Here is a 57,671-nt window from a genome sequence, read left to right as displayed (position 1 = left end):
TGCCCTCATTGATATCCATCACCAAGTTGACTCTCCCCTTCGTGTCTGCCTCACGGCGGAACCCTGTGCTGGAAACGCGTAGGTAGCCACGGTTGCGGTAGTAATCTAAAACACGCTCTTCGTCCTCCTCCAAGTTCGTCACGTCGATGCGACCTGACTTCGTGAGAAATGAAAGAATCCCCTTCTCCTTGGTCTCCATCTCAGCCTTCAACACACGAGACTTGAAGGCATTGTTCCCTCTAAACTTAATGTGGCGCACCTCAGTCTGCGCCCCCTCTTCAATCGTAAAGATCAAGTCGGAGTACCCCTTGCGGTTCGTTGGCTGAATCCGATGACTCACAATCACATCCGGATAACCATAACCCTGGTAGTACTTCTCCAAATTCTGACGCGCATCAAAGATGATCGCATCGCTGATAGATACACCAGGCTTCAGCTTCGTCTCCTTCGCTAACTTCTTGTCAGTGAAATTCACATTCCCCGCAAATCCTACACCTGCCAACGCCGGACGCGTGACCACCTCAACAATCAAGTTCATCCCCGCCCCAGATTCCTCACCCGACATCTTCACGTCGTCCACCAATCCACTCTCAACTAATGAGCGAATGTCATCATCCAGTTTCTCAGCACTAAACTTCTGCCCGGATTTCACCGACATCAAGTTGCGAATACGTGCCTCATCCACTGTCTTGGCTCCTTTATAGCGAACCTGTACAGAGTTGATCTTCTTGTCAGTGAAGTCCTGAGCCATGGCCATCGTGCAGCCTAGCATCAGAGCAAACACACTCGTAAGCCCAGTGCGCAAGCGCTTCGGAGCAGTCAATTTTTTCATCAGGTGTTGCATGGTTTGTTAAGTAGAGCGAGCTAATATCCGCGAAGGCGGAATAACAACCGCTCACCACCTCAAGGTCAAGGCGAATCAATGACTTGCCACCCAACATTTCCGACACGCCTCCAGAATTTTACGATTTTTCCAAAAATCATCTTGCCTAAAACCGCCAAGCATGATTCTTTGCGCCCGCGCTCAGCGCAACCATTATGCGTCCCGTTCGTCTAATGGTTAGGACTCCGCCCTTTCACGGCGGCAATAGGGGTTCGAATCCCCTACGGGATGCCATTTATTCAATCTAAAAAGCTCACTGACCTCAGTGGGCTTTTTGGTTTTTAGGCATCACGCGGGATGAGAACGCAGTTCGACTGCCCAGCGTGCATCACGCAACCCAGATCAAAATGCCGAGGAGCATTTTGCAAGCTGCAGATCAGGAGCAGAGCGACAATAATCCCCTACGGGATGCCATTTATTCAATCTAAAAAGCTCACTGACCTCAGTGAGCTTTTTGGTTTTTAAGCATCACGCGGGATGAGAACGCAGTTCGACTGCCCAGCGTGCATCACGCAACCCAGACCAAAATGCCGAGCAGCATTTTGCAAGCTGCAGATCAGAAGCAGAGCGACAATAATCCCCTACGGGATGCCATTTATTCAATCCAAAAAGCTCACTGACCTCAGTGAGCTTTTTGGTTTTTAAGCATCACGCGGGATGAGAACGCAGTTCGACTGCCCAGCGTGCATCACGCAACCCAGACCAAAATGCCGAGGAGCATTTTGCAAGCTGCAGATCAGAAGCAGAGCGACAATAATCCCTACGGGATGAAGCCCCCTCTTACTTTTTCTCAATTCTAAGTCAGCATCCCCCCCTTGCGTCCTCTCCTCTTTACATCCAATGACAACAAAAATCACCTGCATCCTCATTTGTCTTAGCCACTTCCTCATGGCTGGTTTCCGAGTACCTAGCTCCACCCACACCATCGATTCCCTTGAAGAAGCCAAAGCCGAAGCCCTACGCACTCAGCGAGCACTGGTCATTCTAAAATCGGTAGAAAACTCCCAATGACCAAACTGTGATGCTGCCAGTTCGGCAGCTCTCAAAGCATTCAAGTCCGTCGGTGTCCTCGTCTTCATAGACGGTAAAAAAACCAAACAAAAAGACCTCCCGACCGGCATCAAACAACTCAAAGCAAAAGTGGCCAAAAAACTCCCAGTCGTCTTCGTCCTTTCCCCAGACGGCAGCAAAGGCATCGACGCATTCTCATACGAGACTCTTAAAAACGATGCTCGAAAAGCTGCACGCTCCATCGAACTCCCCCTCACGCCAGAGAATTCTGCCGAACAATCACCAACACCTGAATCCTCAGAAGCAAAACCAAAACTCCTCTGCGAAGCCCGCAATTGGACGAATGCCCAAGGCAAAACTCTCAACGCTGCCATCATTCACGCCACCCATTCACACGTCGACTTCCTGATCAAAGGGAAACAAGTACGCTACCCCATGGACAAACTCTCAAAACAAAGCCAACAAATGATCCGCGAACTCGTCAACTAATACCATTCTCCTCAGAATAACAACAGCCCCCAGCGCGATCTAACGCATTGAGGGCTGATTAATAATAAAACAAAGTACCCTTAGGCCTTTCCGATCCCGTATGCTTTGAAACCAATCGTCTCAAGCGCATCGAGGTCTAAAATGTTGCGCCCGTCAAAAATGTGCGCTGGCTTTACCATACTTTGATAAATCGCTGAGTAATCGAGTTCCTTGAAAGCATCCCATTCGGTGAGAACTAAAGCAGCATGCGCACCATCACAGGCTTCCTCAGCTGAACTTGCGATCTGCACTTTGTCACTCGTAAGTGCTTTGATCTCCTCGGCCGGAACCTGCGGGTCGTAGACAACAATGTCAGCTCCCTCTTCTAGCAAGTCGCGGCAAATATAAATCGCTGCAGACTCACGTGTGTCATTGGTGTCCTTCTTAAAGGCGAAACCTAGCACTGCTACGCGCTTCCCTTGAAGTGTATTGTAGAGACTGTGAATTACCTTCTGGGTGAAGCGCTTGCGCTGGTAATCATTGATCTTAATCACCTGACGCCAATACTCAGCCACATCGCGTAAACCAAAGTGCTCACACAAATAAACCAAATTTAAGATGTCCTTCTGGAAACACGATCCACCAAAGCCAACGGAAGATTTGAGGAACTTTGGCCCAATCCGGCTGTCCTTACCGATCGCATTAGCAACTTCGTCTACATCAGCGCCTGAGGCCTCACACACTGCAGAAATCGCGTTGATCGATGACACGCGCTGCGCCAAGAAAGCATTAGCCACTAACTTGGAAAGCTCCGATGACCAAACATTCGTAGTGATGATGTTCTCGCGGGGCACCCAGCGGTTATAAATATCCACCACGGTCTGCACCGCCTTTTGCCCAGTCTCCGTGCTGTCCCCACCAATCAAAACGCGGTCTGGGTTCTCCAAATCAGATACCGCGGTACCCTCCGCCAAAAATTCAGGATTTGAAAGTATCTCAAAGAGATGTCCTTTCTCATAACCCTCAAACACGCTCTTGATCAACTCAGCAGTGCGCACTGGAACCGTTGACTTCTCAATCACAATCTTCGGCCCTTCACACACTTCAGCGATCATGCGCGCACAACCTTCCACGTAGCCGAGCTCAGCTGCCTGCCCAGCCCCAATACCATAGCTCTTCGTTGGTGTGCCTACCGATATGAAAATCACATCCGCCGCCTTGATATGCTTCTTAACTTCCGTTGAGAAAAACAAGTTCTTGTCTCGGCGTTGCTCCACTAGCTCCTGCAACCCTGGCTCATAGACCGGTAGTGCATCAGAGTTCCAAGCCGCAATACGAGCTTCGTTCAAATCCACCACTGCTACTTCAATGTCCGGACATTTCTGCGCAATCATTGCCATCGTTGGACCTCCAACATAGCCAGCACCAATACAACAAATCTTCATAGGCTTTTCTTCGGGGTAGTGATTTTGGTCATGGCGTATCCACTGTAACCGCCATCTCAAAAAGTTGCGTCGGTATAACAGCCAACTCAAACATGTCCACTCTAGATCAAAAATTCTTCCCCCATAGAAGTGACTATTCCGCCCCAACATCCCCACAACGCCCTGGCTCCAAAATATGCCAATAATCTAGTCTCGCCAAGCCCCCCCATTGCCCATAACACTCATCTGCAAAAACAATCACTCCATGCCAGTTCTTTCATTCCAACCGATCTACCAAACACGCGTCTGGGGCGGCCGTAAACTCGAATCCATCTACCAACGCCCCCTCCCGACCTCAGACCCCTACGGGGAATCTTGGGAAATTTCAGATCGCCCAGAAGCGCAATCCATCGTCACCTCTGGCCCTTATCAAGGCGAAAGCCTCCACTCCCTCTGGCAAAACCAACGCGCTAAACTCTTCGGCCCCTACCAGTCCGAACGCTTCCCCCTCCTCATCAAAATTCTCGACGCACAAACCGACCTCTCCATCCAGGTCCACCCGCCACAACACCTCGCCGCCTCACTCAATGGCGAACCCAAAACCGAAATGTGGTATATCGCTCACGCCGAACCCGATGCCAAAATCTACGTCGGACTCAAACAGGGCACTACAAAAGAAGCCTTCGAACAGGCACTCAAACAAAGCTCCCCAGAAGAACTCGTCCACGCCATCTCCCCAAAAACCGGTCAGTCCATCCACATCCCCTCAGGAAGACTCCACGCTATCGGTGCCGGCCTCGTCATCTACGAAATCCAACAAAATTCCGATACCACCTACCGAGTCTTCGACTGGAACCGCCTAGGGCTCGACGGCAAACCGCGTGAACTTCATATCGAGGAATCCCTTCAATGCATCGACTTCCAGGACTTTGAGCCGACCATGGACACCCCACAGGGCAACACACTCGCGGTATGCCCCTACTATAAAGTCGATTCGTTTTCGCTCACCACTGCTGAAACGATCGCCAACCCAGACTCGGACCGCTTTTCCATTCTCACCGTCGTTAGTGGCTCCATCTGCGACCAAGAGGGCACGAGCTATGGCCCCGGGAGCTTCCTCCTCGTCCCAGCCGGAGACTCACCTCTCACAGCCGAAACCGAGAGCCTAGTCCTCCAAACCACACTTCCCGTAGAATAATACCAGCGCTCCATGCTTTGTCTGCCCCCACATCGCGCCTAGTATGGCCTGTCTTGAAGTGCGAACTTCACTAGCTCCTAACAACTCTTCGTGCCATGCTCAAAGCCGTATTAGCCTTCTTCTGCCTGATCAACTTCCCCCTCCTCGCTCGTGAACAATCTTTCACCGACCGCGATGGGCTCACCTCGTGGATCTACACCCCCGATCGCATCCAGCGCAATAAAACCTACTGGGTCGTCGTTGGCGTCCACGGCTACCGTGGCCATGGCAAAGGCGCTGCAGGTCTCGCCTCCTGGGTCAAAGGCTACCAACCAGATTGTATCGTCGTAGGCCCCTCGTTCAACGATGGCTACCAAGCTGCCCCCAAGAAAGATTGCGACAAACTCCTCTCCATCGTCGAAAGACTCGGCAAAAAATACAAATTACACCCGCGTATCTTCGTCTATGGCCACTCCGGTGGCGCCCAGTTCGCCCATCGGTTCCTCTTCAAATACCCCAATAAAATAGCCGGATGCTCCGCTCACTCGGCTGGCACATGGGAACTGAATATCCCCAATACCCTCACCAATATCCCCTGTGCCTTCTCTTGCGGTGAACGTGACACCGGAAAAGCCTTCCCACAAGCCCCCTACTCACGCATCGAGTTCTTCAAACACTTCGAACAAAATATCAAAAAACTCCCACTCAAATCCCTCGAAATCACTACCCTCCCCAACGCTGGACATGCTCCCGATCCCGAAACCCTCGCCATGACCAAGCGCTGCTACACACGTGCTAAACGCACTTTCTCCAGCCCGTCCCCTTAAGCCCCCCCATTTCTCTCCTTGACCCACCCCCCCCATCTCGCGCTAATCTATCATACACCTATGATCAAAACATGCGCATCCGTGCTGCTGGCTCTTTGCAGCACCCTACTACTTCAGGCTAAAGAGCAATCCTTCAAAGACAGTGACGGCCTCACCTCGTGGATCTACACACCAGATAAAATAGACCCCAATAAAACTTACTGGGTCGTCGTCGGTGTCCACGGCTACCGCGGCAAAGGCAAAGGCGCTGCAGGACTCGCCTCCTGGACAAAAGCGCCAGATGCGGACTGCATCGTCCTCGGCCCATCCTTCCACAATGGCTACCAGTCAGCCCCCGACAAGGACTGTAAAAAACTCCTCAAAATGGTCAAACAACTCGAAAAAGACTACAAAATCCACGACCGTATCTTCGTCTACGGCCACTCCGGCGGCTCCCAATTTGCCCATCGATTCCTCTTCAAAAACCCACGAAAAGTCGCGGGCTGCTCCGCCCACTCCGGCGGCACTTGGGAACTCAAAGTCCCCAGCAACATCCGCGATATCCCCTGCGCCTTCTCCTGTGGAGAAAAAGACACCGCCAAGTCCTACCCACAAGCCCCCTACTCACGGATCGATTTCTTCAAGCGCTTCCAAAAAAACGTCGAAAAACGTAAACTCAAGTACCTCGAAATCAAAACCATCCCTGACGCAGGACACCGCAGGCACAAAGAAACCCTCGCCATGACCAAACGTTGCTACGCACGTGCCAAAGAGCAATTCGCTAACTAAGCCCCGCAATGTGACAATCTTGTGAGTTTCTCCCATTCTATTTGTAATCAACCACTTCACAGGCTAAAAGCCCCATAAATTAACCTCGGATAGAAGTATCGGAGTTAGTTTTCCTTAGAGAGGCGCAGCGCGGTTGCTGCGCCTCTATCTCTCTCATACCACTGAGCGATACAGAATGGTCAGAATGAGCTTGTAGAATGACAACGAGGACATTCTGTAAGAAAACCCGATCTACTCTAAAATCGCGTAGCGCAAACTTCACAAAACGAACCTCACTCCATTCGTCTATTCCGAGTCGAGAGATGGGATAAAGTCCATTCACCTACCCACAAAATGGTTGTGATCAGGACACAAAAAAACGCTTCCTTGCAGAAAGCGTTCGTAGAAAAAATGGTGCTCGAGGGGGGAATCGAACCCCCACGGCCGCAATGGCCACTAGATCCTTAGTCTAGCGCGTCTACCAATTCCGCCACCCGAGCAAGGTGATAATTTGGTGCGGCGCCGTTCTAGTGGAAATTCCCAAAGAGGCAAGGAAATCTTTGCATCTTTTTTCCCCTGTGCTTCCTTCCCTCCCACAAGCCACTCTGTGACAATTACCCCCATCCGTCATTTTTTCTCCCCCATCCCCCAAAAGCGACGTCACAGCCATCCCCGAACTTGCCACCACAGGCCTCCTCCTCATCGGCCTCACCACCGCCACCCTGCGCCGCCGCAGAAACTAATCCCCCACCCCAATGCTGGCTAACTCCCATAAGAAACAAAAATTGTTAGGTAATGTTAGCTGCCACTTTTCTGATCGAGTCTGCTATCATGATCTATCTCCCTATTTGGAATAAAACGATCCATTCCACAACATTCTTCCCTTTATAAATCTCGCTAGACATTGTAATCTACAAGAGTGCCAATCTCCGCTTTACTCTAAAGCAACAAGGAAAAGCACCCAACCAAGCAATACGATTATGAGTGAAGAAACCAGCAACCCTCAAGAAGAAGAAAAGCGCCAGTTCGAATCCTTTTCTGATGCTTTTGACCAAGCAAGCCACGATGCGAAAGAGCGTGCCAAACAAGCCGCCCCTAAGCTCAAAGAAACCATCGCCAATGGAGCATTCGATGCCGCCTACGGTCTTGCATACGGAGCAGTCTTCGCTGGCACCTTCGCCCATGAACTCCTCCCACAGGGCCTCAAAGATGGTCTCGAAAAAGGAGCTCAAGCAGGGAAAGAAGCAGCTCGTAAAGCGAGCGAGAAGGCAAAGGAACATTTCTCTTCGCCAGAAACTCCACCTGTAAGCGAGCCCCTTGAACTACCTGAGGCTCCCCCCGCCCAAGCGTAGGGCCCGCTCTCATTTTTTTCATGTATGTGTGTGAACTCCAGCTGCCCTCAAGGTGCTGGATAGGTAGCCCGCCTGATGCAAATCAGGCGGGTATTTTTTTCCACTCAAAACCAGAACCAACCACAAACTCACTCCTGAACATCACAACTGAATGACAACGATGACATTCTGCAAGATAATCCGATTTACTCTAAAATCGCGAAGCGCAAACTTCACAAGACTCAACCACACTCCACTCGTCTATTCCGAGTCGGGAGATGGTATAAACCCTCCGCTTCACCTCTTATAACCCGCCACGAGACTACCTACTCTACAGCTTAAAGATCCGCTTGAGCCTAGCATACGCTCCCTCATATGGAGGAAAGAGCGCTAGAGGGTCAGGTATGAAATAGCGCTTGGTTACTGCATGAGCCGCAGTGAATGCCTCGAAGCCCCACTTTCCCCGATAGCGCCCGTGACCACTCGCCCCCACTCCACCAAAGGGAAGCCGTAAGTTGGTCATGTGCTTCATAATGTCATTAATACATGTCCCACCCGAAGGCGTGTGCCGCTGCACCGCACGAACAAATGACGCATCCCTCGAGAAAATATAACAAGCCAACGCCCCTTCCTGACGCGGCAACTCTCCTAGATCCTCAAAAGTAACTATCGGTAAAATTGGCCCAAAAATCTCCTCCCGCATCAAGGCGGAATCAAGCTTCGCCTCCAGCACGATCCTCGGTGCCATCCAGTTTTCCGCAGGCCTATCAATGCCATAAACTTCCACCTCCTGCCCGTCACAGAGATCTAGTAAACGGTCGTAATGCGCCATATGTACCAACTTAGCCATCTCCTCCCAACCCTCTATCCCACTCCGCATCTTTCCTCTCAATGCCTCAGTGAATGCCGCCGACACATCCTTGTGCACAGCCACATAATCCGGGGCAACACAGGTCTGTCCCGCATTCATGAATTTACCTAACAGAATCCTCTCAGCTGCAATTTCTACATCTGCATCACGCCCCACATAACAAGGGCACTTCCCACCAAGTTCTAACACAGAAGGCACCAACTTTGAGGCGGCCGCCAAAGCAACCTTCCTCCCCACCCCTGTACTCCCCGTAAAGAAAACCATCTCATAATCCTGACCTAACAAATCTTCAGCCAGCTCCCCCCCTCCATGCAAAACACTCACATGGCTAGGATCGAACACAGCTTCGACAATCTCGCCTATCACCCGAGCAGTCGCCGGAGTATGCTCAGACGGCTTAACCACCACAGTGTTACCTGCAGCTACTGCAGATATCAATGGAGCCATCACGAGTTGGAATGGATAATTCCAAGGACCAAATAACAACACCCTGCCAAAGGGCCGACGCTCCACCCAGCTGCGTGCTGGCAAAAAATACCATGGTGTCCCCACTCTTTGCGGTCGACACCAATACCGCAATCGTTTGCTCGTGAAATCTAACTCCTGCAAAGTAAACACGAGCTCCGCCATATACGCCTCGACCTCAGGCTTCCCCAAGTCATCCGCAAATGCCTCCATCAACACCTCTTCACGCTGGCAAATCGCATCGCGAAGCGCCTGCAGCGCTATCAGCCGCTGGCTAACATCCAGTGTATGTCCCGCATCAAAGTATGCCTTCTGCCGCTCGAGCAATTCAGATAGAGCTTCTGCCATACTTTAGCCTACCACGGCTTCCACATTCCTCAATTTCTAGTTCGCCAAAAGAACCCAGCTCAGGGCTTTGTGGACAAATCGCATTTTGCGTCTAAACTGGTGGATGATGCCGACTAGCAACAAATCCGTTATTGTCATAGGAGCTGGCTTGGGCGGGCTCTCCGCCGCCATCTCACTGCGCGCCGCTGGCTATGCAGTCACCATTTATGAGAAGAATGCCCAAGTCGGCGGCAAACTCAACCACCTCGAAAAAGACGGATTCAGCTTCGACCTCGGCCCCTCGATCTTCACCCTACCACAAATTTTTGAAGCCCTCTTCAAACGTGCCAACCGCAAGATGGACGACTACGTCAAACTCGTACCAGTTACCCCACATTGGCGAAACTTCTTCGAAGACAATACCATCCTCGACCTCTACCAAGAGCCCGACCTGATGCGCAACGAGCTCAATAAATTACAGGGCTCAGCCGACCACCATTGGCAACAACTCGAAAAATTCCTCGCCTACGCACGCCAACAATACCAAGCCACTGAAGATGGCTACTTCGATAAAGGTATCGATACCATGTGGGAATTGATCCGCCATTACCACATCCGCTTACTCACCGGGAAAATCGATTACAACCGAACCATGTCTGAGGCCATCTCCCAACATTTCGATGACCCCTACCTCAGGTCCATCTTTGAGTACTTCATCAAATACGTAGGTTCCTCAGCACTCGCCTCACCCGGCTACATGAATCTCATGCCCATCATCCAATTCGACTACGGGCTTTGGTACGTCGACGGCGGCATGTACGCACTCGCCCAAGGGCTCGAGAAACTCGTCAAAGAACTCGGAATCACCCTCCACCTCAACCATGAAGTCGCACAACTCCATACACACGACAACGCCATCACCCAAGTCGCCTTTGCCGATGGCTCATCCGCTCAAGCAGACTGGGTCGTCAGTAATATGGAGGTCATCCCCGCCTACCGCGACCTCCTAAAAGAAGACCCAAGCTTCACCCAAACACTCGAAAAAAAGTTCGAACCCGCATGCTCAGGCCTCGTCATCCATATCGGCACCGACCGAGAATACCCACAACTCGCACACCACAACTTCTTCTATTCTCAAAACCAATCAAAACACTTCCATACCGTCTTCGATAAACATCGATTGCCCGATGACCCAACCATCTACCTCGTCGCCCCCACCCGTACCGACCCCAGCAAAGCCCCACCCGGCCACGACAACCTCAAAATCCTTCCCCATATCCCCCCACTCCAAGACGACCATACCTTCACGGAGTCCGACTACCTCGAACTCGAAGAACGCGTCCTCATAAAATTAGAGCGCATGGGACTCACCGACCTGCGCAAGCACATCGTCACACGCGACGTGCTCACACCTTTCGATATCGAACGCATGTACCGATCTAACAAGGGATCCGTCTACGGAGTCGTCACCGACTGGAATAAGAATAAAGGCTTCAAAGCCCCTAAGAAGAGCAGCAAGTATAACAACCTCTACTTCGTCGGTGGCTCAGTCAACCCCGGCGGCGGCATGCCAATGGTCGTTCTTAGCGGCCAAAAAGCTGCAGATAGAATCATCGCCGAGGACCAATAAGCCATGCCTCCCCTCGCTGCCATCATCCTCCTCCAGCTCAGCTTAGTTTGCTGGAGCATCGCCTGGCGGCTGAGAATTGGCTACCGCTGGCTCCCTCCATCCGGTCAAAACAACGCGAAACTCTCAATCATCATTCCAGCCCGCAACGAGGAAGGCAACATCCAGAAACTTCTCACTAGCCTCACCGCACAATCCCACCCACCTCTCGAAATCATCGTCGTCGACGACCACTCTAACGACGCGACGGCAGAACGCGCCCGCCAAGCTGGAGCCCATGTGCATCCAGCCGCTCCACTCCCCGATGCTTGGAAAGGAAAGCCCTGGGCCTGCCAACAAGGCGCCGCCATCTCGCACGGCGATTGGCTACTTTTTCTAGACGCAGACACCCAGCTTGAACCAAACGGGCTCAACCGCATCCTCCAGCTTTGCACCGCACCTAACAAGGTGCATTCCATCTGCCCCTTCCATCATACCCTGAATCCTTATGAACAACTCTCCGGAGTTTTCAACATACTCATGGCTTCAAGCCTGCTAAGAAAAAATGAGGCAGACCTTTTTGGTCAAGCCCTCCTCATCCACCGCAAGAGCTACGCTCTGATTGGAGGCCACAGCCAAGTTGCCGCCGCCACTCTCGAAAACCTCCAACTCAGCAAACGCTGCCACGACATGGGCTTAGATACCAATTCCTACCTAGGCCGGGGCGTCCTGCAGATGCGCATGTTTCCTCTCGGCTTGGATCAGCTCACTCAAAGTTGGCGCAAAGGCCTCAAGGAAGGTAAAGAAGCCACAAGCTCCCCCCAATTCCTAACCTCTATCGTCTGGATCTCAGCCATGAACCTCTGGTGGATCGCATGCCTCATAAGCCTCTTCGGCACCACCCCCGCTAGCTTAGCCACCCTCACCCTGCTCTACCTCCTCATCACACTCCAGTTCCATATTCTCCTCAGTGACGTCGGCCGCTTCTCATGGTGGACGCGCTTCCTCTGGCCCCTCCTCATCCTCCACTACCAATGGCAGTATTTCCATGGGCTCCACGACATCAAGCAGGGAAAACCATGTGTCTGGAAAGGTCGCCATGTCTAACCTAACCATCATCCTCATCAATGCCATCGGCATCCCTTGCACCCACCTGGCTATCTCCTGTCTCTGCACCCGCCTTCCACTAAAGTACTTTTCAAAGCCAAGGATTTTCCTCAAGACCGCCCGATGGGAATCACACTTCTATAAACACTTCCTACGTGTCCACCGATGGAAACACCTCCTCCCCGACGGTGGAGCTTGGTTCGCAGGCTTCAAAAAAAGCACCCTATCCCATCACTCCTCTCAGTACCTTGAAAGATTTCTTTTTGAAACCCAACGTTCTGAAATCTGCCACTGGCTTCAGATGCCAGCTATCGCTACCTTTGCTCTCTGGACGCCAGCACCCTGGCACCTCGTCATCCTCGTTTACGCCATCGCCTCTAACCTCCCAAGCATCATCATCCAACGCTATAACAGAGCGCGCTTAAACAACTTATTGTTGCGCCTTAGAGGACAAGATCGCTGAGACGGTCAAATCAACAAAGCTCCCCAAGCCTCCGTTGTATTGAATCACACCTTCCTTATCGAGAACGTAACAAACAGGTGATTGGGTCACACGGTATGTTTGAAACAAGCTGCCACTGGGGTCTGAGAAGTTCTTACCCACCGCCTTACCTCCTGCTTCAATCTGTCGCAAATTCGTCAATGGGTCACGGTTCACCCCCACAATCTGAACGGGTTTCCCAGCATAGGTTTGCTCCAACTTTCTGAGATAATCGAGCACTTCAACGGGCTGCTCCCAACTCGTCCAAAAAACGAGCACCACGACCTTCCCCCTATAGTCACTCAACTGCATAGGTAGCATCTTGCTGTCGCTCCCCTTCAAATTCGGCGCAACCGATCCCTTCGAGAGCTTGGTCATCCGGTAAATTTCCTCTTTCGCCAAGTCCGCGAGTGTCACTTCACCCACTTTAGTGTCCGCCGCATTGATAATCGCTTTGCGAATAAGATCTAAACGACGACGGTTGATGGCCTGGCTGTCCCCCATCTTCGCCAAGGTCCCCGACAAGGCCAAACATGCCTGACCTCGAATCGGTTTCGGCAAATTACTATCCACCACCGACTCAATGAATTTTAGCTTCTTCGATGTCAGCTGCAAACGCGAGGCATTCTCAACATCCCAATCACCCGCTGTCGTTAAGCCTAAGCAAAAACCTCCTAACTGCGGCGAGTTCCAATGCGACTTCTTTGTGAATTCAATCAAGTGAGCAACCCCCTGAGCACTCAGACCCGGATGGTTATTGAGTAACCACACCACGTAAGGCATCGTCCAAGCATCATTGAGGTCGTTGCCAATCTCCCCCACCATGCGCTTACCATAAGCCTCCGCATCTGGGCGCTTCTCCCACACTGCCAACTTTTGTGCAGAGGAACGCGCCGCTAACATCTCCTGCTTCCACTCCAACTCTGCCAATCGATGCTCTTTCACAATGCGCTCAGCTCCCGCAGCAGATCCTGCCGTGAGTATCGCATTGCCAGCTAACCAGGCACCAAAAATCAGAGTGAGTCGCTTCATGGCGGCAAAATACCAATCGTTTGCCCGATGACAAGCACGGGAATCAATTTAGCTGCCCCCCCTCAAGAGCTCAGCACCCACATCCTAAAAAAATGAGAGGCTCAGATGCCCCCCATTCAATAAAAGTCGTCGTTTAGACAATGCCAAGAGCCTTGTCAGCACGATCGCGCTCGCTGCGGTAACGCCCAGCGTCATCAGCCAGCACCTCACCATAAGAACTTACCATCTCCTTCAGCCCCTTCTGCCAAGCCGCGCTCGAAACCTCATCAGCAAAGCATCGCTCAAGCACCTCAAGTATGATGGACACAGAAGTGGATGCCCCCGGAGAAGCCCCCAACAATGCTGCAATCGTTCCATCCTGAGAAGCCACAACTTCTGTACCAAACTGTAACTTACCTCCGACTTCTGGGTCTTTCTTAATGATCTGCACACGTTGACCTGCAGTCACCAAAGTCCAATCCTTTTCCTCAGCGTCTGGGAAAAACTCACGCAACACCTCAACTCGGTCTTTATGCGTGTTAACACATTCTTGGTAGAGATACTCGGTCAGTGTCATGTTATCACGACCCACTGCCAACATCGGCCCCAAGTTGTCTGGCTTCACAGAGGCCACTAAATCAAATACGGAACCACGCTTGAGGAACTTCGGTGAGAACCCTGCATAGGGCCCAAACAACAAACTCTTCTTGCCGTCAATCACTCGAGTATCAAGGTGTGGCACTGACATCGGTGGTGCCCCTACAGCTGCTTTACCATAAACTTTCGCTGCGTGCTTTTCGATGATCTCCTCGTCCTGACAGACTAAGAACTGCCCACTCACTGGGAAACCTCCAAACCCCTTACCCTCGCGAATACCTGACTTCTGGAGCAACTTCAGTGAACCTCCGCCTGCACCAATGAAAACAAACTTGGCGTAAATCTTCTCTGAACTCAGTTCCCCATCTTCGCGCACACGCACCTTCCAACCACCTTCGCTGGTGCGGTCAATGTCTCGCACGCTCGTCTCAGTCGCTATGCTCACTCCATCCAGAGAAACCAAGTGGTTAATCAAAATCTGTGTCAGGGAGCCAAAATCAATGTCCGTTCCTCCATCCACACGCGTCGCCGCTATTTTCTCATTCTCACCACGCCCCTCAGATAACAATGGAGCCCACTTGCCAATCTCAGCTACGTCCTCAGAGTATTCCATCTCACCAAAGAAATGGTGCTCAGCCATCGCTTGAAAACGCTTCGATAGAAAATCAACACCATCTTCACCACGCACAAAACTCATGTGCGGCACCTTGCGTATAAAGTCCTCCGGTGCATCAATCACACCTTGCTCAACCAAGTACGCCCAAAACTGCTTCGATTGCTCGAATTGCTCGTTGATCTTCACCGCCTTATCAATCGTCACAGAGCCATCTGCGTGCTGAGGCGTGTAGTTGAGCTCACAAAGCGCAGCGTGCCCAGTCCCAGCATTGTTCCATGCATGAGAACTCTCTAACGCAACACTCGGCAATGATTCAATAATCTGAATAGTCGTCTCTGGCCTTAATTGCTTGAGCATCACGCCCAAAGTCGCGCTCATGATTCCGCCCCCAATCAGGACAACATCAGGGTTGTTATTCAGTTCCGTAGTGCTTGCTTGCTGTGTGCTCATAATGCGATACTCCCTAGGTGAAAATCGGTGGCGCACCGCGTATGACACAAGATGCTAGTTGTCAAACCCATCCGTATTCATTCACTCCAGAGATTTGATTTGCCAGCCACTCACCCAACCGTAATAGTGCCTGCAACACCACACACTCTCCCCCTGGCACATGCCAATACGATCCCAGCTCACAATGTATTCCATCACGCATGTATCTACCCAGTATCAGCATCTGCGGCGTCGTTGATTTTCCCAAAATCGCCCGCTCTCCCTTCACCCACATCATCTCCATCTGGCACCCAAACCCTAGCCTCGCATCATTCCAAAAACAAATGCATGTCGGCTTCCCAAAAGCCAATATCCACTTTGCAACCTTCGACGACACAGAAGTCACCAACAATGGTGTCCCGCCCGTTCACGAAGATGTCCTAGGATGCCTCGAATACGTGCGCTCCATCCCCGAGGACTCCCAACTCCTCATCCATTGCATGGCCGGCATCTCCCGATCCACCGCCACCGCCATGACCATTATCAGCGACTTCTATGGCCCAGGGAGTGAACGCGATGCCGCCCTTAGCGTGCGAGAAATTCGCCCCATCGCCAACCCCAACAGACTCATCCTCAGCATCGCCGATGAGATTCTCGACCGCAAGGGAGCACTCAGCCATGCCGCCGACTCAGTTTTCGGTAAATCTCTCGGGGAAAGAAATAAAGGCTGGTAAAGCTGACTCCGGCTATGCTCTTGATATGATTCGCAGTTTGCTCCCCTCGAGCGCAATCACTGCTTCCCCTGTCTCGCTGCGCCCGCCTATGTCGAATTGAATCGTCTCAGCCGATGCCACGCCTCCTAGCACTACTAAACATAGCAGTGAAGCCCTTGGTCTTCTTTTCATTGTGTGGTTTTTGTGGGTTTCTTTAAAGGCATTACCATGCCCTTGCCTATAGTCCCCACACACACATAACTTGATCGAATATTCCTATCTATAACTCCATCACAACCTAACAGTTAAACCCAACAATCCCTTATAAAAACTAACATCCAACCACTCACCCAATACCCAGAAAAATTTTCAAAACCCTCACCACCCTCCCGTCATACAGGTCGACACCCAAGCGCCCACTCTGACACAAACTCCTGCTTTTTATTCTGCAAAAATCGATTACAATAAGGCCAATTGACTCTCATTTTTTGCCATGAAACTGCAAGACAAACTCGACAACATCCGTGAAGGCTTTGAGCGCCAAGCTCCCGAGGAATCTCTCACCATTATGCACAATGCTACCGCTGCTCTAGAACGCAGCGGACTCGCTGATCGCTCCATCCACATCGGTGAAGTCATGCCAGACTTCAACCTCATTGATACCGAAGATAACTTCGTCTCACTCTCTGACCTCCTTGAAAATGGCCCCCTCGTCATCAACTTCTTCCGAGGCTTTTGGTGACCCTATTGTACCGCAGAGCTGGATGCTCTGAATCAAGTCACTGAACAAATTCGTGAAGCCGGCGCTGAACTCATTACCATCAGCCCACAAAGCGATAGCCACAACAGAAAAATGGAACGTGAGCACAAACTCAAATTCCACCTGCTCCACGACCCCAACCTCGCGGTCGCCGATACCATAGGCATCGGTCACACCCTCCCACCTGAACTCCAAGAAGTCTACAGCCAGTTCGGTGTCAACCTCCCCGAAATCAATGCCATGGATACCTGGCGCCTCCCAATGCCCGCACGTTACGTCATTGACGAAACAGGCGTCGTCCGCGACCGCCAAGTCCACGCCGATTACACCGTCCGCCCAGAACCCAGCGAAATCCTAGAGGTTCTCCAAAAACTCAAAGAACGAGCCGCCTAGTGTGGTGTCAGAGAGCTAATGGACATCATTGCGAAAGGTAATTTTCCTGATCAATAAGGCTATAAGAAGTCCTAAATAGACATTCCCGACTGCCTGTGTCCCCACGTGTCCCCACCACAGCACCCTCAAATATAACGCCCCCACAAACTCACTCCCTTATGAGACATCTCTGAGAATCACTATGTGAGCTACAACTCAGAACCCTCAATCCCACAAAAACAGGCGGAATCGCCACCGCCTGCTTCCTCACTGCGCAACCACATTAACGAGCAGCACTATCCAGAGCCGCTTGTAACTTCGCTTCATCCTCGTGCGCCAAAGAACTCTGAAGTATCTTGCCTCCATACTCAGCAATCCTTGGCACCACCTTGTCGCTGGTCACACTCCGTACTAAAATAAAGAGTGCAGAACCATCCGCATCGAGCGTGCTAGAAAGTTCCTTCATCATATCATCATTGATCCCTAGGTCGGTAAGAGCACCAGAGACAGCACCTGCTCCAGCGCCAGCGGCAAAACCAAGTAAGGGATTTAAAAAGATTAAACCAATCAACATCCCCCAAAACCCTCCAGAGGCTGCACCTGCTGCCGTCATATTCACCGCCTGATTTAACTTCACCTTCCCCTTTGCGTTCTTGGTCGCAACCACGGCATCCTCTAAATCAATAAGGTAATCTTGCTGTGCCTTTAGAAGCTCGAGGCGTACTTCTTCTGCTTTAAATTTGTCGTCATAAACGACTGCTACGAATGTATTCATTGTTTTATTATTTTTGTTAGTAAATTCTATCAGACTCTAGCATCTTCTTTCTCTTTTTGAATCAGCTTTCTTGTTAAAAAAAAGTCATAGAGACCAAGCCCCAATGTGAGAGGTGAAAGCACTAGCAACACACTCCCTAAAGCTGTATAGACAGCATGCTCCATAAGCTTGAGAAAGCCCACTCCAGTGAGGCACATCGCAATCGATGCATTACAATATGTCAGTAAGGTCCTGCGGTTGGCCAGACTCGTCCGCAACAAGGCCAACTGCATGTCATCTCTCTCGCGACGTTCGTGAAGCTTTTTACCCATGATCTGCCACAACACTGATTATCCCAAAATGAGCACCTGTATTGATGCCGCACCAAAAATGTCGGCCTACCTCACATAACAACTGTCTCTAAAATCTACCCATAAAGAGAGATTTTCTAACACAGTGCTCAGCCGATTGAAAGAAGGAACTGTGACACACACTCCTACCCCAACGACATCCTAAGATAGGGCTCTCCCCCATCAATACAAGCACATCAAATGGGTACTCGCTATGCGAGGGCCTGCACGAATCGCTCAGCGATCTCCCTCGCCTCACCATCAGCCGCAATCAAATCCTCCAAAGTCTCACCTGGGTTCCATTCGTGCGCGTCCATAGTTTGCTCAACCACTTTCCAAATGTCAGTGAAACCAATGTCTCGGCTGACAAAGGCATCCACTGCCACCTCATTGGCCGCATTGTAAACTGCTGGAAGCGTCCCACCCTCACTACCCGCCCGAATCGCTAAATCGATCGCTGGGAAAACATCGCGCCGAGCATCTTCAAACTCTAACTTCGCCAATTCAGCGAAATTCAGCGGCTTCAAACCATTCGGTACACGCTCCGGATAGGTGACCGCATACTGAATTGGGAAACACATATCCGTTGTGCTCAATTGCGCAAGCACACTGCTGTCAGCAAATTCCACCATGGAATGCACAATACTTTGCGGATGCACAATCACATCCACCTTATCCATCTCCACACCAAATAACCACCTAGCCTCTATCATTTCCAATCCCTTGTTAAACAAGGTTGCCGAATCAATCGTAATCTTTCTCCCCATCTCCCATGTCGGGTGCTTGAGCGCCTGCTCTAACTGCACATCCGCGAGGTCCTCTTCAGGCCAAGTCCTAAATGGCCCCCCCGATGCCGTCAAAATCAGCCGACTAATCTCTTTGCTTTCTCCCGCGTGCCCTTCCAAACACTGGAAAATCGCATTGTGCTCAGAGTCTACGGGTAACACTTTCACCCCCTTGCGCTCGGCAGCAGCCATGACTAACTCACCAGCCATCACCAAAATCTCCTTGCTTGCCACCGCCAATTCCTTGCCAGCCTCAATCGCTGCGAGAGCCGGTTGTAAACCCGCTGTCCCAACAATCGCCACTAACACCATGTCAGCCCCTTCTAGTTCCGCTAAACGAACTAAGCCTTCAAGCCCCGTGTATATCTCCACACCTTCACCTACTGCCGCCCTTAGCTCAGCCTCCTTCTCCTCGTTGTAAATCGCCACGTGCTTTACCCCTGTCTCAGCAACCTGTTGGGCAAGTGCATCCACACTATTCGCCGCCGCTAACCCCACAATCTCCATGCGCTCCGGAATTTCTCCCGCAACTTTGAGCGTACTCGTGCCTATCGACCCCGTAGACCCCAACAATACAACCTTCTTCCGCTTCATATATTCTCTCTCCTTAGATCACCCAGTGAAGATAAAAGTAAAGTGCTGGAGCGGTGAAACATAAGCTGTCTATCAAATCTAACGCTCCACCAATTCCAGGTAAGGTATTCCCACTGTCCTTTACCTCCAGACTTCTCTTGATCACCGACTCAGCTAGATCTCCCACCACCGTCAGCAGTGAAAGTAAAATACATAAACCTACCACATGCCCCCAGCCCCCTAAGACTGCAAGAGCCTCTTGTTGCCACGCATAAAGTCCACAACCAATCCCCATCGCCCACACTATCGCTCCAAAGAACCCCTGCCACGTCTTCCCTGGGCTAATATGCGGGATCATCTTATGCTTACCGATCAGCGAACCAGTACAGTATGCCCCAATATCCGTAAACTTTGTCACACACACTAACCACAATAATAGCCACGCCCCAGGAACTGCCCCTTCACACTCAGGTACAAATAATATTCTCCCCAAAAAGCTAAATAAAAACGGGATGTACAAGAAACTCAGTACCGTACTCGCCACCGCGATCAATGGCTTCTTGCCATCGATCGGCTCGCGCAGCTGAAAAATAAAACTAGAGAGCACAACCAAAGCAATCGCCGTTCCATCCACTGCCCCCAGGAGATCAAATGCACCACTCCCCATCGAGGCCAGTAAATAGGCTACAAGCAAGGTGTACCCTATCGATACCACGCGCCCCCAACGGATCTGACTCGGTAGCCCACTGATCCCTATCATCCGATACAGCTCCATACTCGCTGCAATCGATAAAAAAGCCACAAGTGCTAAATAAGCCCATGGATTCATGCTGACAAAGGTTCCCCCTACGATCCCAAATAACAGAACCGTACTGAAGAGTCTTGCGGCAAATACCTGAGCCTTTGATTTTCCATCACTCATGCGTCACAGCATCCAAACCAGCTGCTTGGTATTTTGCAATGAGATTCACTGATAATTTCCGCCACTCTACCAAATCGCACCAATTCCCCCCTCTCACTCTCCGAATGGCTCAATTGTAACAATCAGTCGATTGCGAGTTACCCTCACCCAGTGATCATCCCCATACAACACGCGTAACAAATACTTATGAAACACGCTCTACTTACTGCCCTCGCCCTCAGCTCTCCATTGATCGCCGCCCCTCAAATCAACCCCATTCAGCGTATTATGCTCCCCCCCGGAGCCGGTGAAATCGTCTCGGTGTCCGAAAACCATCGCCAACCCATCCTCGCCGTCACCCAAGCCAATGTCGGCGGTGTCCACCTCTTCAAAAGAACCGGCAACGCATTCAAGGCAAGCCATAGTGTCAATTTCGTCGAGTACTTCCAACAACACCCCATAAAGGGCTTTTCCTTCGATGAAGTGAGCAGCGTGAGCCTCGATCCTCTGGGCCGTGGCTTCGGTGTCGCAGCTCTCATTAATAAAAACAAAAACGACCAAGGCAATGAAGGAACTGGCTTGCTCGGCCTGTTCGACTACACCTCAGGTAAAATACTCGGCACCCTCCCCGCTGGCTTCCACCCTGATCAAGTCGGCTTCTCAAAAGATGGTAAATGGATCGCTCTCGCAAACGAAGGCGAAATGGGCTCAGGCGGCATCGCAGATAATCCAGGCTCACTCTCACTCTACGACCTTACCTCCGTCACTAACTCCCAGGAACTCATCGAGCAAATCCAGCCTCACAACTTTGAGTTCAGCCCGAACCACACCTCTGAAGATTTCCTCAAAAATGTTCACTCGGTGCGTTCCCACGACCTCGCTGACGGAACCTACCTCCAGTACCTAGAACCAGAATTTACCTGTTTCTCACCCGACTCAAAATCTGTCTTTGTCGCCCTCCAAGAAAATAACGCCATCGCCACCTTCGACCTCACATCCATGAAGTGGAAAAACATCACAGACCTCGGTGTCCACAAAATAAGCATCGACCCCAGTGACAAAGATAAAAAGGCCGACACCAGTACCATCGTCTATGGAGCCCCCATGCCAGATACCATCGCAAGCTTCCAACAAAATGGAAAAACCTACATTGCCACTGCTAACGAGGGCGACGCCCGTGGCGACGACAAAGACACAGTGAAACTCGCTAAAGGTGCCTTCAATAATGGTAAAAATATCCCTAAGGCACCCAACCACTCACCCTATGAACTCGATCCTAAAAAAGGTGGCATCGGGCGCCTCGGCCTCGTCGCCAACCTCTGCGATACCAACAACGACGGAATCGCTGAAAAAATCGTCGCCTACGGTACCCGTGACCTCGCCATCTGGGAAGTCTCCCCAAATGGTGCACTCAAGCGTGTCAGCGCATTTGCACTAGAAGACTACGTCCTCAATGCCGATCCAAAACGCCACAATTCTAACGATGGAGGCCAGCTTGAAGAATTCGACAAACGCTCTGATAACAAAGGTCCAGAGCCTGAAGCTCTCGCCGTCCATACCACACAACAAGGGACAACCTACACCCTCGTGGCGAATGAAAGACAAAATGGCCTCGTTCTCATCGACATCACCAAGCCAACTTCACCCGAAGCTCTCGCCTACCTCAATGATAGCGATCATGCACTCTTCCGCCCTGAGTCAGTCCAGCTTATCGACCTAAATGGCTCACTCACCGCCATCGTTGGCTACGAAGCCTATGACGACAAAGCCGGTGGAATCGGCATCTACACCCTCAATGGAATCCCAACCACCGCAAAAAAATAAGGCCATCACAGAGCTTTGCCCGCCTGTGAAGGAGCATCCCCCCCACACACACTTCAGCTAAAACTCGAGCATGTGGACTTTGTAGTTTCTTCGGAACACTGCAATCCGACACATCCTGGGCTCTGGCACTTCTAAGTCCCCATCGCTATCCCGTGCCTGCGTCATGAATTCTCTCAATGGAAAGTGACTCAGCATCGTCCGCGTGCTCACAGACTCCAGTACCTCGTCCTCTCTCGCTTCAGTAAACTCAGCTCCTGGGCCATGGTAAACCTCTATACAAAGCCTTTCTAAATGAGCCAGTTCCACTAAAAATTGCTCCCACCCCCCATGGCTTTCCTCAGGCCGAGATTCATATAAAAATTGAGGAAATTGTTCGCCTAACATATTCAGAGTGTAACTCTGCGGGGGATACACCCGGAAGTATGCACCCGCAAATTGCTCAAAAAGCACATCCCCCATTACCCTACGTAAAACCGGATACTCGCTCTGCAGGCACTTGATAAGCCGGCCGTAGAAGGAGCGCGTATACACTTCTAACCTCTGTTCAGCTGTAAAGCTCTCGCCTGACCGAATCGTCCGCCGGATCTCCTCCCCCTTTCCACTTGGGTCTATCACTGCCCCCACAAGCCACTCTTGCATTCCCACCAATTTCATATTGCCCGAACTCATGACCCAGCAGGAATATAATGTAAGGGCGTACTAACACCTGCGCCCTTGTTCCTAGCCTCATTGCCCTGCACCTCCACGCCACTTATAAACTTGCGCGCTAAATCTAACTCATCCTCCAAAACACCAAAGGGTGGAATGTCAGCATCCCACTCTAACAATGTTGCCGCTCCGCCAGCATGCGCATACGCCTTCTTGTATAATTCCCAAACAGCATCCACCACATGATCGTTATGCGTATCAATCACATGGCTGCCACAGTCATCGTGACCAGCTAAATGAAATTGGATAATTCTATCAGACGGAATCGTCCTTATGTATTCCTCAGCATCCCACCCGTGATTGCGAGCACATACATACACGTTGTTCACATCCAATAACACCCCACAATCCGATTGACGGGATAGCTCCGCCAAAAAATCCCAGTCGTTCAGTGTCGACTCTTGATACTCGATATACGTACTAGGGTTCTCTAACACAAGTGGCCGCTCCAGTATTTCCTGCACCACCTTCACCCGCTCAACCGTGTGCTTCAATGCCTCTTCAGTCAGTGGAAAAGGAAGTAAATCGTGCGTATTGATCCCAGCCACACCAGTCCAACACAGATGGTCTGAGACCCACTTAGCCTGCACCCTATCAGCTAACTTCTTTAACTTTTCTAAATACCTCAGATCCAGAGGATCAGTAGATCCAATCGAAAGCGACACCCCGTGCATCACCACAGGGTATCGCTCCACAATCTGGTCGAGAACATATATCGGATAACCACTGCTATCCATAAAGTTCTCAGATATGATTTCAAACCAATCCACCTCCGGCCACTCAGTGACTATGTGCTCAAAATGTGGGCTTCGTAGCCCAAGACCATAGCCTAGGTTCGGTAAATCAAATCGGTTCGTCGTCATAGAGTCATGCCTTAGTTACCTTTGGCGGCTGAGGCTGAGGGTAAGGATTGGGTAATTTGTTTGTGCTCGGTGGATAAACTCCATCCTTCGGCTTCCACTGGTTTGCGGTGAGTGGAGATTTAAGTCCAGCTGGAACTCCAAATGCTTGCTTCTTGTCAGCCATTTTCTTCTCAAAACGAGCACGAGCAATATTCCAAATCGGCTGCCCCAAGAAGTCAGCTGGATAAGCCTGCCCCTTGGCGTCTTCCCCTGGAGCTGCTGAGTTCAACTGCGCACTGATAAAGCCTGTGTTGCCATTCCCTATCGGAACACCACAACCACCTGTACCATTCCAACTATCTCCACTCATGCCACAGTCATTCTCCGCAACCCAATATTGGCGCGCATAGTCGCCAGTGCCACAAGCACCCAACCCTTTACAGCTATTACCACCTTCACAGGAATGTAAGTCCACGTTCGGCTCCAAGCACTCGCCTGGCCCGTAGACCTTCCCCTCTGTATCTGTGAACGGTAAAGTGTTCAAACCCATACAAATATGGGGATCACTGGCCTTAGTACTCATCTGCTGAGACTCTGCACCTGCCACTCCAGGCAAAGCCATCCCTGCTGCCCCCACACTCAGTGTCTTAATGAAAGAACGGCGACTAGAGGAAATGTTTTCGTTAGTGTCCATGTTGTTTAGTTGGTTGATTTTTTCTTTGATTGTGCCCTCTGGAGCATAAAACTAAAGTTAGCTAAGTTCGTGTCGTTGCCATCTGGTCCATAAGTCGCCCCAGCATGACAATTCATGCAGCTCCCATTGACCTGCATGTAGGTTTCCATCACCGGGTTTCCCAAGCTAATCGGTGCGGGGTTGCCCGCTGGCTTCACCCCAGGATTCACCGGCCACTGTGTAGAAATTAATCGATAGTTCTCCCACACTGTACCCTCTAACTTCTCCTGCATCTGAGCATTCAAATACCCTGTCCATTCAGAAACTGCCACCTCGTTGTTAGTAGTCACAACCTGTGTGATCTGACTCGGTATACGCTCTGCCATCGGCTGGGAATAATCATCCGCTGGCTTACCTGCTTTAACGTTCACTTTCTGAGCTGCTAGCATTGCTGCATAGCTCTTGTCGCTGAACCCACCCAATGAACTCAGCCCCTTATCCTTGCTCCAGAAGTTATACTTCTTGTTCGGATCGTAACTAACACTGTGCTTCTTAGCTCCACGAAGGTCAACAATCGGTGCGTTGTCTACATGCTCAAATGTCGCCCATACCCACTCAGGCGCATCCTCCGTGCGCACCATGATGTGCATCCCCACCATCCCATACGCCGCGCCACTCGAATAGGTCTTCGAGTTTGGATCGTACACTTCTGGATGAATCGTGTGAAACTTTGAGGCATCGTCATTCTCACCTAACTTCTTCCAAGCGACTTTCAACTCCATCGCACCACGCACAGGTGAGCTTCCACTCACCCCCTTCGGAAACTCAATCTTTGCTTTAGAGTTCGCTAAGAAAGCGGACTGACCTTCCAGATTATAGAGCTGATTGGTCACGATGTAGTCATACTCTGACTTGTTTATCCTAACTTCATATCGCACATACGCTTTGTTCAAATCCACAATCGGTGGCAAAGGTGTCTCCTTGTTAAAAAAGGCCTCATCCACCTCATCGAGAATGTGAGCTCGCTTCGATGTGTCCTTCAAACTTCTTCCACCCTTGCTCTTTGTATGACTTTTCTCAGGTGTACCCCAAGCGTCAGGCATACTCCCATCTGGCTTGAAAATCTGTGAGGGCGCCAAATAGGTCTCCCACACACGAGGCGCTTTCGGCGTGCTGCCAATCTCAGCCTTCAATGGATTTCCTTGCTCGTCTGCCGGCCAGTTTAAGGCCACAAATGTCCCCCAAGAAAAAAGATCAAATGCCTTCTGCGTCTCAAAAACATTACACTCACTCGGCGTCTCTACTATCGCCTCAGACTTGCTCGTCTTATAGGATTGCTTGTCATAGGGTAATACCGAACTGATCGCTGGCCATACATACCCATTCGGTAAGGTCTTCGTGTCACACGCCTTCGGATAACGAGGCATCTCAACCTCCGTCTCTCCTGCCGCATAAACCGATGCCATACCCGCCCCCAATAAGAGGCCACCCACTATTCTTAGTTTATTCTGTGTATTCATTGATAGGATTTTTTTCCACTATCAGAACCCATCCACACCATCATGAAACAAAAGCTCTCATACACTCATGCTCCATTCATATGAATCGATCCCAATTTGAAGATTACCTGTTAGCCACCACCTAACAATATGGCAACATTATTTTTGTTAGACTATAAAATCTCATAATATCCAAAAACAATGCACCATCTCTACTCCCCGATCACCCTCGATCAAGTACAGCAATCAGCCCTCTCCATCTCACTCCAAAAAAGTGCGCTCCCCCCATCAAATCTATTCACCAGTTCCACTATGCCCCCACATCCGGTGCTCAGTCCGGATAAGATTCTCAGATTCAGCATTCACAAATCAAATGTCCCAGCCTAGTCTCGCCCATCGTGACACGGATCTTACAACACGAGTTAGTAAAACTCTTCCTCTTCATCCTGCTGAGCTTTCTAGGTGCAGCATTGCTGGCACCGCATCTCTACATTTGGGGGAAAAACCTAGCTGCAGAGGCCGCCGCCAATGACCTTTCAGCTCCAATGGAATGGCTTGCCAATAAATGTGATCGAGCCCAATTCTCGCGTTATTTTAATCGAGCCCTAATGGCTTGCGCCCTGCTCCTTCTCTACCCACTCATCAAAAGCCTACGCGCTAAAGGACAACAACAAGTCAAACCTCCTTTCTCATCACGCATCCGTCCAGGTGCACAAGGCTGGAAAGATCTCGGCACTGGCATTCTTTTTTCAGCCGGTTTCCTCACCCTCCTCGTCGTGCTGCTCTACCAATTATCTTGGGTCCAGACTGCGGAAGATTTCCAATTGGCTAAAGCCATCCAAAAAGCCCTCATCCCAGCCATTATCGTCTCCCTCCTTGAAGAATGGCTTTTCCGAGGTGTGCTCTATGATGTCCTCATGCGGAAACTTAACACCACCCAAACCATTATTGGCCTCTCACTATTCTTCGCTGCAGTGCACTTCCTCAGCCCACCAAAAGGACAAAATGTGGCAGACCCCACACATGCGCTCGCAGGATTTGAAATGCTCAGACTTATCGGCCTCAAATTCCTCACCCCCCAATCCTTCTTCGGTGTCTTCCTCACCCTCTTTACCGTAGGTGCCACTCTCGCATACACCCGCGCCAGAACTGGCAAACTCTGGCTCGCAATTGGCTTGCATGCCGGCTGGATCTTCGCACTCAAATTTACCAATAAACTCACTAACCCCTCTGGTGAACCACCGAAAATTCTCTACAACAACAGCATCATGGATGGTATACTGCCACTGTGTACCCTCATCCTAACAGGCCTAGCACTCTTCCTCTATCTGCGCCCACGCTCACAAAAAGCCAAACCAGAATAGCCCAACTCCTCGACCTGCTCTACCCCCCATCCTGCCACCTCTGTGAACGCCCGACCACAGAGGGCCGATACTTGTGCGATCAATGCTACGTCCAGCGCCCCCGCCTCATCCAGCCATTTTGCGAAACCTGTGGTGAATCCTACTCCGGCGTACTCCCCCAACACTTTCTATGCCCGAATTGCAGCCAACATGACTTCCCCTTCCTCTTCGCCCGCGCCGCACTCCTCAATACCAATCAAAACCACCAACTCATCGTAGACTTCAAGTACCTCAAAAAATTCTACCTCGCCAAGGAACTCGCCCGCTTCTGTGCCGAAATATTCGAAACCGACCCACGCTTCAAAAGCCTCAACTCCCCCACACTCATCCCCATCCCCCTACACTGGAGAAGGCAATGGCAACGCGGCTTTAATCAAGCCCACGCATTAGCTCAACAACTCAGCCACCTCACTCACATTCCCCTCACCCATTGTCTCAAACGAGCACGCCATACCCACACCCAAACCAAACTAATACGTAGCGAGAGACTCTCCAACCTCCGCGACGCATTTAAAGTAAATGACATACCACCACATTTCTCCTCTGCCATTTTGATAGATGACGTCTTCACCACAGGCGCCACCACCAGCGCCTGCGCACAAGCACTGCAGAAACACGCCCCCCAACTACAAAACATAGTTGTGCTTACCGCTTTACGTGGCTAAGCTCCCCTCAAGCAACGCCGCGTGCTGACAATTTATTACTAAAAGCCATGGGTATCTTCGAACGACCAAGACTGCGTAACAACAAGAAAAAGGACATGCCAAATGACCTCTGGACCAAGTGCCCAGAGTGCGATGCCATGATCCACACGCTAGACCTGAAACAAAATGATCAAGTCTGCACCAGTTGTGACCATCACTTCCTACTTGGCTCCCGCGAACGTATCGCGTCCATCGCTGACGCTGGCACATTCGAAGAAACGGATGCCGACCTCTACTCAAAGAATCCCCTCGGATTCCATAAGTACGAAGATAAAATCGACATGCTGCGCCAAAAAACTGGCCTCAATGATGCTGTCGTCACCGGACGCCTCAATATCGAAGGTAACCCAGCCATGATCGCCGTCATGGACTTCAAATTCTTCGCTGGCTCCATGGGCTCAGTCGTCGGTGAAAAGATCACCCGCGCAATCGAGACTGCCATCAAAGAAAAACGCGGTGTCGTTATCATCTCTTCCTCATCGGGTGCACGCATGCAAGAAGGCATGCTCTCACTCATGCAAATGGCCAAGACCTGTGCCGCTCTTGCACGCCTCTCAGAGCACGGTCTCCCCTACATCTCTCTGCTAACTCACCCAACTACAGGGGGGGTCACCGCATCCTTCGCCACCATCGGCGATATCAATCTCGCAGAACCAAAATGCATGATCGGATTCGCAGGCCCTCGCGTAGTCAAAGAAACTACCCACCAAGACCTCCCTCCTGGTTTCCAAACTGCTGAGTTCATGCTCGAGCACGGACTCGTCGACTCCATCGTCAGACGCCCCGAAGTGAAGAAAAAGCTCGGCCAACTCCTCAGCTACATGATGCCACAGTAAACGGTTTATCTGTTAGCACAGTTCAGATGCTAACAAACAGATTACCACTTCTAACGAGTAATGCTTATCGCGCGTTACTCGTTTTTTTCTGAAAACTGAAATCTGACCTCTCATATGAAATACGATGAAGCCCTCGAATGGCTGTATTCGACTCAAAACTTTGGCATCAAACTCGGCCTCGATGCCCCAAAAAAATTGCTGCGCCAATTTCTCGCAAACCCCACTCGCGATACAAAAGTCGTTCACATCGCCGGCACCAATGGAAAAGGCTCTACCTGTGCCATGATCGATGCTCTCGCTCGCTCCACGGGAATCCGATGCGGCATATTTACTTCCCCCCACCTCGTCGACTACCGTGAACGTATCCGCGTCAATGGCGAGATGATCCCTGAAGACACAGTACTCAGCTATCTCACTGAACTCAAATCCCTCGTCGGCGACTGGGAGCACCACCCAACCTTCTTTGAACTCACCCTCGCCGTGGCAATGAAATACTTCAAAGCTACCGAATGTGAACTCATCATTCTAGAAACAGGGATGGGCGGTCGTCTCGATGCCACTACCGCCGTGCCCGCTGACGTATGTGTCATCACCCCCATCGCCCTTGACCACTCCGACTGGTTAGGTGACACCATCGAAAAAGTAGCTGCCGAAAAAGCCGGCATCATCTGCGATAAAAAACCAATCATCTCCTCACAGCAAGAACGCGACGCTGAAATCGTTATCGCTGAAGTCGCCGACGAAAAACGCGCTCCACTCACCAAAGTCTCCGGACCTCTACTCGGCTACAGCATCAAACTCCCAGGCATCCACCAAGCTGAAAATGCGAAAGTCGCCATCGAAGCCATGCATGCACTCGAAATCCCCCTCGACTTCGATACCGTCAAACATGCACTCAGCTCTATCACCTGGCCTGGCCGATTCGAAACCATCTCTGAAAACCCTCAAATAATCATCGATGGCGCCCATAACCCACACGCTGCTGCCGCCCTCGTCGAAACTTGGCAGCGTGAATTCCCATCTCAAAAAGCAACCCTCATCTTTGGAGCCGTCGAAAGCAAAGACATTGGCGGAGTACTCACCCAACTCTGCTCGATCTCAGATTCAATCCATATCACCCCCATCGATTCCCCCCGTAGCCTCAGCCCCGAAGAACTCGCCGAGGCCCTCCCCACCTCAGCACCCCAGCCCACTGTGCACGCCAGCCTCCAAGAATGCCTTGCACAACTCACCACCCACCCACATCCCATCCTCATCGCAGGATCCCTCTTCCTCATCGGCCAAGCCAAAGCCATCCTCTCCAATCATACCTTCCAACAAAGCTCCCAATAACCCAACCTCCCTAGACTAATTCCTTAGCCTCAACGCTAAAACCTACAAATAACTCACAGTTTTTCTTGCATAACTAACTGACATCCATGCTAGAGTATTCATCGCCTACCTCCCTTCAACCTCCCATTGGCCATGAAATACTACACTATCCCCACCCTTCTTCTGCTTTGCACACATAGTCACGCGGCTACAGTTAGCGCGGTCTCAGACAATTTATGGACTGATCCAGCAACTTGGAGCGATAACGCTGCCCCCTCAGGTGGTAACGACTACACCATTGACTCCGGTCGTACCGTTACCTCTCCTACCGGCTCAGGTGCGATCAACTTCGCTGGCGACAGCCTTACCGTAAACAATGGGGGTACCCTTCGCTTGGCAAATGACCACAGTACGACCCTCCAGACATCTAACTACAACATCACAAACCTCAGCCTCAACGATGGAGCCACACTCAATGCCTCCCAAAACGGCGGTGTCGGAGCTACTGACTACAGACTTACGAACACTGTAGCTGCTGCAGGAAATGTCAGTCTCCAACTAGGTGGTGGCTTCTTCTTTTGTTACCTCACCTTCGAGAATGGCCTCAGTGGTGATGGTACCATTAACTTCAACCGCTTCTCAGGAGGGGGCACACAAGACTTCAGACTCAACCTGAGCGGCTCATCAAGCTACTCAGGCGATTGGAACCTCTCTGGATCGCGCACCACAGTTTTCGTCAATGCCGCTGACGGATTTGGCTCTGGATCAGTAACAGCCAATGCTAACATGTTGATCGACAACCTGAACGCTTCCGGACTCAACTCCCTCAGCGCAATCACATTAGCCGGTAACGCTGAGCTCCAACTCACTAATGCCATCACCAATAACTCCGCCAGTATTTCTATGGAAAGCACTAGCCAACTCGATCTCGTAGATACTACCAGCTCAGTGCTATCCCTCACTATCAATGGCAATTCTGTCTCCAGTGGCACTTATGATGCCGCCCAACTCACCGCCCTCGGTTTCGGAGGCACCTTCGATGGCTCAGGTTCTATCACTATTATCCCCGAACCTTCCAGCTCTTCACTCATCCTCCTCGGTTCCCTCTTCGCCCTCCACCGAAGAAAACGCTAATTACCCAACAAGGGATAATGCAACTTAATTGCATATTAAGTTGCCAATGTTGTAAGTGCATATTAATTGCACTTACATGAACCTCTTCACCGCACTCTCTCGTTCAGACCGATCCTTCCGCTGGTCTATTGATCGTTGGGGCATTTTCGCATCTGCTCTCTGCGCAATTCACTGCCTGATCACCCCACTGATTTTCCTACTCCTTCCGAGTTTTGGTCAAATCTGGGCCCACCCGTCATCCCATTGGATCATGGCTCTGATCGTCATCCCACTGGCTCTTCTCACACTCAAACTCAACCGTGGCCATAAGCACAACCGCTGCTCCTCAGTCGCTGCCACAATCGGGATAATTCTCATTGTCCTAGGTGCGCTCACTCCCGCACTGGAAAACCACCTTGGTAAATCCTTCGCCATCTCTTCGGCCCCTTCCGAAACAACCACTCCCGAAATCACTGAAGCCCATTGCTCCGATTCCTGCTGCCCAACAGTCACCCTTGAAGAAAGTGGAAAAGTCCATTGGGAAATCCCTCTCGCCAGTATCATCACCACACTTGGAGGCATCTTCCTCATCGTCACTCACATCAATAATATCCGATGCTGCCTAAGCTGTAAGAACTAACTCACTTACTTATGATAGATCTCGCCATCGCGCGCGTCGTTGAAATGCGCCCATCCATTTTAATCTCAGGTTTCCTCGGTGCTGGAAAAACAACCCTGCTGCGCCACCTGCTCAAACACCTCAAAACAAATGACATCAAGGCTGACGTCATTCTCAACGACTATGCCAATGCAATGATCGATAGCGAAACACTGCGAGAAGACTCCGAGAGTATCGAAGCTCTTGGTGCCTCATGCGCCTGCTGCGAAGGTATGGACTTTCTGATAGAAATGGTCATCAAGGCTACAGAATCCGATAACGACATTCTTCTCACAGAACTCAATGGCACCGCCGACCCACTCCCCATCGTCGAATCCTTCACCCTCCTCGAAAATAAATTTAAACTCTTCCCACGCTGGCATGTCTGCGTCATCGACGCCCGCCACTTCGAAGAACGCTCATACCATAACCGACTCGAACGAGACCAACTTGAAACCGCAAGCCACTACCTAATCTCCCACCAAGAAGAAGTCTCCACTGAACGACTCGCCAATATTCGCCTGCGCCTTAAAGAAATCCTACCAGCAGCATCCTTTGTGACCGAAGAAGAACTCGCCTCCCAAGTCCTCTCCCTCGCATTGGCCAAAAAGAAATGCATCCTCAACGCAACTAACGACGCCGCTTCCAATCCCCCCTCCAAAAGCCCCTACCACCACCTCTCTCATGAAATCACGGCCTGCCAAATCCTCTTTCCTCAGCGCGTCAAAATAGAAAAAATCAAACCTTGGCTCAAATCCCTCCCAGATCATGTCATGCGCGCAAAAGGACTCTTTGACCTCACGGATGACCTCCAAAAACGCTACCTCTACGAAAGAGTCGGTAAAGACATTCCTGACACCCCCTACCCAGTCAGCCTCAAATCAACCGTACCAAGCTCCGCCATCCTCATTGGCCCAGAACTCAACCCCTCTCAACTTCTCGAGCATGCCCAAGCCACCCTCCTTCCAGAAGCCCAGCTCAGCTCCTAGCTCCCCCCTTGACCACATGTCGCACCACCTAACAACCTAATAACAAGTCATCTAGCTGTACTTACGCAGCTCAAATTCATCAAAAACTTCCAAGACCTCATAGCCTGAAAAATAACGCTCAAATGCGGGGAAACGCGTATCCCCATCATACTCCTGATAGACATGAGATACTAACAAAGCATCGACCTTTGGTAAAAAGAGTCCGTATATCTCTGCCCCACCAATGATGAATACCTCACTATCCATTAACTCCATCTCCTCTAATGCGTCTGGCGAATGAATCACGTCCACACCCTCAGCTGACCAAGCCTTGTCACGAGTAATCACAATGTTCTGACGCTTAGGCAATGCCCTTCCTATCGATTCAAATGTCTTGCGCCCCATCACAATCGGATGCCCACTCGTCGTCTTTTTAAACAACTTCAGATCCTCAGGTAAGTGCCAAGGTAGATCATTTCCCTTACCAATAACCCGACTCGGAGTCATCGCTACCATCGCTGTGAGACTAATTTGTTCTGGCATTTGCCTCCAACGATGCCATCCAAAGTACACTGTGCAAGCCCAATGATTGATTCTAACACAATCTTATGCTTGCAAAAACTTCGAAAAATTAGACAGTATAACAGTTCTTCTACGATAGATTTCTGTGGCGCAAAAAACTTCCAACCCCGCTGTAAATGTCACCCGCATGCTCTACCTGCTGGTCTGTGAGCTCGCAGGAAGTGCCCTCGCGTTTCAAAGCCTCGGCCCAGATAAAATGTGGATCGGTATCACTGCCGGCCTCCTTATCGGCACATTCTTCATCATGGTCGAAAGCCTGATGAAGCAATTCTCTATCAGAGGCTTCTCCACCGCTACCCTCGGACTCGTCATCGGTCTCTTCTGCGCTTGGCTCCTAAATACTGTTAGAATACCTGAGCTCTTCACCGTCACCTTCAGCGACTATATCTATAACCCTGAAGACTTTGCGCTTACCTTTTATGTCTGTACATATGCCACTCTTGGCTTCCTTGGCACCGTTATCGCTCTACGAAGTAACCGAGAGGACTTTGCCCTCATCATCCCATACGTACGCTTCCGCCAAGAGGCTCAAAAAGGTAGACCCCTCCTTCTCGATTCTGATGTGATCACCGATGGTCGCCTCCCCTCACTCATGAATTCCGGCTTCCTCGATAATAACCTCATTATCCCACGCTTCGTCCTCGAGGAACTGCAAATCATGTCTAACTCACCCTCCCCTGGCCGCCGCCAACGCGGCCAACGAGGACTCGATTGCCTCGAAGACCTCCGCAGCTCACAACGCACCCGCGTGAGTATCCACGACGCCACTCCCGCCTCCCCCGATGATACCCACGATGCCGTGCTCATGCAAATCGCTCGTATCATCAATGCAAAACTCCTCACCACTGACGACAACCTCAGTAAAGTCGCCCGACTCCAAGATGTTACCGTACTCAATATCAACGACCTAGCAGACTCACTTAAACCCAAAGTCTCGGTGGGCGCACACATGAACCTAGCCATCGTACGTACCGGTAAAGAAGCACACCAAGGCGTCGGCTATCTCCCTGATGGCACCATGATCGTTGTCAATAACGCTGCCCAAAAAGTGGGTACCGCCCAAGATGTCACCGTCATCTCCACCATCAACACTTCAGCCGGCGTCATGGTCTTTGCTGAAATTGATGAGAAAGCTTAAGCATTCTTAACAAGTGCAACACGCTGACGGAGAGACCGCTACAGCACTGCTCACAACTTATTCACATTCCCAAGTGATTTTCTTGGAAGAAAGCAGCAAGCAATCCTTTACAAAAGTCGTTGGCTTAGGCATGAACACCTCAATTTACGACTTACTTTCATGCCAAAGGACACTTCGATTAAAAAGATTCTCGTGATCGGCTCCGGCCCGATCGTTATCGGCCAGGGATGTGAATTTGATTACTCAGGCGTTCAAGCCTGTAAAGCACTCAAAGAAGAGGGCTATGAAGTGATCTTGGTGAACTCCAACCCGGCAACCATCATGACCGACCCGGAGTTTGCATTCCGCACCTACATAGAGCCCATCACTCCCGAAGTAGTCGAAAAGATCATCATCAAAGAGAAGCCAGACGCGCTCCTTCCAACACTCGGCGGCCAAACAGCACTCAACTGCTCCATGGACCTCTTCAAGGCTGGCACTCTCGATAAGCACGGCGTGCGCATGATCGGTGCCAACGCTGACGCCATCGACAAAGGAGAAGACCGCCTCCGCTTCAAGGAAGCCATGCTCAAGATCGGCCTCGACCTTCCACAATCCGGTGTCGCACACACCATGGAAGAAGCTCGCGAAATCGCTAAAGAGATTGGCACTATGCCTCTCATTATCCGCCCGGCATTCACCCTCGGTGGTACAGGTGGCGGCATCGCATACAACGTCGAAGAGTTTGAAGAAATCTGTGCACGCGGTATCGACCTTTCCCCAGTAAACGAAATCCTCGTTGAAGAATCACTCCTCGGCTGGAAAGAATACGAAATGGAAGTTATGCGTGACTGTGCAGATAACTGCGTAGTCATCTGCTCCATCGAAAACTTTGACCCAATGGGTGTGCACACTGGTGACTCCATCACCGTGGCCCCCGCTCAGACACTCACTGACCGTGAGTACCAAATCATGCGTGACGCATCCTTCGCATGTATCCGCGAGATTGGTGTTGAAACTGGTGGCTCTAACATCCAGTTCTCAGTCGACCCAGAAACTGGTCGCTGCATCGTGATCGAGATGAACCCACGTGTATCACGTTCCTCAGCTCTCGCATCCAAAGCGACTGGTTTCCCAATCGCAAAGATCGCCGCCAAGCTCGCAGTCGGTTACACACTCGACGAACTCCAGAACGACATCACTCGCGAGACACCAGCTTCCTTCGAGCCAACTATTGATTACTGTGTGACTAAGCTTCCACGCTTCACCTTCGAGAAATTTACTACAGCCGACGCTGTGCTCACTACCCAGATGAAAGCGGTTGGTGAGGCAATGTCCATCGGTAAGACATTCAAAGAGTCCATGCAGAAAGCCCTCCGCTCCCTCGAAACTGGCCGCTTCGGCTTCGGCTTCGACGGCAAAGGCGCAAAAGAACCAACACGTGAAGACATCGAACGTAAGCTCCACGTCCCTAACGCTGAGCGTATCTTCTGGCTCAAGACAGCATTCGACAATGGCTGGTCTGTAGAAGACGTCTTCGAAGCAACAGCTATCGACCGTTGGTTCCTCGAGAACCTCAAGCAGATCGTCGACGAAGGCCTCGAGCTCGCTAAGACTGAGAATCTCGTTGAAAAGCCATACGAACTTCGCCGCGCGAAGAAGTACGGATTCTCCGATGTCCAGCTCGCACACCTTCAGGGCGTCAACCAAGACGACATCCGCGCAGCTCGTAAAGAACACGGCATCATCCCAACATACCGCCTCGTAGATACCTGTGCGGCTGAGTTCGAAGCCTACACTCCATACTACTACTCCACATACGGCGACGAAAACGAAGCACGTGAGACAGACCAGAAGAAGATCATCATCCTCGGTGGTGGACCTAACCGCATTGGTCAGGGTATCGAATTCGACTACTGCTGTGTGCACGCTGCCTTCGCCCTCAAAGAGCTCGATTACGAGACTGTGATGGTAAACTCTAACCCAGAGACAGTTTCCACTGACTACGACACTTCTGATAAGCTCTACTTCGAGCCACTCACTCTTGAAGACGTTCTCAACATCTGTGACCAAGAGAAGCCAGACGGCGTCATCGTTCAGTTCGGTGGTCAGACACCACTCAACCTCGCAGCTGACCTCAAGCGTCACGGCGTGCCAGTCATCGGTACTTCCCCTGAGTCTATCGAACTCGCAGAAGACCGTAAGTACTTCTCCGCACTTCTCGACAAAATCGGCCTCAAGCAAGCAGAAGCTGGCACAGCAGTCACTCCAGACGAAGCAGTCGCTATCGCTGACCGCATCGGTTACCCAGTACTCGTTCGCCCATCCTTCGTTCTCGGTGGTCGCGGCATGATGATCGTCTACTCTGACGACGAACTTCGTAAGTACATCTCCGAAGCTGCGGACGTATCTCCAGACCGTCCAATCCTTGTAGACCGCTTCCTCGAAGGCGCAGTTGAGGTAGACGTGGACTGTATCTCCGACGGCGAAACATCCGTAGTGGGCGCAATCATGCAGCACATCGAAGCTGCGGGTATCCACTCTGGGGATTCCGCATGTGTGATCCCAGCTCCATCCCTCTCCGACGACATCAAGGAGCAGATCATGAAGGGCGCGAAAGACCTCGCTCGCGAGCTCGACGTACGCGGCCTCATGAACATCCAGTTCGCAGTCAAGGACGAGCAACTCTACGTGATCGAGGTGAACCCACGTGCCTCCCGTACCGTACCATTCGTATCCAAGGCGATCGGCGTCCCACTCGCAAAGCTTGCTGCTAAAGTCATGGCTGGCAAGACACTCAAGGAGCTCGGCTTCACTGAAGAAGTACTTCCTGAGCACTACTGTGTGAAAGAAGCGGTATTCCCATGGCCGAAATTCCCAGGTATCGACATCGTGCTCGGACCTGAAATGAAGTCCACAGGTGAGGTAATGGGCATCGATGCTGACCTCGGTCTCGCTTACGCGAAGTCCCAGATCTCCGCATTCAACCCACTTCCAACAGAAGGTAACGTCTTCTTCTCTGTCAACGACCGCGACAAACCAGCATCCCTCGCAGTTGCTAAGGAACTCGTTGACCTCGGCTTCACCATCTACTCCACTGGCGGAACCTACAAGTTCTTCAAGGAAAACGACATCGCAGTTGAGCGCGTCTACAAGCTTGCTGAACAAAAACGCCCGAACGTGATCGACATGATGAAGAACGGTGAAATCACCTTCGTTATCAACACTCCTAGTGGCCACGAAGCTCGCGAAGACGAAATCCGCATCCGCTCCGGCGCCGTGGCAAACAAGATCTCTCACTGCACCAACCTCGCAGCTGCAGAAGCATCCGTCCGCGCCATCCGATCCCTTCAAAACGAAAAGTTCGAAGTCAAACCGATCCAAGCTTACCACGGCCTCATCTAAACAAAACATTCTAAACCTTTTTCAATATCCAGGCGCTCTTTCTCAGAGCGCCTTTTTTTGTGCCGATTCCCCACCATAGTCTTAACAATCCACTATGTTTTCGATTTTTTTTAATCAAATTTTGTCAGATTCCTACCACTTCTATCCTTCATATTAGACAACTCTGACACGCGGTCACTTCCCCCTCACAGATTCCGCTTCCCCTCTCAGTAGCTCAAAACATCTTAAACACTCCACAGCATACTGATGAAATACATTCCCTTATTCCTAGCAACTTCCCTGAGCTCGGCTCTCTCTCTACCCGCTAACACCTCTACAATCGTAGATGAAGAGACTGGTACAACCACAGTCATCACAACCGTCGATAAAATTAGCTCAGCAGAACTCTACCTCTCAGGTTGGCAATCAAACAAATCTTCAACTTCTGATAAATGGGTTATCAAAGGAACCCGCCCAAAAGTCTCATGGGCAGTTACTACAGAACCAGAAATTAGTAAAAATATCAGCCGTACACCCGGTACCCCAATCAAAGTACTCACTGATATGAAAGCCTCAGTAAGTGTCGTGGGAACCGGCCTAACCCTCACCGCTAAAAAATATAAAGAAGACTACTTTCCCGACTCTAAATACTACTCTGTCGCTACTATCGGTCAGGTGAAAATAGGTCAATCAGGCTCTTGGTCCACCGTTCATGACGGCAATGAAAACTCCATCATTTCAGGAAAAAATGCGGAGTTTATTGTTAAAGAAGGTGAAACTATCCACTTCCGTGCACGCCAAAATGAAAGTATCAACGGCAGTAAAATCCCAGGATGGAGAAATGAGTCAGCAACAGGCTCTGCGGATAACGGAGAAACCATTCACATCATTCCGCTTGTCAAAGGCGATAAAGTCCCCACGACCAAAGCCAGCTCGAGCTTCCTCAACTCCGCTGCTTCTTACCTCAAACCTTACTTAGATCAGTACGGACATATCGACATCGGCGAAATGGACATCATCTATCTCGCTGAACTCACCCATAGTAATACCTCCAATAGAGGCTATGACACCCAGGACCTCATTATCCATATGTCATTCACATTCCTCGACCAGGACTCTGATGACTAACGCTCGCCTCCCTGATGAAACTAATCAGTTACAGCCTAGTATTCACCACGTGCCTACTTACTCACTGCCTCCTTGCTTCCGAAAAAGACCTTACAAAACCACCTGCAAATACTGAGCCTAACAGTGTTTTTTCTCGCTCTACCATCCTCTCCGATGGAGGCAAACACTGGACAATAGTCCCCAAATCCTCGGTCATCTTCGCACCTGATTCGCTAAAAAATAAAATCAACTCCCCTCCTGTTGGAAAATTTCTCAGCTGGAAAGATTTCTATAAAAAAAATAGTGATTGGATCCATTCATTCCCCGTCGACTCCAAACTCTCAAAAGGCGTAACGACTCTTAAATTCGATCGATACGCTAGACTCAAACAAGTTGGTAAAGTTGTCGTAGCGGTTCACCCAAAAGGACCAATCAGTATCAAGCACGAAGCCATTGAAAAACAAAAACCTCATAACTAAATAGTACAATCTATCATGAAACTTCCTCTTTCTCTAACTCTCATCATTGCTGCCTGCTCCAATCTCTCAGCCGAGTGGCAACCCTTTATCGAACAGGTCACCTACAACAACGACGGCGAAATACTCTCAACTCTCTACCTCGATAATGTAGACTCTCTCAGCGGCACCACTGACGCCGCCATCGATATCACCGATGAAGACGCCGCTGTTGCAAAGTTCACCCTCACCCTCCTGAATGTTGTAGTTTCAGAAGATGGTAATCACACTACGATTGAAACTCACGAGGCCGAACCTAAGTACGTCCACGCTTACCTCCCACAATTCGAGTTGAACATCACCTCAAACGACTCACATAACGGAATTGCAAAAACGCGCATCGGATCAACAGATTCTTACCAAGTTACCGCTAATGTTTCAGGCCTCAGCAACCTCAGTGATGCTCCTTCCATCATAAAATCTCTCAAAACATCACGCTCATATAATCTCTACAACCCTCAAGATAACTACTCAGTTTCTACGCCTAACACTAACACATCAACTCTAGATGACATCACTCAAAACAATGTCACTCAACTCCCAAAACCATCTACTTATTCAGATAATTTCGTCGGTGAAGAAGTCTATACCATCTCAACCCACAAAGACCCAATCACAAAAGATACTAAACAAGTTAGTTCTAAAGTTGTCATCTGGCCCATGACATACGGCTCTATCAATGGCATGCAAAATGACAGCACCGTTAGACAAATCGACAACCTCACTGTTCAACTCACTGACATCTACCCAGGTTATAATGACGTCGGCAACTCCTCGTTCTGGGATGTCATTTGCTATAAAGGCCCAAAAAAATCAGACCTGAGCAACAAAGACCTCATCGATTTTAGCACACAAGCAGTCTCTACAACCGGCCACACCACCCCTTCTTCAGTCATCGACCGAGGTATCAACATGGAAGCCATCCAGGCATTCGTAGAAAAAAATGGGTCCGGTAACTACACCTTCGAACTCGTCCAGTCTAGCATTCACGGAATCGACAGACTCGACTCGCTAACTGTGAAATACCACCCAAAAATCTTCATCAACGGCTCTGTCACTTCACAAAACTAATTCTCTCCACCCCCAAACCTTAAACACACAGCAAAACAGCCCGGCACATCCCGCTCTCAGGTGTGCCGGGCTATTAGCGTTCATTCAGAAAACTTTACCTCTCTTAAATAATCTGTACACTCTCAGACCATGCACCTGAGAACTTGCGCCTTACTCCTGCTTTCAGCCTCACTACTCCTGCTGAATTCATGCTCAAATCAGATGAAGGCTAAGGAGACGCACATGAAACACCATTTCGTCTACGGAAAAACCGCCTACATTGGACCTGACGGAAAAGCCCAAGCACCTCCCAGCGCCCCGAGACGCGTGCATAAAATGGTCGCAGCCGCAAATGAACTCGTTGGCAAACCCTACAAATATGGTGGAGGCCACCGTAGCTTCTACGATAACGGATACGATTGCTCAGGTGCCGTTTCCTACGTCCTCCACAAAGGTGGGAAGTTAGATAAGCCCCTCGTCTCCCAACAATTCTTCGACTACGGAAAAAAAGGATATGGCGACTACGTCACCATCTACATCCGTAAAGGCCACGTCTTCATGGAAATCTGTGGACTCCGCTTCGATACCGGTGGAACCTGGAATTCTACAGGCCCACGCTGGAAACCCCAACGCCGTGGCCTTCTCGGCTATTACGTACGCCACCCCAGCGGACTCTAACTACCACTTATTCCCTTCCCATTACGAATCTGAGACACGCTATAATTTCAGATTCTTGGGATAACTAGCCGAATCCTTTGAGGGCCTCTGCCCCCTCGGGCGCTCAGGTGTATATTGCTCCCTGATAATTTCCTCAAAAGCTTCGGCCATCTCTGGCTTTTGCTTCGCTAGATTCTTCGTCTCTGAGACATCCTCTTTCAAGTTGTAGACCTCCACAGCATTATTCCCTCGCTTCACAGCCTTCCAGTCCCCCTTGCGAACCGCATGGTCAATCACGCCTCGCTTGTGAGACCAAAACATCACATTGCGAGGCCCTTGCTTCTCACCACCTCCTGTCCATGTCGGCAACACAGAGATGCCATCCACAGGATTCTTCACACTTTGCTCAGTCAATTCAGCAAAGGTCGGCATCATGTCTGCAAAATAAAAGGGAAAATCACTCACACTTCCTGCCTTAATTTGACTCGGCCATTGCACCACAAATGGCACACGTAACCCACCTTCATAGCTCGCCTCCTTGCCTCCTCTAAGCTCACCATTCACAGAAAACCATTCTGATGGTGCCTTCCCCCATGTCTTCTTTAACTGCCCCCCATTGTCAGAAGTAAAAATCACCACCGTGTTCTCATCCAAACCAAGACTCTCTAACTTTTTGGTCACCTGACCGACTGAGTCATCCACCATCTTCAGCATGCCAGCAAAATGCGCCCTCGGTGCCTGCTGGCGAATATGAATCGATGTGCCTGCCACATACTCAGGCCAACCTTTCGCCACAAATGGAGCTACCGCTTCATCCGTCGCAATGATCTCTGTATGAGGTAAGGTGAATGATAAATAACAAAAGAATGGCCTCTTCGCATTCTGCTCAATGAATTCCAAAGCATGCTCCGTGAACGCTGTGTGGCTATGCTCAACCCTATCCTCAGGCCTCTCACTCGTTCTGCCATTGGGCTTGGTCACATTCTTTGTCTTCACCACCTTGTTGTTCTCGATCAAATAACTAGGATAATGCGTGTGTCCATGGCTCTGGTCTAACATACCGAAAAAGTAGTCAAACCCTCGATCATTAGGTGTCTGCCCACTCCCCATTCCTCCTATCCCCCACTTTCCAAATGCCCCAGTCTCATACCCAGCTCGCTGAAATAATTCCCCAAGGGTTTCATAGTCACTCGATAGATCCACCACCGCAGAGTTAATCTGATAGGGAATGTGCCCACTGTGCAGACCCGTCATCAACGACGCCCGGGAGGGTCCACACACAGTCGCACCCGCATAAGCCTCAGTACACATCATCCCCTTGCGGGCAATGGCATCAATATGGGGTGTCTCAATCCGCTTCTGACCATAACAACTCAAATGCCGGTACCCAAGATCGTCCGCCATGATAAAGACAACATTCGCTTGCTCAGCTGCAAGTGAAGACTGTGCAGCTAATGCAGCTCCGAATATAATGTGGTAGATGTGTTTCATAATACTGTTAGTGTCGACTCAGACGTAAAATCTCTTCCTCAGGTAGTACTCCGTCGTAAATAATGACCTCATCGATTAATCCATGGAATCCTGAGCCAATCTGACATGGTTTCGAGCGGCTATCATCCAGAATCGTCCGCACTCGATTCTCCCTCACACTGCTCACAGCTTCCCTCTTCCCATCCACATACAGACGGATCGATGTGCCATTACCAACTCCAGAACCATCATACACCGACACCACGTGATGCCACTTCCCATCCCTTAAATCAGTGCTGCCAATCACATACCCCCAGCCAAACTCAGTGCGTAACGCCCCCCTAACACCTCCATCTCTCTCTCCAGCAGGGTTCAATGTCACCCTCCATTTTGCCGCATTACTTTGTGGAATCCCCCACTCAACAATCGACCCTCTTGGCATGTGCTCCGGACTCTTGATCCAGCACGCCACCGATCGCGGCCTGTCTGATTCAATCCCCGCCCAATCTGTCTGTACATAACCATTGCCAGGTGCAAAATCTAACGCCTTCCCAATCACTCCGTCCACTTGCCTCAATCTATTGCCCGAACTCAATTGAGTCCCCACCTTCGCCACACTTGGGTGCTTACTTTGCGGCCCTAACGACGCCATGTCATCAAAGCTCCAATGCCGAGATATCAAACTCTCAGGTAACTCAGTCAAAAATAAACCCGCTTTGCTAGGAATCGCCTTCAAATCCCCACCAAACAAAGCCTCTATCGCTTCCCCCTCATGAAGCTCTTTCTCCTGCTTCGTCCCCTGCAAACTGCGCACCTTCACCCTCCCTTCAAAAACATGTACCTCGTCTCTCGCCGCAACAGACATCCCAGTCGTCACCGCAAAACAAGTCCCTAAATCAACCACCTCCACATGCGGAGTAAGCACCGTGAACCCTTCCGCCCCACTTGAGACATCAAACCAACCCACCCCTTGTTGCATCATCACCTTATCTTCACCTACCAATGAAAGCCTCGCAGGTCCCTCGATGATACCTCTCACCCCCTTGCCCAACTCAAGCTCTAAACACCCCTGCTCCATCACAAGCTCATCCCCAATCTCCAAGACTCCTCCCTCCATCACACCTTTCACCCCGTCCTTCCCATTAACTTCAACTAATGAATATTTCGAAAATCTCACATGGTTCCCCCCACCACCCAGCTGGTTGATGTAGAAAAAGCTCAGCACGCTCACCCCTACTAACAAAACCGCTGCTGCTGCCACCACCGAGCGCTTCATCCACCTCAACTTCTGGCGCTTCTGCAATTCCTCAATCGATACCACCTTCGATTCCCCCAAACTAGGCTCTTGCTCCGCTTCTACCTCTAATAAGGTGTGAACCCTCACAATCTCATGATACTTCGCTCGTGCATCAGCATCTTCTAACAAACATTTCTCTAGCTGCAATAAACCCTCCCTATCCAGACTCCCATCCAGCAAAGAGTAAATCGCTTCCTCGTAATCAAAACCACTCAAACCGTACCTCCCTCTAAACGTGTCTTCATACACTGCCTCAGAGCATCCCTGAGACGATTCAAAGTCACCCGTAAAGAAGCGGATGACCTCCCTACCTTCCTTGAGTATTCTTCCACACTCGTCTCAGCAGAATAACGGTATTGAATTAACTCCCTATCCTTATCTCGCAAACGTTCTAAACATTGCTCTAGAGCCACTTGCTGCCTCTCTACTTGAAATGAACTCTCCTCCGGCAACGAAGTCTCAAGCACATCTATCACCTTATCATCTAACACAAGCTCCTTGCTCCGCAGCTGCTTCTTGCGGTGATTCATTGCCCGATACCTAGCAATCGTAAATGCCCATGCTTTGAAATTACTACCACTCTCAAATTCTTCTCGCCTCTCCCACAAAACTAAATTCGTTACCTGCAGAACATCTGGCACATCTGAGGCATTGGGAATCAATGTCCGGATGTATCCACGGATCATGCTCTGGTGCTTCGTTAGTAAACTTACAAACTCAGCAAGCTCTGCAGGTTGTTTTGCTTTGCGTGTCATTCAGTGTGGTAGCCGTCATAGAGTTCTTCATGAACCAAATCGAATAGCTTACTATATACTCATACTTGGCTCATGAAGAGTGAATCTTATTTTCTGCGACGCAGCAAAAGAATTGCCCCAGCCAAGCCCAACAAGCTCATGCTCCCAGGCTCAGGCACCGCTACAGCATCTGCTCCAGTGAAGTTTAACACAGCATTATCACTGCTAAATGAGGTGCCATTGACAAAAATCTGTGCTCCTTGCTGGTCGTACTCAGCACGTGAAGCCATCGTCACCTCAGCTCCAGTCGCCAAATTCAACACCGCAGCTCCGGGCAAAGGGTCGCCACCACCCAGTAAGTTGATGCTACTCGCCCCATCCACATTGATGACCAAACCTGCAAAAAAGATGCTCAAGTGCCCCCCATTAATGATATCAATGCTGTCCCCTCGTATCCCATCATTGCCCGCAGTCCCCACACTCGTGTTGTCAATCGTGATGCCAAAACCTGTGGCAACCCCCCAGCTCGGCTGTCCCCCACTTTCTCCAATCTGAGCCGCCGTCCCAGCATTCGTGAAGGTGATATCATCCGCTAAGGTCGCATTCGTGATGCCAGCCACCGAAGTCAAAGCCGACCCGCTGAAGTCCCAGTTCCCATCATTAGTCACGTCGCTATCGATCGCACCAGTCCAGATGATTGCCGCTTCCGCAGCGCCTAGACACAGCGCACTAAGCATCGTTGTTATTAGTGTTTTTTTCATATCTGTTCAGTTCATTTACAGCCCAGATTTCCTCTAGTTACCTAGGCCTCACTCGCTAAAGATCCCCAACTCCAAAAACGTAAACAAATTTCTCGCACATTTTTCTGGATCCATACCAAACAATGCTTATGCAAGTTGCCAATCCCCACCTGCTTCACTCTCACCACAACCATTATGAGCCTCATAGATGCCACAGAATTCAGCGACGATATTGAAATCCTCGTCGATAAACTTGAAGATGAATCTAATAGCCGCGCCCTCACTCGCGAAGAACGCGCCCTCATCGATGTCCTCGATACCGTCAAATTGATCGAAGAAGGCGAAGGCCTCAACGAATTCTGGCTCAGCTCAATCGACCAATCACGCATCATTAACTCATTCGAGCTCGTCGGCGCCTCCACCATTGTCGACACACTCAATGCTAGCCAATGGTGCCAAGCTGCTACCGAAGACCGTAGCCAATATTCCTCCACCGAAGCCGACTACCTCTCCAGTATCGAAGAAGAATATTTTGAAGCCGTCAACGACCTCCCAGAAATCGTCGAATCCTTTATCGAAGACGAACTCGAAGCGTAATCAACCGCTTCTCCCCCCCAAAAAAATTGTGAGAGGCACCCCAACTACCTCTCACAATGCACAACAATGAAAAAAGACAAAGAGCCCGCTCTGTCTACTTTTTCCGGCGCAAAACTAACGCTATCCCCCCAACCCCTAGCAGAACCACTGAGCTCGGTTCTGGTACTGACGCCGCTGTCACATTGCGTACCTGCAAGGCCGTAATATGCGCACGGCTATAGGATCCATCGGTCGTTGCCACCAAGGTCTGTGTGCTGCCATCAGCAGTAAAAGTGCCAATCGCATACTGGTCATTGAGGCTCACTGAAGACCCACCTCCGTCACTATATACCATCGACCTCGCGTCCAAGCCTGATACTGTCCGATCATCTACCCACCATATCTGAATCGCATACTGCTGACCACTCACCAGTGCCGCACCACCCAGCAAAGAACCATCTCCTAAGGTCACAGTGATAGTGCCATCTGTAGGGTCATCCACATAAGCAGAGCTCAAGAGTGTGTTGTACGCCGCATCATCGGCATCGGAGTTGTCCGTGTCCCCTGCATTCCACAAATCATCATTCGCATTGCGATCTTCCGCACCAGTAAAGGTGACGCCATTCACTGTCACATTCGCTGCGGGAGCTGTGAGCGAGCCATTGATGGCGTGGTGAAAGCTACCTACTAAGCTAACATCATCTGACTTCCCTGCGCCAGTGGCCACATCCGTAGCACTGCCCCAAGTAATCGTTGCTGCATGCGAGGCTCCCATAGAGGCCACCAACGCTAAAGTGAGAGTTATTTTTGGATTCATCATAATCTGTTGAGTATTCAATTGCTGCCACCCCATGGCTGTCAGCCCCCCCTAGTAGCGCCATTCCCATGCCGGTTACAAAATTCTTGTCACCTAAACCAAAACCCTCCCCCACTAACGAGCTCTCAGTCGATTCTCACTCGCCAAAATAACTGGCCAGCGCCCTGCGCCACCTCAAACGCGTGCACCACATCCTCATTCGCTTGCACGCTACTGCCTAACTCCCTCACAAGGGCGCTCTCCCCCGTCACTCGATACCATGCGATCAAGTCTTCACTATACTCCAACCCCAATGTATATCCATCTCTCAAGCTTGCTCCCTTCACCGTGATGGCAATTCTCCCATCGCTGTTAGGCACCAAGTCAACCCTCTCACTCCGACCCGTCACAAACTCAATCAAGTTCAGGACATTGTTCTGGTTGTGATCTCCTAATGGGTCCTTAGGAGTATCATTTTCATTCGACCACTTCTGAAACTCAGTCGGCTCAAATTCCATCTCCACCGCATCCATAATCGGCTTCACACCACTCACCACGGTGTCATCCACTCGGAACTCAAACTGAAAACCATATCCCTCCGCCAAACCGCTCATATCCACCCGCGCTGGCTGGCACTCCACCACTCTCGCATAACCTGCCTTGTGGTCATATTCCTCAGCCACATCTTGCCATGCAGTCCACTGGTCCACCACTCCGTCACCATCAATATCGACACCTGCACGCGCTTCAACGCCCTCAACCCATGGTCCTGGGCTGATGTAGTCCGTGCTGCGTTGCGTAATGAGATAGAACTGCCCTTCTGCAAACCCCACCGTCGGATCAGGATGCCCACTCCCTAACTTCCCAACATACTTGAATTCCTCATAGATTGAACCTGCGGTCAACCTCCCCACCTTGATGCCTGATCCATGTTCATCAAAATCACCAAATAGATAATACTGAGATCCCACCTTGATCGTCGTCCAGTCGCCATAGGCGTCTTGCCCTGGACTGTGGATCTCATACTCAAATGGCCCTATCCATTCCCCAGTTTCCTCATGGCTGCTGGCCGACGCATAACTGCCAATCTCACCCGTGTTTGTCGTACGAACATCCACTGCTGGTTGGTGCATCGCCGGCTTAAAGGGCGTAAACTGCCCACCGTCCGGACTGCTCACATGCCCAGCAAGCGGGGAATCCCATGAGTGCGAACGCGCGTTGATCGGCGTCCAATCCTCGTGAATCAAATGGAAAAGCCCATCCGCATCATCCCGAAATACACTGCAGTCAGAACCGTGAGTAGGATCATCAAACGCCTTCTCATAAAATACTCCCAACTGCCCGTCCTTCAAATTCTCATCCACGTACAAGCCAGGAGTGTGGTCATTCGGATAGTCCACATAGATGTAGAACTTGCCATCCATATACTCAGCAGTCGTCACCCACCGATGCTCCGGCCCCTTCGTCACTGCTCCATGATGCGTCCAGTTTACCATGTCCGTCGAATGCCATGCATGGTAGCCACCAGAACTCCCGCGAGCTAAGTAATAATAATCATCATCGGCAACCGGCAAAAGAATTGCAGCGTCACTCCCGCCACCTCCAATATTGCCCGAGGCAACCCAGTTATCCCATACCGGCGACTGACGAAAGGTTACATGCCGCGCCTTCTTCTTGTTAGCATACGCCCTCACCGTACTTGAGAAACTTGCCACATCCGCATTCGGCTCAACAAAACCATCCACAAAAGTCATATGACTCCCCACACCCGTGGCCGCTTCCCAACTCGCCTGATCATCAACAAGCCACTTCTCCGCAAAGTCTGCCACACATTGCACCTTAAAATTGTTTGAAGCCTTATTCCTCGACTCTCCATTTGCCTGCGCTCCCACTGCTCCAGCCGGAATCTGTATTGAAACCTCACCCGGTTTCTTCGCGCGTAAATCAATCTGATAGTATCGCTTCGCAAAATCAGCTTTCGCATTCGTCACCACCCTCAATACCTCAGCATTCGTCACAACCACATCCCCCACACCTAAAGCATCCACCGCCTCAGAAAACGATACGTACACACGAAACTCCGGACTCTCAGCCCGTCTTCCTCCATAAATTGCTGCTTCCAATGCAGCCACATTCTCAACTTCTAAAAGATTTGATGCCCGATTCCCCAAACCATCACCATCCACATCTACCACCCCATTTTCTATGACGAGCACCGTCACCGTTCCGACATCTTCTGGCACGATACTCATTTGATAGCTCGACCCACTCCCCTGCAGGGATGACACCATACCATTGCCCACCTCAAAGTCGTCGACACCCAAACCACATACAGCTTCACTCATTTCTAACACTACAGTGAATACTCCATTCACCTGGTTATTCTGGGTACGCAATACTGCCGATGGCCTATCAGACCCAGGCGCCACATAAACAACTTCTAACACGTCGCTTGCAGCATTCCCCTTATTGTCCCCATCTGTATCGACGACCACTCCTTCCGGTAAAGACACCCCCACAAGCCCACTCGCAGTAGGCTCCACATCGACACTCCACTGCCTACCTGAGCCAGACAGACTCCCAGCTTCTATCCCCCCATTGCTAACGACAAAATCTGACTCACTCAATCCTGTGACATCTTCACTAAATTCTAATGCCACCTGAAAACGCCCTTGAACCTCCGAACTAGCACTCGTCAACATCACGGCCGGCTGAGACGACAATTCCACTAGTAACAATGCGTTCACATGCACGTTGCCAAACCCGTTCGTTGCATGACGCAGCACCTGCGTCGTCGCATCTGCCACAAATGTTCCAACAGCCATGTGCCCCAACTCCCCAGTCCCAGCTGTCAACCCAACCGTGTTGCTAACTTGCTCCGCATCTCCATAGCTCATCACCCTACCACTAGAACTGCCACGTTGATCGTTGAAAAAAATCTGCAGCTGGTAACTAGCCCCCACCGTGAGACCACTCAACGTCTGGGTCACCTCCGTATTTCCAGATGTCGTGTGCGTGAAACTATTCAGCAAACTATCAAACTGAGCATCCCCAGATGTGCCTCCATTCAGAGCCCCTGAGAACACATTGCTCGTCACCGACTCAGCCAATGCCATGCCCGTATACTGCATGCCCGTAAATGTATAACTACTCGATCCGCTGCTCCCCCCATTCTGCACAACCACCCCATTCCCACCATCGATCGCTAAAACCACCACACCTTCTAATAGCTGGCTTTTCGATACCACCGCCTCAGCTGCCCCCCACTCAATCGGGGCCGCTTTCCCTACCACCGATGCCCCCAATAATAAAACTACCTCTCGAAGTCGTGCTCTCATCACCGACTAAGTAGCCAAATCCCACAAACCGTTACAAAAATCTCTCCCCACCTTGAAGAAAAACCATCCCCCTACGGTTGCCCCAAGGCATACATCTCACGAACCTCCTCAGCTCCCAACTCTCTGTCAAATATCACCATCTCATCAATCGCCCCATTCAAATTGCGCGGCCCCACATAATCTCTGTAATCCAAATTCTGCCAACCTCCCAAACTCGCCATCCCCAAATCCACACCACGCGTGATGCCTGATTCCTTCTTTCTCAACCTCCTCATATCTAACAAATCACCATCTAGGTACGCTGTCACCGTCTCGGTCTTCACGTTCACCGTAACAGCAATCATTTGCCAACGGTCTACGCTGATAGTTCCGCCCTTAGAACGGTAGGCGTGGCCCGGGTACACACCCACCGCTAACTCGCCACTGCCTGTCACTTGCAAATGCATCCCCCCGCTTCTCCATCCGTGCGTATTCATGATAGCGGAATAGCTCTTCACCAACTTCTCTGGCTTGACCCACGCCACGACCGTCAGCTCATCTAATTCCCCAGCTTCAGGAACATCCAACTCCATCACACTCCCCTTATGCGCAAACTGTACAGCACGTGTGTCACCAAACCTCCCACTAGCACTCCAAACATTCTCCATCCTCTTTACTCCTGATGCCCCATTCTTCTCATTATACACCTTCCCCGCCTCACCTATCTGAAAATCCGAGTAGTAGATCAATCCATGCTTGCCTAGCACTGTCTCCTTGTATGCTTCGAACCTCTGTGCCTCTAACTGCTCGCTGCTCACAAAGTTCACCGTCTCAAAATCAATCTCCACAGGTTCACCACCATCCCGCCACACCACAGCCTGTCCTTGGCTTAACTCATACGGCCGGTGCGCCGCAGAGTGCAGCTCCACAATACCTGAGAACACCTGAACCACCGAATCCCTCTCGGATACCACTTCCACCCCAAACTCAGTCCCCAAATCCACTACCGAATTCTGCCCCGGTAAATCAATCGTGAAGCCTTGCGCTGACGGCGGACAATGCGCCCACACCTTACCCGACTTCAGCACGATCCGCATATCGTCCTCAATCTTAAACTGAGAACTCTCTTGAAACACCACCTCGGCCCCATTGGCAAAAATCAATGACGCAATCCCTTTCTCGAGGTGAAACTCACCGGCATTGAACTCCTGGATCCCTCCATTCATTCCCTCAAAAAAAGCACCATAGTCACTCTTCAAACTCGCAATCGGTGCCTTTCTCTCCTCCCCAACAATACCAGAATCATCCTCTGGCTCTCCCACCATCCAGACTGTCACGAATATCGCCACCGCTGCTGCCATCCCCGCTACTGCCACCAATGATGGCCAACGGTAGACCCGAGCAACCTTCTCGCCCCCCTCAAGCTCAATAGCCCCTCCTATCAATTCATCGATCTGGTTGATCCGTAGGTACATCTTGCGCACTTCCTCAGACTCCATCATGGCAGAATGTAATGCTTCCATCTCCACATCCGAAAGCTCCCCATTCTTAGCGGCTAGAATCATATCATACATAGCCTCCTCATCTCTATTGCCCTGCTTCATACCTGTGGTGACTGTAACTTCTTCTCGATACATTGATAAAGTGCCTTGCGTGATCGCGCCAGTATCTGCTTCACAGCACTCTCTTTGATCCCCGTCTCTTGAGTGATGCCTCTCACACTCTGCTTCTTCTTGTAAAACAATCCCAATACTAACTGACTCTTATCCTTCAGTTGCTTCGAGCACTCCGCTAAAGCCTTCAATCTCTCTGGCCTCTCATCGAGCACCTCCACCGCATCTTGCGCCATCACCTCCATCAATTCATTGTTCAGATAACTTACCCTCCTGCGCTTACAGGTCTTCAAAAAACGCAATGTCTGAAACTTCGCAATCGTATACGTCCAGGCATCAAAGTTCTGAACCTCGGGTAACTCCGACTGCTTCTTCCATAAGATCAAATTAGTCTCCTGCAAAATGTCCCAAGCATCATCCACATCACCCACCAACGACACAATGTAACTCAACAGCTTCTCCTGCTGCCGCGCAATCATCAGTGGATACTCGGAGGATGACATCGGTTCGAACTACTAATTTGAAGGATTTTTCCTCCAATAGGTAGCCAGAACTGCAAATCAGTTACAAAGAATGGCCACTTTTTTCTCCCCCCTCAAAAAAACACCTCAATTTCACCCCGTATCCGCAAACCACTTCGCGATCTATAAAAGAGAGAATGCGATCGGCTATTATCTCCAAACTCAGCGTTTGGGAAAGACCAGCTGAATCCCCCCCTGCGCACAAAACTTGCGAAATTCTTCCTGTAATTGTGCGTAACTACGCTTTCCTAATAAATGCTTCTGCGCCTCTTTCTCAGGCATTCCCTGCTGCACCGCCTGAATGTACTTCTTGATACGCGCTGCGTCCCCATACCCGTCTTTGTGATAGAAAAAATACGTCAGTAATAAACCAACCCCATAATTCTTGTTGGCACTCGACCCACCTGCAAACTGCCGGTACGGCAGTTGCATAAAACTCTCCAAAGACATCATCGGAATGCGTGACCCCAGCCTGCGCCCTGATCCATCATCTAATCCATCCTTGTCTCGCACATAGGCAAACACACGCTGCTTGCCATTATTCGAGTGGTACACCCCATGCGTGTAACGAGTCGATGCTACATACTCAGCGCCACCCTCGATATACCATGACGCAAATGCTGGCCCCGCACAGAGCTGGTGCGTCAACTCATGCGACAACACCCTATTACTATCCCCCTTCTTGTACTCCCACTTCTTCCCATCCCATTGCACGCCTAACACCGGCATCGGCACCAATACCGCCTGACCACGAGGAATATATACCCCAGCACTCCCCACTGGCCCACCAGCCTTGTGGTAGGACTCCATGTCACCAAAAAGATAAATCGTAAACTTCTCCCCCTTGTCACGATAATGCGCAGATGCATTGATCGGTAAGGCTAAGACAAATTTGTAGGTCGCTTCAAAAAGTACGGCAAAGCGCTGTACCACCCGCGCTTCCACCTTCGTATTGGAAATAAATCGATAGTGCGCACTCTCATAAACTGTCTGCTTGTGATTCGAATTCTTATGGTCCTTCTTCAGCTGAATGCTACTCGGCCCATACACTGTCCTCGGCCAACTCTTCTTAAATTGCGCCGGGTCGTTGCCTATCCATGAGGCATACTTAACGGTTCCTCCCTTCTTGCGAATCCATTGATCCACAATCCTCCTCCCACCCGTATTCAGCACCTTCATCGGCATCCGCACCACCCCCTTGTCCGTCTCAAAAAATACGACCTCATCACGCACCAATCGAATCTCACCCTCATAAATCTTCCCCCCTACCTCGCGTAAACTTATCCGCTCCGCATATAAGGTACCACAAATAAGCCCCAAAATCCCCAAAGCCCAAGCATACTTCAACATGCCCACACACTGCCCACCACCACCACCAATGACAAGTGCCTATTCCACCTATTGCCACTCCGATCTAACATTTACCCACTACCCAGCGCACCACACTTCTCACTTCTACCACCCAGCTGCTAATACCTTGAGCATGCGCGGAAAAATCACCAAATGAAATGGATACGTACTCGCCCAGTACAACCTACCTAACAAACCTTTGGGTCGAAATACCGCACGCTGCCGAATGCTCTCATCCGTAATCTGATACTCCAGCCACGCCTCCCCAGGCAGTTTCATCTCTGCTGATAAGATCAACCTACCTGACTCCCTGTCCGCCACCACCACACGCCAAAAATCTAATGCATCCCCAATCCGTAAATCATTGCGATCGCGCCTCCCTCTCCGCATCCCTGACCCACCTGCCATCTTGTCCATAATACCTCGTAAGTGCCATGCCCAGTCCATGCTCGGCCACCCAGCCTTTCCTCCCAGCCTCCACACCGCCCCAACCACATCCTCCCGGCTCGCTCTCAATGCCACCTCACGTGCATCCTCTAACACTCCATGCTCCGGCACCTGCACACTGCGAATATAACGTGAGTCAAACTTCCCCGAGGCCAAGGAATCATACCAAACCGAAGGCACGCGGTTCTGCGCAACCTTCGAGAGCGCTAACTCAATAGCCTCGCTATAACTTAACAACTTCTGCGGGACCACCTCCCGAATCTTCCCCTCACTACATGTCGTCTCCAAATGCAAGGACCCCACCAAAGCCCGCGCTAATGGAAAACTCGTCGCCGTCATGAAATACAACCAATACGCAGATAACTTTGGACTCAAAAATGGCACCGGCACCACACATCGCCTTAAGCCACGCACACGCGCATAACCTAACAACATCTCTTGATACGTCATCACCTCTTCCCCACCAATGTCAAAGACCTGACCCACCACCTTCTCACCTACCCTCTCATCTATCACCCCCAGTAAATATTGCACCACATTGCGGATTGCAATCGGCTGACACCGAGTCCGCGTCCATTTCGGTGTGATCATCATCGGCAACTTCTCTACCAAATCTCTGATTATCTCAAATGAAGCACTGCCGGAACCAACAATGATCGATGCCCTCAAAGTCGTGAGTGGCAGCGCACCTAACACCCTCGCGACCTCCCCCCGTGATTCCAAATGCTCAGAAAGCCTAGCATTGTCAGGTGCTATCCCACCCAAGTACACCACTTGCCTCACCCCCACAGGCTCTAACCAATCCACAAAGTGCTGTGCACATTCCTTCTCACGCTCAGCAAACTGCACCCCCGCACCCATAGAATGCAGTAAATAATACGCCACCTCCACCCCCTCAATCTGCTCCAGTTCCGGCAGCGAATGCGGCTTTAAAAAGTCCCCCTCAATCACCACTAGCTGATCACCCCATTCCTCAAATGCCTCGCCAGGAAATCGGTTCTTGTTGCGCACCATCGCTAACACCTCGTACCCCGCATCCAATAATGCTGGCACCAAACGCAGCCCAATGTAGCCATTCGCTCCAGTTACCAATACCTTCATCCCAACATCCTAGCACATTTTCTCACCATTTTTTTGTGAAAAATCTCACCCACTCCCACTTGCAAGATCCTCCATCCGCACGATAGTCCACAATGGCAGCAAAAAAATCGGCGAAAAAGAAGCAAGCGAAGCAACCCGACGTGGCCGCTCTCTACTGGGACCACCTCCTCACCAACGATGCCCGACCCAAGTCAGTCTATGCCTTCTGTAAAGAGGTCGGCATGGAAGAAGCTCAGTTCTACGACCAATTCAGCTCATTCGAATCTATTGAATCTCGCTACTGGCGCAGCTGTGTCGACGACACCATCGCTGTCCTCGACGCCGATGACGACTACGCCCACTACGATTCCCAACAAAAACTCCTCGCATTCTACTTTACCTTCTTTGCCCATATCCAACGCCACAGATCGCGCCTCGTCAGCTTCTTCCCATGCATGCAAACTCTCATGCCCCCCCCACTCCGAGGCATGCGCGAATCCTTCATCACCTGGGCCGACGCCCTCGTCCTCGATGCCGTCAATGCTGGTGAATTCGCTGACCGCAAGAAATTTAACGAGCTCTACGCCAAAGGACTCTTCGAACAACTCCGCTTCCTCATCGATTACTACCGCAAAGACTCCAGCGATAACTTCCAAGACACCGACGCCCTCGTCGAAAAATCCGTCCGCTTCTTCGCCGATAGCGCCCGCTCAGGTGTCCTCGACTCAGCTCTCGACCTCGCACGCTTCATGCTGCGCAAATTCCAAAAATAGCCAGCCATGAAAGAACAAACCTCGATCCCAAAACATAAGATCGGCCGTGCCGCCTCACTCACTGCCGCCGGCGCACGCGTCGGTGTCAACTACCTCAAATTCGCCGGCAAAAAAGCACTGACCGGTAAAGACACCAAAGCCGACTTCCACGAGGCCACCGCAAGCGAAGCATTCGGTACCTTCAGCAAACTGAAAGGCTCCCCCCTCAAACTCGCCCAAATGCTCAGCATGGACCGTAACCTGCTGCCCGAACCCTACGTCCGCGAGTTTTCTAAAGCCCAGTACTCCGCTCCACCACTCTCCTACCCACTCGTCGTCAAAACCTTCCTCAGCGAACTCGGCTCCCCCCCAGACCAACTCTTCGACACCTTTAGCAAAAAAGCCACCGCCGGAGCCTCCATCGGCCAAGTCCATAAAGCCACCCATCATGGCCACGACTTTGCTGTGAAAATCCAATACCCAGGCGTCGCCGATAGCATCCATTCCGATCTCGCCATCGTCAAACCCCTCGCCATGCGCCTCTTCAAACTCGATGCCCGCGCCATCAACCCCTACCTCAAAGAAGTCGAAGACCGACTCACCGAAGAAACCGACTACACCCTCGAACTCCAACGCTCCGAACAACTCGCCGACCAATCCAAACAAATCCCCGGAATCCGCTTCCCCAAATTCCACCCCCACCTCAGCACCCACCGCATCCTCACCATGGACTGGGTGCACGGCGAAGTCCTCGACCAATTCTTCGACCGCAATACAAACCAAAAACTCGCCAACCAAATCGGACAGTCACTCTGGGACTTCTACCACCACCAAGTCCATACCCTCCGCGTCTTCCACGCCGACCCCCACCCCGGTAACTTCAAAGTCCATGACGAGGAACTCTGGATCCTCGACTTCGGTTGCGTCAAAGAACTCCCCGATGAGTTCTACCACCAATACTTCAGCCTCATGGACCCCGAGATATTCCACGACCATGACCGCTTCGTCTCCCTCCTCTACGACATCGGCCTCCTCCTCCCCGATGACTCCCCCTCAGCCGTCAAAAAACTCACCCAAGTCTTCCGCGAATCCGTCGACCTCCTCTCCAGACCATTCCAACAAGAAACTTTCGACTTCGGTGACGAATCCTACTTCCGTGAACTCGCCGACTTCGGGGACCGCACCCGCGATGATGCCGAACTCCAATCCCTAAACTCAGCCAGAGGTAACGCCGACGCCCTCTACCTCAACCGAACCTACTTCGGCCTCTACAACCTAGCTGGCGCCCTCAATGCCACCATCAAAACCACCCGCCCCACCCTGCGCAAATAATCCCCCACCACCATCCACCCCAGCAAGAAACCTCTTGGCAGGGACCCATGCGCGTTCACTTAAGGAGCTGTAGTTTATCCATCAGCGACTTACGACTTCTTCGATCCAT

53 protein-coding genes, 2 tRNA genes and 1 pseudogene (1 of these 56 running past the window's edge) are annotated in these 57,671 nt (G+C 50.8%); 31 read left to right on the top strand and 25 right to left on the bottom strand.

The window, feature by feature from the left end; translation table 11 throughout:
- Positions 1 to 844: the 5' end (the start) of an outer membrane protein assembly factor BamA gene (gene bamA, locus ACFSW8_RS14880; RefSeq protein ID WP_377178636.1), read on the bottom strand. Its footprint begins 1,490 nt before the window's first position; 844 of the gene's 2,334 nt are visible here — the first part of the coding sequence; it begins with the start codon at positions 842 to 844; the stop codon falls past the left edge of the window.
- A 198-nt stretch (positions 845 to 1,042) separates the two neighbouring features.
- On the opposite strand from bamA, the gene ACFSW8_RS14875 reads away from it, so the two are divergent.
- The 3 genes from ACFSW8_RS14875 (at position 1,043) to ACFSW8_RS14865 (ending at position 2,383) form a co-directional block, all read left to right on the top strand.
- A tRNA-Glu gene (locus tag ACFSW8_RS14875) sits at positions 1,043 to 1,117 on the top strand.
- A 606-nt stretch (positions 1,118 to 1,723) separates the two neighbouring features.
- Positions 1,724 to 1,894 (top strand): hypothetical protein, encoded by a 171-nt coding sequence (locus ACFSW8_RS14870; RefSeq protein WP_377178634.1) that lies wholly within the window; start codon positions 1,724 to 1,726, stop codon positions 1,892 to 1,894.
- Positions 1,895 to 2,023: 129 nt separating this feature from the next.
- Positions 2,024 to 2,383, top strand: coding sequence for a hypothetical protein (locus ACFSW8_RS14865; protein ID WP_377086986.1), 360 nt, complete (start codon positions 2,024 to 2,026; stop codon positions 2,381 to 2,383).
- An 80-nt stretch (positions 2,384 to 2,463) separates the two neighbouring features.
- On the opposite strand, the gene ACFSW8_RS14860 is transcribed toward ACFSW8_RS14865, so the two are convergent.
- On the bottom strand, positions 2,464 to 3,807 hold the full coding sequence (locus tag ACFSW8_RS14860; RefSeq protein WP_377091381.1) for a UDP-glucose 6-dehydrogenase: 1,344 nt from the start codon (positions 3,805 to 3,807) through the stop codon (positions 2,464 to 2,466).
- 244 nt (positions 3,808 to 4,051) lie between these two features.
- On the opposite strand from ACFSW8_RS14860, the gene ACFSW8_RS14855 reads away from it, so the two are divergent.
- From ACFSW8_RS14855 to ACFSW8_RS14845, 3 genes are all read left to right on the top strand, one after another.
- Entirely contained in the window at positions 4,052 to 4,984 is a 933-nt protein-coding gene (locus tag ACFSW8_RS14855; RefSeq protein ID WP_377086989.1) for a type I phosphomannose isomerase catalytic subunit, read from the top strand.
- A gap of 95 nt (positions 4,985 to 5,079) precedes the next feature.
- Entirely contained in the window at positions 5,080 to 5,790 is a 711-nt protein-coding gene (locus ACFSW8_RS14850) for an alpha/beta hydrolase family protein (protein ID WP_377086990.1), read from the top strand.
- Positions 5,791 to 5,850: 60 nt separating this feature from the next.
- Positions 5,851 to 6,558: a hypothetical protein gene (locus ACFSW8_RS14845; RefSeq protein ID WP_377086992.1), complete on the top strand. Its 708-nt coding sequence runs from the start codon at positions 5,851 to 5,853 to the stop codon at positions 6,556 to 6,558.
- Between the two features lie 391 nt (positions 6,559 to 6,949).
- On the opposite strand, the gene ACFSW8_RS14840 is transcribed toward ACFSW8_RS14845, so the two are convergent.
- A tRNA-Leu gene (locus ACFSW8_RS14840) sits at positions 6,950 to 7,037 on the bottom strand.
- A 129-nt stretch (positions 7,038 to 7,166) separates the two neighbouring features.
- On the opposite strand from ACFSW8_RS14840, the gene ACFSW8_RS14835 reads away from it, so the two are divergent.
- Both ACFSW8_RS14835 and ACFSW8_RS14830 read left to right on the top strand, forming a co-directional pair.
- Entirely contained in the window at positions 7,167 to 7,280 is a 114-nt protein-coding gene (locus tag ACFSW8_RS14835) for a PEP-CTERM sorting domain-containing protein (RefSeq protein WP_377178678.1), read from the top strand.
- A 237-nt stretch (positions 7,281 to 7,517) separates the two neighbouring features.
- Entirely contained in the window at positions 7,518 to 7,889 is a 372-nt protein-coding gene (locus ACFSW8_RS14830) for a hypothetical protein (RefSeq protein WP_377086997.1), read from the top strand.
- 310 nt (positions 7,890 to 8,199) lie between these two features.
- Here the strand turns inward: ACFSW8_RS14830 and ACFSW8_RS14825 are convergent, their stop codons facing one another.
- Entirely contained in the window at positions 8,200 to 9,552 is a 1,353-nt protein-coding gene (locus tag ACFSW8_RS14825; RefSeq protein WP_377087001.1) for an aldehyde dehydrogenase family protein, read from the bottom strand.
- 103 nt (positions 9,553 to 9,655) lie between these two features.
- Between ACFSW8_RS14825 and ACFSW8_RS14820 the strand changes: the two genes are divergently transcribed.
- Genes ACFSW8_RS14820 through ACFSW8_RS14810 form a run of 3 tightly spaced genes read left to right on the top strand, consistent with a single transcriptional unit; the run spans position 9,656 to position 12,707 of the window.
- Complete coding sequence (locus ACFSW8_RS14820) at positions 9,656 to 11,161, top strand: phytoene desaturase family protein (protein ID WP_377178632.1); 1,506 nt, start codon at positions 9,656 to 9,658, stop codon at positions 11,159 to 11,161.
- A gap of 3 nt (positions 11,162 to 11,164) precedes the next feature.
- Positions 11,165 to 12,244, top strand: coding sequence for a glycosyltransferase family 2 protein (locus tag ACFSW8_RS14815; RefSeq protein WP_377087006.1), 1,080 nt, complete (start codon positions 11,165 to 11,167; stop codon positions 12,242 to 12,244).
- Complete coding sequence (locus ACFSW8_RS14810) at positions 12,237 to 12,707, top strand: glycosyl-4,4'-diaponeurosporenoate acyltransferase CrtO family protein (protein WP_377091383.1); 471 nt, start codon at positions 12,237 to 12,239, stop codon at positions 12,705 to 12,707. Before ACFSW8_RS14815 ends, ACFSW8_RS14810 begins: the two co-directional genes overlap by 8 nt.
- Here ACFSW8_RS14810 and ACFSW8_RS14805 read toward each other — a convergent pair.
- Positions 12,675 to 13,757: a redoxin domain-containing protein gene (locus ACFSW8_RS14805; protein ID WP_377087008.1), complete on the bottom strand. Its 1,083-nt coding sequence runs from the start codon at positions 13,755 to 13,757 to the stop codon at positions 12,675 to 12,677. The two genes, ACFSW8_RS14810 and ACFSW8_RS14805, sit on opposite strands and share 33 nt — an antisense overlap.
- A 133-nt stretch (positions 13,758 to 13,890) precedes the next feature.
- Positions 13,891 to 15,399: a malate dehydrogenase (quinone) gene (gene mqo, locus ACFSW8_RS14800; RefSeq protein ID WP_377091384.1), complete on the bottom strand. Its 1,509-nt coding sequence runs from the start codon at positions 15,397 to 15,399 to the stop codon at positions 13,891 to 13,893.
- 200 nt (positions 15,400 to 15,599) lie between these two features.
- Here mqo and ACFSW8_RS14795 point away from each other — a divergent pair, with 200 nt between their 5' ends.
- The 3 genes and pseudogenes from ACFSW8_RS14795 to ACFSW8_RS14785 form a co-directional block, all read left to right on the top strand.
- Entirely contained in the window at positions 15,600 to 16,112 is a 513-nt protein-coding gene (locus ACFSW8_RS14795) for a hypothetical protein (protein ID WP_377087011.1), read from the top strand.
- 472 nt (positions 16,113 to 16,584) lie between these two features.
- Positions 16,585 to 16,833 carry a hypothetical protein gene (locus tag ACFSW8_RS14790; RefSeq protein WP_377087015.1) on the top strand — a complete coding sequence of 83 codons (249 nt, stop codon included), beginning with the start codon at positions 16,585 to 16,587 and terminating at the stop codon, positions 16,831 to 16,833.
- 12 nt (positions 16,834 to 16,845) lie between these two features.
- Positions 16,846 to 17,244: pseudogene (locus tag ACFSW8_RS14785) on the top strand (redoxin domain-containing protein); the annotation flags it as partial.
- A gap of 262 nt (positions 17,245 to 17,506) precedes the next feature.
- Here the strand turns inward: ACFSW8_RS14785 and ACFSW8_RS14780 are convergent.
- From ACFSW8_RS14780 to ACFSW8_RS14765, 4 genes are all read right to left on the bottom strand, one after another.
- Complete coding sequence (locus ACFSW8_RS14780; protein WP_377087019.1) at positions 17,507 to 17,998, bottom strand: DUF1269 domain-containing protein; 492 nt, start codon at positions 17,996 to 17,998, stop codon at positions 17,507 to 17,509.
- A gap of 29 nt (positions 17,999 to 18,027) precedes the next feature.
- On the bottom strand, positions 18,028 to 18,309 hold the full coding sequence (locus ACFSW8_RS14775) for a DUF202 domain-containing protein (protein WP_377178630.1): 282 nt from the start codon (positions 18,307 to 18,309) through the stop codon (positions 18,028 to 18,030).
- A gap of 230 nt (positions 18,310 to 18,539) precedes the next feature.
- Complete coding sequence (locus ACFSW8_RS14770; protein WP_377087022.1) at positions 18,540 to 19,706, bottom strand: 1-deoxy-D-xylulose-5-phosphate reductoisomerase; 1,167 nt, start codon at positions 19,704 to 19,706, stop codon at positions 18,540 to 18,542.
- Between the two features lie 13 nt (positions 19,707 to 19,719).
- Complete coding sequence (locus ACFSW8_RS14765) at positions 19,720 to 20,607, bottom strand: phosphatidate cytidylyltransferase (protein WP_377087024.1); 888 nt, start codon at positions 20,605 to 20,607, stop codon at positions 19,720 to 19,722.
- Between the two features lie 186 nt (positions 20,608 to 20,793).
- Between ACFSW8_RS14765 and ACFSW8_RS14760 the strand changes: the two genes are divergently transcribed.
- The gene (locus ACFSW8_RS14760; RefSeq protein WP_377087026.1) at positions 20,794 to 22,410 is read left to right on the top strand and encodes a choice-of-anchor I domain-containing protein; all 1,617 of its coding nucleotides are present in this window, start codon (positions 20,794 to 20,796) and stop codon (positions 22,408 to 22,410) included.
- Positions 22,411 to 22,467: 57 nt separating this feature from the next.
- Here the strand turns inward: ACFSW8_RS14760 and ACFSW8_RS14755 are convergent, their stop codons facing one another.
- From ACFSW8_RS14755 to ACFSW8_RS14740, 4 genes are read right to left on the bottom strand one after another with little or no spacing between them, the layout of a single operon-like run.
- Entirely contained in the window at positions 22,468 to 23,064 is a 597-nt protein-coding gene (locus ACFSW8_RS14755; protein ID WP_377178628.1) for an HvfC/BufC family peptide modification chaperone, read from the bottom strand.
- Between the two features lie 11 nt (positions 23,065 to 23,075).
- Entirely contained in the window at positions 23,076 to 23,981 is a 906-nt protein-coding gene (gene bufB / locus ACFSW8_RS14750; RefSeq protein ID WP_377087029.1) for an MNIO family bufferin maturase, read from the bottom strand.
- A 4-nt stretch (positions 23,982 to 23,985) separates the two neighbouring features.
- Positions 23,986 to 24,654, bottom strand: coding sequence for a twin-arginine translocation signal domain-containing protein (locus ACFSW8_RS14745; protein WP_377087031.1), 669 nt, complete (start codon positions 24,652 to 24,654; stop codon positions 23,986 to 23,988).
- Between the two features lie 5 nt (positions 24,655 to 24,659).
- A complete protein-coding gene (locus ACFSW8_RS14740) occupies positions 24,660 to 26,153 on the bottom strand; it encodes a hypothetical protein (protein WP_377178626.1) in 1,494 nt (497 codons plus the stop codon).
- A gap of 377 nt (positions 26,154 to 26,530) precedes the next feature.
- Here ACFSW8_RS14740 and ACFSW8_RS14735 point away from each other — a divergent pair, with 377 nt between their 5' ends.
- From ACFSW8_RS14735 to ACFSW8_RS14705, 7 genes are all read left to right on the top strand, one after another.
- Entirely contained in the window at positions 26,531 to 27,496 is a 966-nt protein-coding gene (locus ACFSW8_RS14735; protein WP_377087039.1) for a CPBP family intramembrane glutamic endopeptidase, read from the top strand.
- A complete protein-coding gene (locus ACFSW8_RS14730) occupies positions 27,421 to 28,200 on the top strand; it encodes a ComF family protein (protein WP_377087041.1) in 780 nt (259 codons plus the stop codon). The genes ACFSW8_RS14735 and ACFSW8_RS14730 overlap by 76 nt, the downstream gene beginning before the upstream one ends.
- 47 nt (positions 28,201 to 28,247) lie before the next feature.
- The gene (gene accD / locus ACFSW8_RS14725) at positions 28,248 to 29,075 is read left to right on the top strand and encodes an acetyl-CoA carboxylase, carboxyltransferase subunit beta (protein WP_377087043.1); all 828 of its coding nucleotides are present in this window, start codon (positions 28,248 to 28,250) and stop codon (positions 29,073 to 29,075) included.
- Positions 29,076 to 29,189: 114 nt separating this feature from the next.
- On the top strand, positions 29,190 to 30,407 hold the full coding sequence (locus ACFSW8_RS14720; RefSeq protein WP_377087045.1) for a bifunctional folylpolyglutamate synthase/dihydrofolate synthase: 1,218 nt from the start codon (positions 29,190 to 29,192) through the stop codon (positions 30,405 to 30,407).
- A gap of 132 nt (positions 30,408 to 30,539) precedes the next feature.
- Positions 30,540 to 31,520 carry a PEP-CTERM sorting domain-containing protein gene (locus ACFSW8_RS14715; RefSeq protein ID WP_377087047.1) on the top strand — a complete coding sequence of 327 codons (981 nt, stop codon included), beginning with the start codon at positions 30,540 to 30,542 and terminating at the stop codon, positions 31,518 to 31,520.
- Between the two features lie 76 nt (positions 31,521 to 31,596).
- Complete coding sequence (locus ACFSW8_RS14710) at positions 31,597 to 32,139, top strand: MerC domain-containing protein (protein ID WP_377178624.1); 543 nt, start codon at positions 31,597 to 31,599, stop codon at positions 32,137 to 32,139.
- 11 nt (positions 32,140 to 32,150) lie between these two features.
- Entirely contained in the window at positions 32,151 to 33,146 is a 996-nt protein-coding gene (locus ACFSW8_RS14705; RefSeq protein WP_377087051.1) for a GTP-binding protein, read from the top strand.
- A gap of 51 nt (positions 33,147 to 33,197) precedes the next feature.
- On the opposite strand, the gene ACFSW8_RS14700 is transcribed toward ACFSW8_RS14705, so the two are convergent.
- On the bottom strand, positions 33,198 to 33,668 hold the full coding sequence (locus tag ACFSW8_RS14700) for a dihydrofolate reductase (RefSeq protein ID WP_377087053.1): 471 nt from the start codon (positions 33,666 to 33,668) through the stop codon (positions 33,198 to 33,200).
- A gap of 124 nt (positions 33,669 to 33,792) precedes the next feature.
- Between ACFSW8_RS14700 and ACFSW8_RS14695 the strand changes: the two genes are divergently transcribed.
- From ACFSW8_RS14695 to ACFSW8_RS14670, 6 genes are all read left to right on the top strand, one after another.
- Positions 33,793 to 34,845 carry a PIN/TRAM domain-containing protein gene (locus tag ACFSW8_RS14695; RefSeq protein ID WP_377087055.1) on the top strand — a complete coding sequence of 351 codons (1,053 nt, stop codon included), beginning with the start codon at positions 33,793 to 33,795 and terminating at the stop codon, positions 34,843 to 34,845.
- A 159-nt stretch (positions 34,846 to 35,004) separates the two neighbouring features.
- Positions 35,005 to 38,229 (top strand): carbamoyl-phosphate synthase large subunit, encoded by a 3,225-nt coding sequence (carB, locus tag ACFSW8_RS14690; RefSeq protein ID WP_377087059.1) that lies wholly within the window; start codon positions 35,005 to 35,007, stop codon positions 38,227 to 38,229.
- Positions 38,230 to 38,475: 246 nt separating this feature from the next.
- Positions 38,476 to 39,336 (top strand): hypothetical protein, encoded by an 861-nt coding sequence (locus ACFSW8_RS14685; protein ID WP_377087061.1) that lies wholly within the window; start codon positions 38,476 to 38,478, stop codon positions 39,334 to 39,336.
- A 14-nt stretch (positions 39,337 to 39,350) separates the two neighbouring features.
- Positions 39,351 to 39,794 (top strand): hypothetical protein, encoded by a 444-nt coding sequence (locus ACFSW8_RS14680; protein WP_377087064.1) that lies wholly within the window; start codon positions 39,351 to 39,353, stop codon positions 39,792 to 39,794.
- Positions 39,795 to 39,809: 15 nt separating this feature from the next.
- Positions 39,810 to 40,901: a hypothetical protein gene (locus ACFSW8_RS14675; RefSeq protein ID WP_377087066.1), complete on the top strand. Its 1,092-nt coding sequence runs from the start codon at positions 39,810 to 39,812 to the stop codon at positions 40,899 to 40,901.
- Between the two features lie 129 nt (positions 40,902 to 41,030).
- A complete protein-coding gene (locus ACFSW8_RS14670; protein WP_377087068.1) occupies positions 41,031 to 41,558 on the top strand; it encodes an NlpC/P60 family protein in 528 nt (175 codons plus the stop codon).
- 39 nt (positions 41,559 to 41,597) lie between these two features.
- Here ACFSW8_RS14670 and ACFSW8_RS14665 read toward each other — a convergent pair whose 3' ends face one another.
- The 4 genes from ACFSW8_RS14665 to ACFSW8_RS14650 all read right to left on the bottom strand — a co-directional run bounded on the left by ACFSW8_RS14665 (position 41,598) and on the right by ACFSW8_RS14650 (position 45,799).
- On the bottom strand, positions 41,598 to 43,028 hold the full coding sequence (locus tag ACFSW8_RS14665) for an arylsulfatase (protein ID WP_377087070.1): 1,431 nt from the start codon (positions 43,026 to 43,028) through the stop codon (positions 41,598 to 41,600).
- 7 nt (positions 43,029 to 43,035) lie between these two features.
- The gene (locus ACFSW8_RS14660) at positions 43,036 to 44,553 is read right to left on the bottom strand and encodes a LamG-like jellyroll fold domain-containing protein (RefSeq protein ID WP_377087073.1); all 1,518 of its coding nucleotides are present in this window, start codon (positions 44,551 to 44,553) and stop codon (positions 43,036 to 43,038) included.
- The gene (locus ACFSW8_RS14655; RefSeq protein ID WP_377178622.1) at positions 44,517 to 45,059 is read right to left on the bottom strand and encodes a sigma-70 family RNA polymerase sigma factor; all 543 of its coding nucleotides are present in this window, start codon (positions 45,057 to 45,059) and stop codon (positions 44,517 to 44,519) included. Before ACFSW8_RS14655 ends, ACFSW8_RS14660 begins: the two co-directional genes overlap by 37 nt.
- Positions 45,060 to 45,145: 86 nt before the next feature.
- Positions 45,146 to 45,799 (bottom strand): PEP-CTERM sorting domain-containing protein, encoded by a 654-nt coding sequence (locus tag ACFSW8_RS14650; RefSeq protein ID WP_377087078.1) that lies wholly within the window; start codon positions 45,797 to 45,799, stop codon positions 45,146 to 45,148.
- 174 nt (positions 45,800 to 45,973) lie between these two features.
- On the opposite strand from ACFSW8_RS14650, the gene ACFSW8_RS14645 reads away from it, so the two are divergent.
- Positions 45,974 to 46,375: a hypothetical protein gene (locus ACFSW8_RS14645; protein WP_377087080.1), complete on the top strand. Its 402-nt coding sequence runs from the start codon at positions 45,974 to 45,976 to the stop codon at positions 46,373 to 46,375.
- Between the two features lie 94 nt (positions 46,376 to 46,469).
- On the opposite strand, the gene ACFSW8_RS14640 is transcribed toward ACFSW8_RS14645, so the two are convergent.
- The 6 genes from ACFSW8_RS14640 to ACFSW8_RS14615 all read right to left on the bottom strand — a co-directional run bounded on the left by ACFSW8_RS14640 (position 46,470) and on the right by ACFSW8_RS14615 (position 55,499).
- On the bottom strand, positions 46,470 to 47,174 hold the full coding sequence (locus ACFSW8_RS14640) for a PEP-CTERM sorting domain-containing protein (RefSeq protein WP_377178620.1): 705 nt from the start codon (positions 47,172 to 47,174) through the stop codon (positions 46,470 to 46,472).
- A 122-nt stretch (positions 47,175 to 47,296) separates the two neighbouring features.
- Entirely contained in the window at positions 47,297 to 50,488 is a 3,192-nt protein-coding gene (locus ACFSW8_RS14635; protein ID WP_377087083.1) for an Ig-like domain-containing protein, read from the bottom strand.
- Positions 50,489 to 50,559: 71 nt separating this feature from the next.
- Positions 50,560 to 52,071 (bottom strand): LamG-like jellyroll fold domain-containing protein, encoded by a 1,512-nt coding sequence (locus ACFSW8_RS14630; RefSeq protein ID WP_377178618.1) that lies wholly within the window; start codon positions 52,069 to 52,071, stop codon positions 50,560 to 50,562.
- Positions 52,068 to 52,583: a sigma-70 family RNA polymerase sigma factor gene (locus ACFSW8_RS14625; protein WP_377087087.1), complete on the bottom strand. Its 516-nt coding sequence runs from the start codon at positions 52,581 to 52,583 to the stop codon at positions 52,068 to 52,070. The genes ACFSW8_RS14630 and ACFSW8_RS14625 overlap by 4 nt, the downstream gene beginning before the upstream one ends.
- Positions 52,584 to 52,763: 180 nt before the next feature.
- Entirely contained in the window at positions 52,764 to 53,951 is a 1,188-nt protein-coding gene (locus tag ACFSW8_RS14620) for a hypothetical protein (RefSeq protein WP_377087089.1), read from the bottom strand.
- A 105-nt stretch (positions 53,952 to 54,056) separates the two neighbouring features.
- Positions 54,057 to 55,499, bottom strand: a complete 1,443-nt coding sequence (locus ACFSW8_RS14615) for an SDR family oxidoreductase (protein WP_377178616.1) — start codon at positions 55,497 to 55,499, stop codon at positions 54,057 to 54,059.
- 92 nt (positions 55,500 to 55,591) lie between these two features.
- Between ACFSW8_RS14615 and ACFSW8_RS14610 the strand changes: the two genes are divergently transcribed.
- Complete coding sequence (locus ACFSW8_RS14610) at positions 55,592 to 56,251, top strand: hypothetical protein (protein WP_377087093.1); 660 nt, start codon at positions 55,592 to 55,594, stop codon at positions 56,249 to 56,251.
- A 6-nt stretch (positions 56,252 to 56,257) separates the two neighbouring features.
- Positions 56,258 to 57,562, top strand: a complete 1,305-nt coding sequence (locus ACFSW8_RS14605; protein WP_377087095.1) for an ABC1 kinase family protein — start codon at positions 56,258 to 56,260, stop codon at positions 57,560 to 57,562.
- Positions 57,563 to 57,671 lie beyond the last annotated feature (109 nt).

The organism is Rubritalea tangerina, from assembly GCF_042683245.1.
Taxonomy (GTDB): Bacteria; Verrucomicrobiota; Verrucomicrobiia; order Verrucomicrobiales; family Akkermansiaceae; genus Rubritalea; species Rubritalea tangerina.
Note: the sequence above shows the minus strand (reverse complement) of the source record. Positions and strands in the feature narration are given on the sequence as shown.

Coding starts and splice junctions, on each gene's coding strand:
- ACFSW8_RS14685 (WP_377087061.1), top strand. CDS start 38,476: ATGAAATACATTCCCTTATTCCTAGCAACTTCCCTGAGCTCGGCTCTC.
- ACFSW8_RS14790 (WP_377087015.1), top strand. CDS start 16,585: ATGAAACTGCAAGACAAACTCGACAACATCCGTGAAGGCTTTGAGCGC.
- ACFSW8_RS14665 (WP_377087070.1), bottom strand. CDS start 43,028: ATGAAACACATCTACCACATTATATTCGGAGCTGCATTAGCTGCACAG.
- ACFSW8_RS14775 (WP_377178630.1), bottom strand. CDS start 18,309: ATGGGTAAAAAGCTTCACGAACGTCGCGAGAGAGATGACATGCAGTTG.
- ACFSW8_RS14860 (WP_377091381.1), bottom strand. CDS start 3,807: ATGAAGATTTGTTGTATTGGTGCTGGCTATGTTGGAGGTCCAACGATG.
- ACFSW8_RS14620 (WP_377087089.1), bottom strand. CDS start 53,951: ATGTTGAAGTATGCTTGGGCTTTGGGGATTTTGGGGCTTATTTGTGGT.
- ACFSW8_RS14825 (WP_377087001.1), bottom strand. CDS start 9,552: ATGGCAGAAGCTCTATCTGAATTGCTCGAGCGGCAGAAGGCATACTTT.
- mqo (WP_377091384.1), bottom strand. CDS start 15,399: ATGAGCACACAGCAAGCAAGCACTACGGAACTGAATAACAACCCTGAT.
- ACFSW8_RS14805 (WP_377087008.1), bottom strand. CDS start 13,757: ATGAAGCGACTCACTCTGATTTTTGGTGCCTGGTTAGCTGGCAATGCG.
- ACFSW8_RS14680 (WP_377087064.1), top strand. CDS start 39,351: ATGAAACTAATCAGTTACAGCCTAGTATTCACCACGTGCCTACTTACT.
- ACFSW8_RS14615 (WP_377178616.1), bottom strand. CDS start 55,499: ATGAAGGTATTGGTAACTGGAGCGAATGGCTACATTGGGCTGCGTTTG.
- accD (WP_377087043.1), top strand. CDS start 28,248: ATGGGTATCTTCGAACGACCAAGACTGCGTAACAACAAGAAAAAGGAC.
- ACFSW8_RS14645 (WP_377087080.1), top strand. CDS start 45,974: ATGAGCCTCATAGATGCCACAGAATTCAGCGACGATATTGAAATCCTC.
- ACFSW8_RS14675 (WP_377087066.1), top strand. CDS start 39,810: ATGAAACTTCCTCTTTCTCTAACTCTCATCATTGCTGCCTGCTCCAAT.
- ACFSW8_RS14780 (WP_377087019.1), bottom strand. CDS start 17,998: ATGAATACATTCGTAGCAGTCGTTTATGACGACAAATTTAAAGCAGAA.
- ACFSW8_RS14845 (WP_377086992.1), top strand. CDS start 5,851: ATGATCAAAACATGCGCATCCGTGCTGCTGGCTCTTTGCAGCACCCTA.
- ACFSW8_RS14850 (WP_377086990.1), top strand. CDS start 5,080: ATGCTCAAAGCCGTATTAGCCTTCTTCTGCCTGATCAACTTCCCCCTC.
- ACFSW8_RS14740 (WP_377178626.1), bottom strand. CDS start 26,153: ATGAATACACAGAATAAACTAAGAATAGTGGGTGGCCTCTTATTGGGG.
- ACFSW8_RS14745 (WP_377087031.1), bottom strand. CDS start 24,654: ATGGACACTAACGAAAACATTTCCTCTAGTCGCCGTTCTTTCATTAAG.
- ACFSW8_RS14650 (WP_377087078.1), bottom strand. CDS start 45,799: ATGAAAAAAACACTAATAACAACGATGCTTAGTGCGCTGTGTCTAGGC.
- ACFSW8_RS14640 (WP_377178620.1), bottom strand. CDS start 47,174: ATGATGAATCCAAAAATAACTCTCACTTTAGCGTTGGTGGCCTCTATG.
- ACFSW8_RS14855 (WP_377086989.1), top strand. CDS start 4,052: ATGCCAGTTCTTTCATTCCAACCGATCTACCAAACACGCGTCTGGGGC.
- ACFSW8_RS14810 (WP_377091383.1), top strand. CDS start 12,237: ATGTCTAACCTAACCATCATCCTCATCAATGCCATCGGCATCCCTTGC.
- ACFSW8_RS14820 (WP_377178632.1), top strand. CDS start 9,656: ATGATGCCGACTAGCAACAAATCCGTTATTGTCATAGGAGCTGGCTTG.
- ACFSW8_RS14655 (WP_377178622.1), bottom strand. CDS start 45,059: ATGACACGCAAAGCAAAACAACCTGCAGAGCTTGCTGAGTTTGTAAGT.
- ACFSW8_RS14700 (WP_377087053.1), bottom strand. CDS start 33,668: ATGCCAGAACAAATTAGTCTCACAGCGATGGTAGCGATGACTCCGAGT.
- carB (WP_377087059.1), top strand. CDS start 35,005: ATGCCAAAGGACACTTCGATTAAAAAGATTCTCGTGATCGGCTCCGGC.
- ACFSW8_RS14625 (WP_377087087.1), bottom strand. CDS start 52,583: ATGTCATCCTCCGAGTATCCACTGATGATTGCGCGGCAGCAGGAGAAG.
- ACFSW8_RS14765 (WP_377087024.1), bottom strand. CDS start 20,607: ATGAGTGATGGAAAATCAAAGGCTCAGGTATTTGCCGCAAGACTCTTC.
- ACFSW8_RS14605 (WP_377087095.1), top strand. CDS start 56,258: ATGAAAGAACAAACCTCGATCCCAAAACATAAGATCGGCCGTGCCGCC.
- ACFSW8_RS14755 (WP_377178628.1), bottom strand. CDS start 23,064: ATGAAATTGGTGGGAATGCAAGAGTGGCTTGTGGGGGCAGTGATAGAC.
- ACFSW8_RS14870 (WP_377178634.1), top strand. CDS start 1,724: ATGACAACAAAAATCACCTGCATCCTCATTTGTCTTAGCCACTTCCTC.
- ACFSW8_RS14705 (WP_377087051.1), top strand. CDS start 32,151: ATGATAGATCTCGCCATCGCGCGCGTCGTTGAAATGCGCCCATCCATT.
- ACFSW8_RS14830 (WP_377086997.1), top strand. CDS start 7,518: ATGAGTGAAGAAACCAGCAACCCTCAAGAAGAAGAAAAGCGCCAGTTC.
- ACFSW8_RS14635 (WP_377087083.1), bottom strand. CDS start 50,488: ATGAGAGCACGACTTCGAGAGGTAGTTTTATTATTGGGGGCATCGGTG.
- ACFSW8_RS14610 (WP_377087093.1), top strand. CDS start 55,592: ATGGCAGCAAAAAAATCGGCGAAAAAGAAGCAAGCGAAGCAACCCGAC.
- ACFSW8_RS14815 (WP_377087006.1), top strand. CDS start 11,165: ATGCCTCCCCTCGCTGCCATCATCCTCCTCCAGCTCAGCTTAGTTTGC.
- bufB (WP_377087029.1), bottom strand. CDS start 23,981: ATGACGACGAACCGATTTGATTTACCGAACCTAGGCTATGGTCTTGGG.
- ACFSW8_RS14630 (WP_377178618.1), bottom strand. CDS start 52,071: ATGAAGCAGGGCAATAGAGATGAGGAGGCTATGTATGATATGATTCTA.
- ACFSW8_RS14670 (WP_377087068.1), top strand. CDS start 41,031: ATGCACCTGAGAACTTGCGCCTTACTCCTGCTTTCAGCCTCACTACTC.
- ACFSW8_RS14710 (WP_377178624.1), top strand. CDS start 31,597: ATGAACCTCTTCACCGCACTCTCTCGTTCAGACCGATCCTTCCGCTGG.
- ACFSW8_RS14770 (WP_377087022.1), bottom strand. CDS start 19,706: ATGAAGCGGAAGAAGGTTGTATTGTTGGGGTCTACGGGGTCGATAGGC.
- ACFSW8_RS14760 (WP_377087026.1), top strand. CDS start 20,794: ATGAAACACGCTCTACTTACTGCCCTCGCCCTCAGCTCTCCATTGATC.
- ACFSW8_RS14715 (WP_377087047.1), top strand. CDS start 30,540: ATGAAATACTACACTATCCCCACCCTTCTTCTGCTTTGCACACATAGT.
- ACFSW8_RS14795 (WP_377087011.1), top strand. CDS start 15,600: ATGTATCTACCCAGTATCAGCATCTGCGGCGTCGTTGATTTTCCCAAA.
- ACFSW8_RS14720 (WP_377087045.1), top strand. CDS start 29,190: ATGAAATACGATGAAGCCCTCGAATGGCTGTATTCGACTCAAAACTTT.